We start from the raw sequence: 55642 nt of genomic DNA, 5'->3' as shown, positions 1-55642 counted from the left end.
CCCTTCATGGCCGCCGTGCCCAGTGCCCACCCGCTGGCGCAGCAGGAATCGGTGACCACCACCGAGCTGAAGAACGAGACCATGCTGCTGCTGGGCGCGGGCCACTGCTTCCGCGACCATGTGCTGGACGTGTGCCCCGAGTTCGCGCGCTACGCCAGCAATGCCGAAGGCATCCGCCGCACCTTCGAGGGCTCGTCCCTTGAAACCATCAAGCACATGGTGGCTGCGGGCATGGGCGTGACCCTGGTGCCCCGCCTGTCCGTGCCCAGCGAAGCCCTGGTCACGCAGCGCCGCCGCAGCTCGGACGATCCGCACATCCGCTACCTGCCCATCCGTGGCGACGACGGCAATACGCCGCCCAGCCGCCGTGTCGTGCTGGTGTGGCGCCGCAGCTTCACCCGCTATGAAGCGATTGCCGCGCTGCGCAATGCCGTCTACGCCTGCGATCTGCCCGGCGTCAGCCTGCTGACCTGAGCGGCGGCGGGCTATCTATCCCATTGGCCCAAGTCATGAAACCGACATGCCGTACCCTGCGGCATGCGCTAAAGTCGTAAGGCCAACCGTGCCTGCGCATGTGGCGCGCACGGCGCCCTGTTCAGTGTTTAAGGAGAAATACCATGGCGAAAGAATCGACCAAGACCAACAAGAAGCAGCCTGTGAAGGCTTCTGTGGCTTCTGTGGCTGCTGGTGTTGCTATCAATATCGGGATCAGTGACGAAGACCGTGCAGCGATGGCGCAAGGCCTGTCGCGCCTGCTGGCCGACACCTACACCCTCTACCTGACCACACACAACTTCCACTGGAACGTGACCGGTCCCATGTTCAATGCCCTGCACAACATGTTCATGGACCAGTACACCGAGCTGTGGAACGCCGTGGACCCGATCGCCGAGCGCATCCGCTCGCTGGGCCACCCCGCCCCCGGCTCCTACGCCCAGTTTGGCAAGCTGACCAGCCTGGCGGACGTGCCCGCCACGCCGCCCAAGGCCAAGGACATGATCCGCATCCTGGTCGAGGGCAATGAGGCCGTGGCACGCACCGCACGCAGCCTGTTCCCTCTGGCCGACAAGGCCAGCGACGAACCCACGGCCGACCTGCTGACCCAGCGCCTGACCGTGCACGAGCAGACCGCCTGGATGCTGCGCTCGATGCTGGAAGAGTGACACCACGCGCCGGCGCCCGTGCGCCGCGCCCCGCCACAACGCCCGCTGCCAGCGGGCGTTGTGCATTTGGCGCGACAATTTGCCCATGACCCGTCCTGCTTCTCCCAGTGTCGCTGTGGCACCCCGCTCCAAACTGTCGCTGTACCTGGACCTGATCCGCTGGAACCGCCCGGCCGGCTGGCTGGTGCTGGTCTGGCCCACGCTGGCCGCGCTGTGGGTGGCGGCCGAGGGTTTCCCGGGCTGGCACCTGCTGCTGGTGTTCGTCGCCGGCACGGTGCTGATGCGCAGCGCGGGCTGCACCATCAACGACATTGCCGACCGTGATTTCGACCGGCATGTGAAGCGCACCACCCAGCGCCCCATCACCAGCGGCCAGATCAGCGTCAAAGAGGCGGCGCTGGTGGGCCTGGTGCTGACCCTGGTGGCCTTCGCCCTGGTGCTGACCACGCGCTGGGAGGCCGTGGCTTGGTCCGTGCCCGCCGTGTTGTTCACCATCCTCTACCCCTTCACCAAGCGCTTCTTTGCCATGCCCCAGGCCTTCCTGGGCATTGCCTTCAACTTCGGCATCGTGATCGCCTTTGCGGCGGTCACGGGCGAGGTGGGCTGGACCGCCTGGACCCTGTGGCTGGCCAACATGTTCCTGGTGCTGGCCTACGACACCGAATACGCCATGGTGGACCGCGACGACGACCTGAAGATCGGCATGAAGACCTCGGCCATCACCCTGGGGCGCTGCGACGTGCCGGCCATCATGGGCTTTTTTGTGCTGTGCCTGGGCCTGACCGTCTGGGCGGTGCTGCCCCAGGGTCTGGGCTGGCCGTTCTGGCTGGGCCTGGGTGTGGCCGTGGCGCAGGTGCTGTGGCATTACACACTGATCAAGGATCGCACGCGCGAAGGCTGCTTTTTGGCCTTCAGCAAGAGCCATTACATCGGCATGAGCCTGTTTGCGGGCATTGCCCTGGGCTTCGCGCTGCGCTAGGCCGCTGCGGACGGAACTTGGCCGTGCCGGGGCACGCAGTCTGTCCAGTGCTTGCGAGGGGTCTGGCGCCACTTTTTCATGCCCGCAGCCCGCGGGCATCGCGCAGAAAGTGGGAAGATGCAACGCAGACATTGGCTGGGCGTGGCCGCAGGCGCGGCGGCACTGGCCGCCACAGGAGTCCCTATGAGCATGAGCCACACGCTGGAGGGCGCCGCGGCGCAGGCCGGCATCACCGCGCTGCGGCCCTCGGCACGCATGCCGGTGCTGTTCGTCGGCCACGGCAGCCCCATGAATGCGATCGAGGACAACGCCTACCGCCGCAGCTGGCAGCAACTGGGCCAGCAGTTGCTGGCCCGGGCCGAGCGCCCGCAGCTGGTGCTGTGCATCTCCGCCCACTGGATCACGCAGGGCCAGGGCAGCTGGCTGACGGGCATGGCCCAGCCCCGGACCATCCATGACTTTGGCGGCTTTCCCGACGCGCTGTTTGCCCAGCAATACCCTGCGCCGGGCGCACCGGTGGTGGCGCAGCAGTTGGCCAGCCAGCTGCACATGCCGCACAGCCAGCAGGCGCTGGGGGTGGATGCGGACGGCTGGGGCCTGGACCACGGCACCTGGAGCGTGCTCAAGCCCATGTTCCCGGCCGCCGACATCCCCGTGGTGCAGCTGAGCATCGACTACCGCCGCCCGTCGGCCGAGCATTTCGCCCTGGGGCAGCAGCTGCAGGCCCTGCGGGAGCGCGGCGTGCTGATCGTGGGCAGCGGCAATGTGGTGCACAACCTGCGCGCACTGCAGCGCACGCAGTCGCCCCTGCAGGCCTATGACTGGGCGATCGAGTTCGACCAGATGGTGACCGGGCTGGTGGAGCGGGGGGATCTGGCGCGGCTGGGCGACTTCCAGCAGCTGGGCACGGTGGCGCAGATGGCCCACCCGACCTACGACCACTACCTGCCGCTGCTGTATGCGGCCGGGGCCGTGCACCCGGGCGAAGTGGCCCAGTTCTTCAACGCCGACTTCCAGATGGCCGCCATTTCCATGCGCTCCATGGTGTGGGGCGCTTGATGATCTGGTGCGGTATGCGAAACGATGGCGCGACGGATGAGGCAGCCCAGGAGCATCACGACATGGTCACGCAGTACAAAGCCCAACGGTACAAATATGGTGATGGCAGCAAAAGTACGGTGCAAATCGTTCTGGATGCCTTGGTGAGTTTGGGCGGTGTCGCAACACGCCATGCAATTACGGCAGAGGTGCTGCGTGTCCTGCCAAACTTTAATCCGAAAAATGTGGCGCCGGATCTGTCCACTTTGGCTGTGAATTCGTTTGCTCGAAGCAACTTTGGCGGCAATCAGATCGCTAGGCGGTCAGATGAAGGTCACCTGCATGACCAAATCTTTTGCTTCAAACGTGATGATGGCGAGACCCTATTCACGCTGTATGACCGCAACCAGCATGGCATTTGGGCGCTGGCACCTGACGCACAAGGCAAGCTGCGCCCGCAGTTGGTCGAGCACCCATCAACGAGCGATGCGCTGTATCAGGCGCAGCATGACGTGGAGTCTGAGCATGGCTGGGCGCTGCATGAAGATGCACGCCGCAGAGAGATGGCTCTGATTGTGCGTAGGCAAGGCCAGCCCGCATTTCGAGCAAGTCTGATGGCCGCGTATAAGGGGCAGTGTGCGATCAGCCGATGTCGGGTCGCTGCATTGCTAGAGGCTGCGCATATCGTTTCTTATCGAGGTCCGCACACGAACGCGGTCAGCAACGGCTTGCTTTTGCGAGCAGATTTGCACAAGCTGTTTGATCTTGGTTTGGTGTGTGTGGACCCCAGTAGCTATGTCGTTCGGTTGCACGAAAGTTTGCTGGATTCAGAGTACGTGCAATGGAATGGCGTCAGGCTTGCCATGCCTGCTGTGGAGCAGCATAGGCCGAGTGGTGAAGCTTTGGCCTATCGAGCGCAGCAGCGTGCCGGGGCGTGAAGGCTCCTGGCCGATTGCGTAAAAAATCCCCGCAGCAGCATGCTGGCGGGGATTTTTAATGAAAGTACGGCGCCGCGTTACCGGCCGAACTCCTGCGCCAGTTCCTGGGCGCGGGCTTCGGCCTTGCGCAGGGCTGCAATGAAGGTCTGCGGCAAGCCGGCCTGCTGCATGTGGGTGATGGCGGCGTAGGTGGTGCCGCCCTTGCTGGTCACGCGCTCGCGCAGCACGCTGGCGGGCTCGTCGGAGCGGGCTGCCAGTTCCGACGCCCCCTGGAAGGTGGCCACGGCCATCTGGTAGGCCTGCTCGGCGGTCAGTCCCATGTCCACGCCGGCCTGGGTCATGGCTTCCAGCAGCAGGAACACATAGGCCGGGCCGGAGCCGGACAGGGCCGTCACGGCGTCCAGCTTGGCTTCGCCATCCACCCACGCCAGCTGGCCGGTGGTGCCGATCACGCGCTCGATCAGGGCCTGGCCGCCGGCGTCCACCTCGGGGCGGGCGAACAGGCCGGTCATACCCTTGCCGACCAGGGCCGGGGTGTTGGGCATGGCGCGCACGATGCGGCCCGTGCCCAGCCACTGCGCGATGCTGTCGGTGGTGATGCCGGCCGCCACGCTCAGGTGCAGGGCCTGGGCGGTGTGGGGGGCGGCGGCGCTGGCGGCGTCCTTGAAGGTCTGGGGCTTGACGGCCCAGACCACCAGGTCGGCCGCGTCCAGGGCCGCGCTGGCGGCGGGCAGGGCGTCGATGCCGAACTTGGCTTGCAGCGTGTCACGCGCGGCCTCGAAGGGTTCGACCACACGGATATTTGCCGCCGGCAGGCCGCTGGCGATCAGGCCGCCAATGATGGCGCTGGCCATGTTGCCGCCGCCGATGAAGGCAATCACGGGGGAACGCTCAAGCTGCGTGGAGTGGGTAGTCATGGTAGGACACGGAAATCAGAAAAAAGGAGGCGCTGCGGCGCCGTGCCGGAACTATAAACCGTGCCATGGCGCCTCCGGGATGGCGCCGCACCGCACGGAGGTGTCGCATGGCGTCGAATCTACAGAAGTGGTCGGCAGAGCTGGTGGGCACGTTCTGGCTCACCTTCGGTGGCTGTGGCAGCGCGGTGCTGGCGGCCGCCTTTCCGCAGGTGGGCATTGGCCTGCTGGGCGTGTCGCTGGCCTTCGGGCTGACCGTGGTGACCGGGGCGTACGCGCTGGGGCCCATCTCCGGCGGGCATTTCAACCCGGCGGTGTCGGTGGGGCTGGCCGTGGCCGGGCGCTTTCCGGCGGCGCAGCTGCCGGGCTACATACTGGCCCAGGTGCTGGGGGCCATCGCGGCGGCGGCCCTGCTGTACGTGGTGGCCAGCGGCCAGGCCGGGGCCTTGGTGGGCGACCTGGCCACGAATGGTTTCGGGGCGCACTCGCCGGGCCGCTACTCGATGACGGCGGCGCTGGTGGTGGAGGTGGTGCTGACCGCAGTGTTCCTGGTGGTGATCCTGGGGGGCCACGGCGCCGAAGGCGGCTGCGGGTTTCGGCGGGCTGGCGATCGGCCTGTGCCTGACGCTGATCCACCTGATCTCCATCCCGGTGACCAACACCTCGGTCAATCCGGCGCGCAGCACCGGGCCGGCGCTGTTCGGTCCCGCGATCGCGCTGGAGCAGCTGTGGCTGTTCTGGCTGGCGCCGATGGCCGGTGCGGTCCTGGGGGCGCTGCTGTACCAGGGGTTGCTGGCAGACGCGCCCGAAGCCTGAAGGGCGCACGCGTCGCACCCAAAATGCCCGGGCGCCATGTTGGAGTCTTTTAGGCCTGTAGCCATGATCCGACGAGCGCAGGTTGCTATGTTTATGCGGCAACGGTCTGGCGCACCGCGCGTTCCCAGCGCGCCATCAGCTCGTCGGCGCGGGACTTGTCCATGGTGGGCACGAAGCGGCGCTCGGCCTTCCACAGCGAGGACAGTTCTTCCGTGCTCTGGTAGACGCCGCTGGACAAGCCGGCCAGGTAGGCCGCGCCCAAGGCGGTGGTCTCCACGCAGGCCGGGCGCACCACAGGAATGCCCAGCAGGTCGGCCTGGAACTGCATCAGCAGGTTGTTCACACAAGCGCCGCCGTCCACGCGCAGCTCGCTCACGGCCGCGCCGCCGTTGGCCACCGCATCGCGGCTCATGGCCAGCAGCAGGGCGGCGCTTTGGTAGGCGATGGACTCCAGCGCGGCGCGGGCGATGTGAGCCAGGGTGGTGCCGCGCGTCAGGCCAGTGATGGAGCCCCGCGCATCGGGCTCCCAGTAGGGTGCGCCCAGGCCGGTGAAGGCCGGCACCAGCATCACGCCGCCGCTGTCGGGCACGCTTTCGGCCAGTTGCTGCACCTGGCCGCTGTGTTCAATCGCCTGCAGGCCATCGCGCAGCCACTGCACCACGGCGCCGCCGACGAACACGCTACCCTCCAGCGCAAACTGGGGCGTGGCGCTGGGTTGTGCGGCGCTGGTGGTCAGCAGGCCGTTGGCTGAGGTCTGGAATTGGCCGCCCGTGTGCATCAGCATGAAGCAGCCCGTGCCATAGGTGTTCTTGGCCATCCCCGCCTGGAAGCAGGCCTGGCCGAAGAGGGCGCTTTGCTGGTCGCCGGCCACGCCGCCGATGGGGATGGGGCCGCCCAGCACGTCTTCGGCCGTGCGGCCAAAGTCGGCGGCCGAAGGCAGGACCTCGGGCATCAGGCTGGCAGGGATGTGTAGCAAGGCCAGCAGGTCGGCATCCCACTGGTTGGTGTGCACGTTGAACAGCATGGTGCGGCTGGCGTTGCTGACGTCGGTGACGTGGCGCTGGCCGCCAGTGAGTTGCCAGATCAGCCAGCTGTCCACAGTGCCGAAGGCCAGCTCACCGCGCTCGGCGGCGTCGCGCGCGCCGGGTACGTGGTCCAGCAGCCACTGCAGCTTGGTGCCCGAGAAGTAGGCATCGATGCGCAGGCCGGTTTTCTGCAGGATGGCATCGCTGTGGCCGGCTTCGCGCAGTTGCTGGCAGGTGGGCTCGGCACGGCGGTCCTGCCAGACGATGCCGTGGTGGATGGGCTGGCCCGTCTTGCGGTTCCAGACGATGGTGGTTTCGCGCTGGTTGGTGATGCCGACCGAGCGGATGTCGCTGGCCTTCAGTCCGGCCTTGGCCAGGGCGTCGCGCGCCGTGCCCAGCTGCGTGCGCCAGATCTCGCGCGGGTCGTGCTCCACCCAGCCGGGGCGGGGGTAGATCTGGGGCAGCTCCTGCTGGGCGGAGGCGACGATGCGGCCCTGCGTGTCGAACACGATGGCGCGGGAGCTGGAGGTGCCTTGGTCCAAGGCGAGCAGGTAGGTGGTCATGGGCGGTGGTGCAAATCAGAGGTCGAGGACAAAGCGGGCGGCCTGGGCCTGCTCCTGCCAGCCCTGTCGGGCGTAAAAGCCCCGGCGGTACGAGTCGCGCTGGCGGTTGTTGACCAGCCACAGGCGGCGGCAGCCACGGCTGCGTGCCGCAGCGGTGACCTGGTCCAGCAATTGGCTGCCAACGCCCGATCCCCGGGCGCTGTCAGCGATGAAAAGTTCGCTCACATAGCCCTCCCAGCCTTGCAGGATGGCGATGGGCAGCCAGTGCACGGCGCAGTAGCCGATCAGCTGGCCCCGGGCGTCACAGGCCACCAGTTGCAGCTGGTGTGCGCTGGGGGGCAGCAGGGGCGCCAGCTGGGCCGCGTGCGCGTCGGGATGGCCGGTGGCAAAGCGGTCGAACCAGCCAATGCCCTGCAGCAGGGTGGCCAGCGCCGGGGCATCGCCCGGCTGGGCCGCGCGCAGGGTGCAGGTGGCGCTCATTGCGCCACCACGCACTGCACCTCGGCGTCGGCCAGCAGGCGGTCGAAGGGGCTGGGCGGCGGTGCGTCGGTGAACAGGCGGTCGATCTGGCGCAGGCTGGCCAGCTCCACCATGGCCTGGCGGTGGAATTTGCTGTGGTCGGCGGCCAGCCAGACTTCGCGCGACTGCTGGATGATGGTTTGCGCCACCTTCACCTCGCGCAGGTCGTAGTCGCGCAGCGTGCCGTCGGCCTCGATGGCGGAGATGCCGATCAGGGCAATGTCCACCTTGAACTGGCGCATGAAGTCCACGGCCGCCTCGCCGATGATGCCGCGGTCGCGCGTGCGCACCACGCCACCGGCGACGATGACTTCGCACTCGGCGTTGCTGCTCAGGATGGCGGCGACGTTCAGGTTGTTGGTGATCACGCGCAGGCCACGGTGATGCAGCAGGGCCTTGGCCACGGCCTCGGTGGTGGTGCCGATGTTCAGGATCAGCGAGCAGCCGTTGGGAATCGCCTCGGCCACGGCCTTGGCAATGCGCGCCTTGCCGTCGGCGTGCAGTGTTTCGCGCCGCGTGTGGGCCAGGTTCTCCACGGTGGCGCTGGGCACGCGCACACCGCCGTGAAAGCGCACCAGCAGGCCGGCGCCGGCCAGTTTCTGCACATCGCGGCGCACGGTTTGCAAGGTCACGCCCAGGGTCTCGGCCAGCTGTTCCACGGTGGCCGATTGCTGGTTGCGCACTTCTTCCAGCAATTGCAGCTGGCGGGGGTTGTTGTTGCTGATCACGTTGCTGTGGGGTTCATGCTTGGGGCTGGAGTATCCTAAAACCGAAAGCAAAATAATGAAAATCGAAAGAAACCAATCACAAACGAGCAAAAAGCATGACAATATGTGCTATGCGCTGGACCCGCCGGGGCGGCGCGCAGGATCGGCATGCACTGACGCCCCCGTTCCTGCTGATTGATTACCCTCAGACACCTGCTCAGTCCTGAAGCGCCATGACGATTGCCACCACGCCCCTGACCACCGATCGTGCCGAATTATTGGCCCGCTTGGCCCAACCGGAAACCTACGATCTGCTGATTATCGGCGGTGGAGCCACGGGCCTGGGCACGGCCGTGGATGCGGCGGCCCGCGGCTTCAAGGTGGCGCTGGTGGAGTCGCACGACTTCGCCAAAGGCACCTCCTCGCGCGCCACCAAGCTGGTGCACGGCGGCGTGCGCTACCTGGCCCAGGGCAATGTGTCCCTGGTGCGCGAAGCCCTGCACGAGCGCAGCACCCTGCTGAACAACGCACCGCACCTGGCCCAGCCGCTGCCGTTCGTGATGCCGTCCTACCGCCTGCTGGATACGCCGTTCTACGGCGCCGGCCTGAAGATGTACGACGCGCTGGCCGGCAAGGATGGCCTGGGCCGCACCGAATTCCTCAGCAAGGACAAGACCCTGCGCCTGCTGCCCACGGTGCGCACCGACCACCTCAAGGGTGGGGTGAAGTACTGGGATGGCCAGTTCGACGATGCGCGCCTGGCGCTGGCGCTGGCCCGCACGGCCGCAGCCAAGGGTGCGCTGCTGGTGAACTACTGCCCCGCCAAGGAACTGCTGCACGAGGGCGGCAAGGTGGTGGGTGCGGTCTGCGAGGACGCCGAGACCGGCAGTCGCTACACCGTGCGCGCCAAGTGCGTGGTCAATGCCACCGGCCCTTGGGTGGATGCGCTGCGCCAGCAGGATGCCGAGCTGCTGGGCAAGCCCGTCAAGCCCATGGTCGCGCCCAGCCAGGGCGTGCACGTGGTCGTGGACCGCGAATTCCTGCCCTCCGACCATGCCCTGCTGGTGCCCAAGACCGCCGACGGCCGCGTGCTGTTTGCCGTGCCCTGGCTGGGCAAGGTCATCCTGGGCACCACCGACACGCCGCGCCACGACCTGGCGCGCGAGCCCCAGGCCTTCGAAGAAGAGATTGAATTCATCCTCAAGGAGGCCGGCAACTACCTGTGCCGCCGTCCTTCGCGCGCCGATGTGCGCAGCATCTGGGTGGGCATGCGTCCCCTGGTCAAGCCCCAGGACGACGATGGCGAGAACACCAAGAAGATCAGCCGCGAACACACGGTGATGACCAGCAAGTCCGGTCTGGTGACCGTGACCGGCGGCAAATGGACCACCTACCGCGCCATGGCCGAGGACGTGCTGCAGGAATGCTTCGAGCAAAAGCTCCTGCCGGGCCGCGCTGGCGGTGTGACCGTCAAGCTGCCGCTGGTCGGCGCCCCCAAGCCCGAGCAGGTCAAGCACCGCATGAACGCCGCCCAGGGGGAGCACATCTACGGCACCGAAGCCGCCGCCGTGCACAGCCTGCCCGGCGCCGACCAGCGCCTGGCCGAAGGCCTGAGCGAGGCCATGGTGCGCTTCGCGGCGCGCTACGAGTACGCGCGCACCGTTGAGGACGTGCTGGCCCGCCGCAGCCGTCTGCTGTTCCTGGACGCCCGCCTGGCTGCCCAGGTGGCGCGACGCGTGGCCGAGATCCTGCAGCAGGAGCTGCCCGGCGTTGACGTCAAGCTGGCCGACTTCCTGGCCTTGTGCCAGCAGTACCGCCTGGCGGCCTGACCTCCCACCCTCCCGATTGCCGAGCTGTGGCGCCTACTGCTTCCGAATCAGGAGCGGTCGGCGCTTTTTTATGGCTGGTTCTGTCTTTAAAGTACTTTGAAACTGCCGCTGGATAAGCGCAGGCAGCTATGTTTTTTATAACTGCTGCGTGGCAAGCCGTCTGCCCCGCAGGCCAGCTGGTTTTTGCGTGCTAAGCAGTTGACACGCAAGGATTTTTCTGCGATACTCCTTTGCTTCACGTGTAAAAGCGTGAAAGTTCTGCCCAGCGGGAAGCCTTTTGGAATGGTCCAGAAGGTGGACGACGGGCCCAAGACTGACCGGCTGCTCGTTCGGCCCTTGAGAAGTTCTCTGGGGCTGTCCGGGTCTGCTGGAGCAAGTTGGGAATATTGAAATGATCCAAACAGAATCTCGGTTAGAGGTTGCCGATAACACGGGCGCGAAGTCTGTTCAGTGCATTAAGGTGCTGGGCGGTTCTCATCGTCGTTACGCAAGTGTTGGCGACATCATCAAAGTGAGCATCAAAGAAGCCGCTCCCCGTGGCCGCGTCAAAAAAGGCGAGGTCTACAGTGCTGTGGTCGTCCGTACTGCCAAGGGCATCCGCCGTGGCGACGGTTCTTTGGTGAAGTTCGATGGCAACGCTGCCGTTCTGCTGAACGCCAAGCTGGAGCCTATCGGCACTCGTATTTTTGGCCCCGTGACCCGTGAACTGCGTACCGAAAAGTTCATGAAGATCGTGTCCCTGGCACCTGAAGTTCTCTAAGGAAGCACCATGAACAAGATTCGCAAGGGCGACAAAGTCATCGTGCTGACCGGCCGTGACAAGGGTAAGCAAGGCGTGGTGACTCAGCGCGTTGACGATTCGCATCTGTTGATCGAAGGCGTGAACCTGGTCAAGAAGCACGTCAAGCCAAACCCCATGAAGGGCACCACCGGCGGTATCGTGGAAAAGGCCATGCCTATCCACCAATCCAACGTGGCTATCTTCAATGCAGCGACTGGCAAGGCCGATCGCGTGGGCATCAAGGTGAACGCCGATGGCGCACGTGTTCGCGTGTTCAAGTCCAATGGCGCTGAAATCGCCGCCTAAGGAGTAACACATGGCACGTTTGCAAAAACTCTATCGCGAAAAAATCGCGGCCGAACTGAAGGAAAAGTTCGGTTACACCTCTTCCATGGAAGTGCCCCGTCTGACCAAGATCACCCTGAACATGGGTGTGAGCGAAGCCGTGGCCGACAAGAAGGTGATGGACAACGCCGTGGCTGACCTGACCAAGATTGCTGGTCAAAAGCCCGTGGTGACCAAGGCCAAGAAGGCTATCGCTGGTTTCAAGATCCGTGAAGGCCAAGCTATTGGCTGCATGGTGACCCTGCGTGGCGTTCAAATGTACGAATTCCTGGACCGTTTCGTGACCGTGGCTCTGCCCCGCGTGCGCGACTTCCGCGGTATCTCGGGTCGTTCGTTCGACGGTCGCGGCAACTACAACGTTGGCGTCAAAGAACAGATTATCTTCCCTGAAATCGAATACGACAAAGTGGATGCTCTGCGTGGTCTGAATATCAGCATCACGACGACCGCGAAGACTGACGACGAGTGCAAGGCACTGCTCGCAGCGTTCAAATTCCCCTTCAAGAACTGAGGTGGCGCATGGCTAAGAAAGCTTTGATCGAGCGCGAACTGAAGCGCGAAAAGCTGGCAGCTAAGTACGCTGCCAAGTACGCAGAACTGAAGGCAATCGCCGGCGACGCCAAGCGTTCCGACGAAGAGCGTGATGCAGCCCGTCTGGGTCTGCAGAAGCTGCCCCGCAACGCCAACCCTACTCGCCAACGTAACCGTTGCGAAATCACCGGTCGTCCACGTGGCACATTCCGTCAATTCGGTCTGGGTCGCGCCAAGATCCGTGAACTGGCCTTCGCTGGCGACATCCCCGGTGTCACCAAGGCCAGCTGGTAAGCAAGCAGGAGAGATACAAGATGAGCATGAGTGATCCTATCGCCGACTTGCTGACCCGTATTCGCAACGCCCAAATGGTGTCCAAGGCCACCGTGTCGGTTCCTTCCTCCAAGGTGAAGGTTGCCATCGCACAAGTGCTGAAGGACGAGGGCTATGTTGACGGTTTTGAAGTCAAGACCGAAGACGGCAAGTCTGAACTCGTTATTACCCTGAAGTACTACGCCGGTCGCCCTGTGATCGAGCGTATCGAACGTGTGAGCCGTCCTGGCCTGCGCGTGTACAAGGGCCGTGACGCAATTCCCCAAGTCATGAACGGCTTGGGTGTGGCCATCGTCACCACCCCCAAGGGCGTGATGACCGATCGCAAGGCGCGTGCTACCGGTGTCGGTGGCGAAGTGCTGTGCTATGTGGCCTAACGGACATTAAGGAGAAATACTGAAATGTCTCGCGTAGCAAAAGCAAACGTGACCATCCCCGCAGGCGTGGATGTGTCGATGACTGCTGAGACCATCAAGGTCAAGGGCAAGGGCGGCGAGCTGTCCCTGGCACTGAACCCCCAAGTGGTGATCAGCAACAACGAAGGCAAGCTGTCTTTCGTTCCCGCCAACGACTCCCGTGATGCTGACGCACTGGCCGGTACTTTCCGCCAGCTGGTCAACAACATGGTCAAGGGCGTGACCGAAGGCTTCGAAAAGAAGCTGACTCTGATCGGTGTGGGCTACAAGGCCGCCGTGCAGGGCACCAAGCTGAACCTGGCTGTGGGTTACTCGCACCCAGTGAACTTCGAAATGCCTGCCGGCATCACTATCACTACCCCTACCCCCACGGAAGTGGTGGTCAAGGGTGCTGACCGCCAGGCGGTGGGTCAGCTGGCTGCTGAGATCCGCGCCGTTCGTCCTCCCGAGCCTTACAAGGGCAAGGGCATCCGTTATGCGGATGAGAAGGTCGTGATCAAAGAGACCAAGAAGAAGTAAGGAGCTGCAATATGTTGACCAAGAAAGAGCAGCGTCTGCGTCGTGCACGCCAAACACGTATCCGCATTGCACAGCAAGGCGTGGCGCGTCTGAGCGTGAACCGCACGAACCTCCACATCTACGCCAGCGTCTTCTCCGAAGACGGCACCAAGGTGTTGGCCACAGCTTCGACTGCCGAAGCCTCCGTGCGCGCACAACTGGGCGCCGCTGGCAAGGGTGGCAACGTGGCTGCCGCCACACAAATCGGCAAGCTGATTGCCGAGCGTGCTAAGGCTGCCGGCGTTGAGAAAGTGGCTTTCGATCGCGCTGGTTTCGCATACCACGGCCGCGTGAAGGCTTTGGCAGAAGCCGCCCGTGAAGCGGGCCTGCAGTTCTAAGCGGAGCGGACAAAAATGGCAAAGTTTTCCCCCAAGGTGCAAGACGAAGGTCGTGACGACGGTCTGCGCGAAAAAATGATCGCGGTGAACCGCGTCACCAAGGTTGTGAAGGGCGGTCGTATCCTCGGCTTCGCTGCACTGACCGTGGTTGGCGACGGTGATGGCCGCGTTGGCATGGGTAAGGGCAAGTCCAAGGAAGTGCCTGCAGCTGTGCAAAAGGGCATGGAAGAGTCCCGTCGCAACATGATGAAGGTGTCGCTCAAGAGCGGCACCATCCACCACTCCGTGGTGGGTCACCATGGCGCGGCTCGTGTGGAACTGCACCCTGCCCCCAAGGGTACCGGCATCATCGCTGGCGGCCCTATGCGCGCTGTGTTCGAAGTGGTCGGTATCACCGACATCGTGGCCAAGAGCCATGGTTCTTCGAACCCCTACAACATGGTTCGCGCCACTTTTGACGCGCTGAAGAACTCCACAACCCCTTCGGAAGTGGCAGCTAAGCGTGGCAAGTCGGTCGAAGACCTGTTCGTCTGATCGGAGTCAGCACATGTCTACACAACAAACCATCAAGGTTCAGCTGGTCCGTAGCCCCATCGGTACCAAGGAAGACCACCGCGCTACCGTGCGTGGCCTGGGTCTGCGCAAGCTGAACAGCGTCAGCGAACTGCAGGACACCCCTGCCGTGCGCGGCATGATTAACAAGATCGCCTACTTGGTGAAGGTTCTCTGAAAGGATTGATGATGGAACTCAATAGCATCAAGCCTGCAGAAGGCGCCAAGCACGCCAAGCGTCGCGTGGGCCGCGGTATCGGTTCCGGTCTGGGTAAGACCGCCGGTCGTGGTCACAAGGGTCAGAAGTCGCGTTCGGGTGGCTACCACAAGGTGGGCTTCGAAGGCGGTCAGATGCCTTTGCAGCGCCGTTTGCCCAAGCGTGGCTTCAAGTCGATGACACTGAAGTTCAACGCCGAAGTGACACTGACTGCTCTGGAGCAACTGGGTCTGGCGGAAGTCGACGTCGCGGTTCTGAAGCAAGCTGGTCTGGTGGCCGCCAACGCCCAAGTGGTGAAGGTCATCAAGAGCGGTGAGCTGTCCAAGGCTGTCAAGCTGAACGGCGTTGCCGCTACAGCTGGCGCCAAGGCCGCCATCGAAGCTGCTGGTGGCAGCATCGCCTGATTAAGTTCTGAAAGAGACATCCGTGGCTACTAGCGCAGCTCAAATTGCAAAAACCGGCAAGTTTGGCGACTTGCGTCGTCGACTGGTTTTTCTGCTGCTTGCGCTGGTCGTGTACCGCATCGGGGCACATATCCCCGTGCCGGGCATCGATCCAGCGCAGCTGCAGCAGCTGTTCAATGGCCAGCAGGGCATTCTCAACCTGTTCAACATGTTCTCGGGTGGAGCGCTCTCGCGCTTCACAGTGTTCGCACTGGGGATCATGCCGTACATCTCGGCATCGATCATCATGCAGCTGATGACCTATGTCGTCCCCACATTTGAGCAGCTGAAAAAAGAAGGTGAAGCGGGTCGTCGCAAGATTACCCAGTACACCCGCTATGGCACTTTGGCTCTGGCAATTTTTCAGTCGTTGGGTATTGCTGTGGCTCTGGAAAGCTCTCCAGGTCTGGTGCTGGATCCAGGCTTTGGCTTCCGCCTCACGGCGGTGGTCAGCCTGACTGCCGGCACCCTGTTCCTGATGTGGCTCGGTGAACAGATCACGGAACGTGGTCTGGGCAACGGCATCTCGATCCTGATTTTTGCTGGTATTGCCGCAGGCTTGCCCAGCTCGATCGGTGGTCTGTTGGAGCTGGTGCGCACTGGTGCCATGAGCATCCTGGCCGCGATCTTCATTGTCCTCGTAGTGGCAGCCGTGACGTACTTCGTCGTGTTTGTCGAGCGCGGTCAGCGCAAGATCCTGGTGAATTACGCACGCCGCCAAGTCGGCAACAAGGTGTACGGTGGTCAGTCTTCGCACTTGCCACTGAAGTTGAACATGGCCGGGGTCATTCCTCCCATCTTCGCTTCCTCGATCATCTTGCTGCCAGCAACCGTGGTGAATTGGTTCAGTGCAGGGGAATCCATGCGCTGGTTGAAGGACATTGCATCGACGTTGACCCCTGGTCAGCCGATTTATGTGATGCTCTACGCAGCCGCCATCATTTTCTTCTGCTTCTTCTATACGGCACTTGTGTTTAATAGCCGCGAGACCGCTGATAATCTGAAGAAGAGTGGTGCTTTCATCCCTGGCATTCGTCCCGGCGACCAGACAGCACGCTACATTGACAAAATTCTGGTGCGTCTGACATTGGCTGGCGCCGTCTACATCACGTTTGTGTGTCTGTTGCCCGAGTTCTTGATCCTGAAGTACAACGTTCCGTTCTACTTCGGTGGTACATCGCTGCTGATTATTGTGGTGGTGACCATGGACTTCATGGCGCAAGTGCAAAACTACATGATGTCGCAGCAGTATGAGTCCCTTCTGAAGAAGGCCAACTTCAAGGCATCAGGTCACTGAGATATGAAGGCCATCCCCCCGGCCCCCGCCGGGAGGAATCCAACAACAGGCAAGTATGAGTGCTCTGCGCTCTTTCACGGTCACAGGCAGTGTCCAGGTGGAAAGAGTGGAACGGATGCAAAGTTTTAGGAGAATGAAATGAGAGTTTCGGCTTCGGTCAAGAAAATCTGCCGCAACTGCAAGATCATCCGCCGCAAGGGTGTGGTGCGCGTGATCTGCACAGACCAGCGTCATAAGCAGCGCCAGGGCTGATTGAAAGTATTAGAGGACTAATATGGCACGTATTGCTGGTATTAACATCCCGCCCCACAAGCATGCTGAAATCGGCCTGACCGCCATTTACGGCATCGGTCGTACGACTGCTCGCAAGATCTGCGAAGCTTGCGGCATCGAGTACTCCAAGAAGATCAAGGAGTTGACGGACGCTGATCTGGAAAAGATCCGTGACCAGTTGGCTGGCATGACTCTGGAAGGTGACCTGCGTCGCGAAACCACGATGAACATCAAGCGTTTGATGGACATCGGTTGCTACCGCGGCTTCCGTCACCGTCGTGGTCTGCCTATGCGCGGTCAACGTACGCGTACCAATGCCCGCACTCGCAAGGGTCCGCGCAAGGGTGCAGCTGCACTGAAGAAATAAGGGATTGAGAGATCACTATGGCTAAGGCACAAAACAACGCTGCAGCACGCGTTCGCAAGAAAGTTCGCAAGAACATTTCCGACGGTATCGCGCATGTGCACGCTTCGTTCAACAACACGATCATCACCATCACCGACCGTCAGGGCAACGCTCTGTCGTGGGCTTCGTCGGGTGGCCAGGGCTTCAAGGGTTCGCGCAAGTCGACACCTTTCGCCGCTCAGGTTGCTTCCGAAGTGGCTGGTCGTGCTGCTATCGAACAGGGCATCAAGAACCTGGACGTCGAAATCAAGGGTCCCGGTCCTGGCCGTGAATCCTCGGTGCGCGCCCTGGGTGCCCTGGGTATCCGTATCACTTCCATCTCGGACGTGACACCGGTGCCTCACAACGGCTGCCGCCCTCAAAAGCGTCGTCGTATCTAATTTTTGTAAGCCCACCGCCACCCGGGGTGTGTCATAACATCCCGGGTGGCTCCCGTGTGTAAGCACGGTAGATGACATAAAGGAAGCTCAAGTGGCACGTTATCTCGGCCCCAAGGCCAAACTCTCCCGCCGTGAAGGCACCGACCTGTTCCTGAAGTCTGCTCGTCGCTCGATCGCTGACAAGGCGAAGTTTGACAGCAAGCCTGGCCAGCATGGCCGCACTTCGGGTCAGCGCACTTCTGACTATGGTCTGCAACTGCGCGAGAAGCAGAAGGTCAAGCGCATGTACGGCGTGCTGGAAAAGCAATTCCGCCGCTACTTCGAAGCTGCTGACCAGAAGAAGGGCAACACCGGTGCCAACCTGCTGGGTCTGCTGGAAACTCGTCTGGACAACGTCGTGTACCGTATGGGCTTCGGCTCGACACGCGCTGAAGCACGCCAGCTGGTGTCCCACAAGGCCATCACTGTAAACGGCCAATCCGTGAACATCCCTTCCTACCTGGTGAAGGCTGGTGACGTGGTGGCAGTTCGCGAAAAGTCCAAGAAGCAAGCCCGTATTGTTGAAGCCCTGCAACTGGCTCAGCAAGTGGGCTTCCCCGCTTGGGTGGAAGTGAGCCTGGACAAGGCAGAAGGTACCTTCAAGCAAGTGCCTGACCGCGACCAATTCGGTGCAGACATCAACGAATCCCTGATCGTTGAGTTGTACTCGCGTTAATCGTAGTTTCGGTTGAGCAATCAACCATCCCGTTCCTAAACCGCGAGGCATCGCGGTTTAGGTGCTTCACCAGCCTTACCGGTGTAACGAGCCGGGGGTATTGAGAGGAAGTTCTGCATGCAAACAAATCTGCTGAAACCCAAGACGATCAATGTTGAGCAGCTGGGTCACAACCGTGCCAAGGTGACTCTGGAGCCGTTCGAGCGTGGCTATGGCCATACGCTGGGCAACGCCCTGCGCCGCGTGCTGCTGTCGTCCATGGTGGGTTATGCAGCGACGGAAGTCACGATTGCTGGCGTGCTGCACGAGTACTCGTCCATCGATGGCGTGCAAGAAGATGTGACCAACATCCTCCTGAACCTGAAGGGCGTGGTGTTCAAACTGCACAACCGTGACGAAGTGACCCTGAGTCTGCGCAAGGATGGTGAAGGCGTGGTGACCGCGCGCGACATCCAGACTCCCCATGACGTTGAGATCATCAATCCTGACCACGTGATCGCCCACCTGTCGCAAGGCGGCAAGCTGGACATGCAGATCAAGGTGGAACAGGGCCGTGGCTATGTGCCCGGCAACGTGCGCCGCTACGGTGACGAGTCGACGAAGTCGATCGGCCGTATCGTGCTGGATGCCTCGTTCTCGCCCGTGCGCCGCGTGAGCTACACCGTGGAATCCGCGCGTGTGGAACAGCGTACCGACCTGGACAAGCTGGTGGTGGAAATCGAAACCAACGGCGCCATCAACGCGGAAGACGCCGTGCGCGCTTCCGCCAAGATCCTGGTGGAACAGCTGGCGGTGTTCGCACAGCTGGACGGCGAGTTCGGCGAAGGCGGCATCCTGCAAGCTGGCGGCAGCCGCTCCAGCGCACAGACGTTCGATCCTATCCTGCTGCGTCCTGTGGACGAGCTGGAACTGACCGTGCGTTCCGCCAACTGCCTGAAGGCAGAGAACATCTACTACATCGGCGACCTGATCCAGCGCACCGAGAACGAGCTGCTGAAGACGCCTAACCTGGGTCGCAAGTCGCTCAACGAAATCAAGGAAGTTCTGGCTTCCCGCGGCCTGACACTCGGCATGAAGCTCGAGAACTGGCCACCAGCAGGCCTGGAAAAGCGTTAATTCGCGAGTCCGGCTATAATCGCTGGCTCTTTGCCTGAGAGGGTGAAGAGCCAGTTATTTTTATCACGTGCACCGGGCGGTACCTGATACGGCCATCCGACCAAACTATCTGAAAAGGAAAGCACCATGCGTCACGGCAACGGCCTCCGTAAACTGAACCGTACTTCTGCTCACCGCAAGGCGATGCTGCAGAACATGATGAACTCCTTGATCGAACACGAAGCGATCAAGACCACCGTCCCCAAGGCCAAGGAACTGCGCCGCGTGATCGAGCCCATGATCACTCTGGCCAAGGTCGACACCGTCGCCAACCGTCGTCTGGCGTTTGACCGCCTGCGCGACCGCGACAGCGTGACCAAGCTGTTCAACGTGCTGGGTCCCCGCAACGCACAGCGTCCCGGTGGCTACACACGCATCCTGAAGATGGGCTTCCGCGTGGGCGACAACGCCCCCATGGCTTACGTGGAATTGGTGGAGCAAGCCGCTGAAACCCAAGCTGCAGAATAATTCTGTGCTATAATTTGGACATATCGCGAGGTGGAGCAGTCTGGTAGCTCGTTGGGCTCATAACCCAAAGGTCGTTGGTTCAAATCCGGCCCTCGCAACCAAATCAAAAACCCTGCTGAAGCAATTCAGCAGGGTTTTTTGTTGTCTGGATGGGGAGGGCACCGCTGCAGTGCCAAGTAATGGCAGGATTGCCGGTGCAGCCCAGAATGCGCCGCCGCCATGGCGAAAGCAAAGTACCGGGCGTGGCTAGTGCTGGGGGCTCTCTGCTTTGTGCTTTGCGATAAGCCTCGGCGTAGTCAAACGCTGGGCAGCGTGTGCTCCACCAGACGCTGGGGCAAAGACCGCCTCCATGCCTGGGGTGGTTCCTGATGGGCCTGCAGATCTGGGCGCAGGCTGCCACAATGGCGCCCCTTTGTTGACCGCAGAATGCACAAAACCATAGCTTCTTGCGCTCGCACAACAAGGTGTTCAGGTGTTTTTCTCTCTGAAAGCCTTGTTGGGCAAGCGCTGGCAGCTCTGGTTTTATGCACTCCGCCTGTTTGAATTTGCTTCGCATGCGCTTGCTTCCCCAGACCACGCTCGGTATCGATTTCGGCACTTCCAATTCCGCCATGGCGTGGCGCAGCGCCGGACAGACGGCACAGCTGGTGCCGCTGGAAGGGCGTGCCGCCGCGATGCCGACGGCGCTGTTTTTCCACTACGAGGACCACAGCACGCACTACGGGCGCGATGCCATGCAGCAGTATCTGGCGGGCGAGGAGGGGCGGCTGATGCGCTCGCTCAAAAGCCTGCTGGGCAGCAGCCTGCTGCAGGACAAGACGGCGGTGCATGGCCAGTTGGCGAGCTACCAGGACATCATCGCCATCTTCCTGCGGCACCTCGCCGCCCAGGCGCAGGCCCACCTGGGCGGCATGCCGGAGCGCGTGGTGCTGGGGCGGCCCGTGCACTTTGTGGACGGCAATCCCGAGCGCGATGCGATGGCCCAGTCTTCGCTGGAGGCCGCGGCGCGTGCGGCGGGATTCCAGGAGGTGGCGTTCCAGCTGGAGCCGATTGCCGCAGCGCTGGACTACGAGCAGCGCCTGAGCTCGGAGGCCTGCATCCTGGTGGTCGACATTGGCGGGGGCACGTCGGACTTCACGGTGGTGCGCCTGGGGCCGCAGCATGCCCACAAGAGTGACCGCAGCCAGGACATCCTGGCCACCACGGGGGTGCACATCGGCGGCACCGATTTCGACCACAAGCTCAACGTGGCCGAGGTGCAGCCGCTGCTGGGCCTGGGGCACCACGGCCCCACGGGGCGCGAGGTGCCCAGCCGGGTGTTCTACGACCTGTCGACCTGGCACCTGATCCAGTGGCTGTACACCGCCAAGGCCTTGCGCGAGGCGGAAGCGCTGCGCACCGACTACAGCGATCGCAGGCTGCATGCCCGCCTGATGCGGGTGCTGCAGGAGCAGGCGGGCCACCGTCTGGCCGATGCCGTGGAGCAGGGCAAGATCACGGCCTCCAGCACCGCGGCCACGGCGCCTCTGGACCTGGGCTGGGTCGAAGAAGGCTTGACCGCCGCCATCAGCTCTGCCAGCCTGGCCACGCATCTGCAGCTGCAGCTGGCCGATGTGGTGCGCTGCGCCGAGGCCTGCGTGGCCCAGGCGGGGCTGCGGACCGACCAGATCACGGCCTTGTACCTGACCGGTGGCTCCTCGGCCTTGCAGACGCTGCGGGATGCGCTGGCGGTGGCGTTTCCGGCCACACCGCAGGTCGCTGGCGACCTGTTTGGGGGTGTGGCTTCGGGCTTGGCCTACGCCTGAGCCCAGATACAAGCGCTGCCGCGCAGGCTGACGGGTGGGCGGTGCCCAGGACCGGCCCATCCCCGTGCTGTGTGCGCCCAGCCTCGCCGGGCGCAGTCCAAGGAGGCGATCAGGCGTTGTCGGCTTCGCGCTTGATCTCCAGCGCGCGGTCATACAGCGTATTGCGGTGGCCGCCCGTGATCTCCGCCGTGAGCTTGACCGCAGTCTTGGTGGGCAGCTCTGCCAGCAGCAATCGCAGCACGCGCTCGGCGTCCCCGCCGTCCTGTTGCACCGCCACAGGGTGCAGCACCACCACAAACTCGCCCTTGCTGCGGGTGGCGTCGGCGTCCAGCCACGCGGCCACGTCGTGGGCCGCATGGGTGCTGATCTGCTCGAACTGCTTGGTGATCTCGCGCGCCAGCGTCACCGGGCGTGGGCCCAGCACGGCCAGGGCCTTGGCCAGGTCCTGGATGCGGTGGGGCGCCTCCAGCAGCACGGTGCAGCGCGGCTCGGCCGCCAGCTTGTGCACGGCCGCCTGGCGCTCGGCGTTCTTGGTGGGCAGAAAGCCGGCAAACACAAAGCCGCCTTTGGTCTGACCAGGCGGCACGCAACCGGCCACGCTGAGGGCACTGGTGATGCTGCTGGCCCCGGGCAGGGGCATGGCACGCAGGCCGGCGGCGGCCACGGCCGCGCACAGGCGGACGCCCGGGTCGCTCACGCCGGGGGTGCCGGCATCGCTGACATACGCAATCCGCTGGCCTTGCTGCAGGCGGGCGATGATGCCGGCGGCCGCCTCGGCCTCGTTGTGCTGGTGCACGGCCAGCAACTGGTGGCCGGGGCGCTCCAGGCCGTAGGAGCGCAGCAGGCCCTGGGTGTGGCGCGTGTCTTCGCAGGCGATCGCGTCCACCCGTTGCAGCACATGCAGGGCGCGCAGCGAGATGTCGGCCAGATTGCCGATGGGCGTGGCCACCACGTACAGGCAAGCCTGGGGATAATTTTGGGAGGCAGCCGCATCATGCGCTGCTGTCAATGCCGAAGCGAAAGAGGCACTCAATGTTCTTCCTTGGGAAAAAGCCACAGACCGCTGCACCGGCCACGGCCGCACAGTTGCGTGGCCGGGCGGGCGAGGACCGGGCCCTGGCGCATTTGCAGGCACGGGGCCTGCGCTTGCTGGTGCGCAATTATCAAGCGCCTGGGCGCGCAGGGGGCGAGATCGATCTGATCCTGCAGGATCCGCAGGGGACGGTGGTCTTCGTCGAAGTGCGCAGCCGCAGCCGTGCGGACTTTGGCGGGGCCGGTGGCAGCATCGGTGCGGCCAAGCGCCAGCGCGTGGTGGCGACCGCCCAGCATTGGCTGCAGCGGCATGGTGCCGCGTGCCCGTGCCGCTTCGATGTGGTGCTGATCGAGGGCGAGCAGCTGCAATGGCTGCAGGCCGCCTTTGATGCGGGCTAGTGGCCCGGCGGGCCGACCGGCGGCGGGAACTTCAGAAAACGGTTGGCAATCCGACTCCGTGTTAACCGAACGCTACAAAATTCGACAAAGCACGCAGGTATCATCCCTATCCCATGCTTGAGCAACGAATCCAACAGCATTTCATTGACAGCGCCGACCTGAAATACCAGTCTGCGCAGTCCTTGAGTGCGCCCATTTCGGCGGCCGTCCAGGCCTTGCTGGCCTGCATCACCGGCGGTGGAAAAATCCTGGCCTGTGGCGCCGGCGTGTCGGCCAGCCAGGCCCAGATGTTTGCCAGCCTGTGCGTCAGCGGCTTTGAGCGCGACCGTCCCGAGCTGGCGGCCGTGGCCTTGTCGGCCGACAGCGGCTTCCTGGCCTCGGTGTCCGGCGCAGCCGGCTTGTCCGCCCACTACCTGGCGCGCCAGGTGCGGGCCCTGGGGCAGGCCAGCGATGTGCTGCTGGCCATTTCCATCACCGGCAACGACCACAGCCTGCTGGAAGCCGTGGAGGCCGCGCACGAGCGCGACATGATGGTGGTGGTGCTGACGGGCCACACTGGGGGGGCACTGGCCGCGCGCATGCGCGAAACCGATGTGCTGATCTGTGTGCCCCATGAACGCCCCGCACGTGTGCGGGAAACGCACGATCTGGTGCTGAACTGCCTGTGCGATGGGGTGGATACCCAATTGCTGGGCGAACAGGAGATGTGATGAAACGAGGATGGTGCCGTACAGGCTTGACCTTGGTGGCTGCCGGCGTGCTGGCTGGCAGCTTGACCGCCTGCGTCCCGCTGCTGCTGGGCGGCGGCGCGGTGACGACGGCCCTGGTGGCGTCGGACCGCCGCACCTCGGGCATGTACCTGGAGGACGAGCGGATCGAGCAAAGCGCGGCGGCCAAGCTGCGTGAAACGCTGAAGGAAGGGACACGCGCCAGCGTGACCAGCTTCAACCGCCTGGCGCTGGTGACGGGCGAGGTGCGCTCCGAGGCGGAAAAGGCCGAGGTCGGCCGCACCGTGGCCAGCGTGGAAAACGTGCGCAACGTGGTCAACGAGGTCGAGGTGGTGCCCTTCATTTCCTCTATCGGCCAGCGTAGCCGCGACACGCTCCTGACCAGCCAGGTGAAGGCCAGCCTCATCGACGCCAAGGACTTGCAGGCCAACACCATCAAGGTGGTGACGGAAATGAACGTGGTCTACCTGATGGGCATCGTCACCCCCCGCGAGGCCCAGCGTGCCGCCGAGATCGCACGTGGCGTGAACAATGTGCGCAAGGTGGTGCGCGTGTTCGAGAACATTTCGGAGCAAGAGCTGGCCAGCTACAACACGCGCCAGCAGCCGGCACCGGTGGAGCAGGACCCCGCCGCGAAGTGAGCGGGTGGCCTGACCCCATAAAAAAGCCCGGCACTGCCGGGCTTTTTTATGGGTCGCCAGGGATCACAGGATGCGGAAGTGCTCGGTACCCGCCGCCAGGTCGGTGTTGTGGGCACGTTTGCTGTGCAGCTTGATCTGCAGGCGCAGGTCGTTGACCGAGTCGGCATTGCGCAACGCGTCCTCGTACATGACGGCGCCGCTTTCGTAGAGGTCGAGCAGCGACTGGTCGAAGGTCTGCATGCCCAGCTCGCGACTTTTCTTCATGATTTCCTTGATTTCCACCACGTCGCCCTTGGCGATCAGGTCCGAGATCAGTGGGGTGTTGAGCATCACCTCCAGCGCGGCCACACGGCCCTGGCCGCCTTCTTTGGGCAGCAGGCGCTGCGAGATCATGGCGCGCAGGTTCAGCGACAGGTCCATCAGCAGTTGCTCGCGGCGCTCTTCCGGGAAGAAGTTGACGATACGGTCCAGCGCCTGGTTGGCGTTGTTGGCGTGCAGCGTGGCCAGGCACAGGTGGCCGGTTTCGGAGAACACGATGGCGTGCTCCATGGTTTCGCGGTCGCGGATTTCGCCCATCAGGATTACGTCGGGCGCCTGGCGCAGCGAGTTCTTGAGCGCCGCCTCCCAGCTGTCGGTGTCCAGCCCCACCTCGCGCTGGGTGATGATGCAGTTCTTGTGTGGGTGCACGAACTCGATGGGGTCTTCCACCGTGACGATATGCCCCTCGGAGTGTTCGTTGCGCCAGTCCACCATGGCCGCCAGCGAGGTCGACTTGCCCGACCCGGTGGCCCCCACGAAGATGCACAGGCCACGCTTGGTCATGGCCACCTCCTTCAGCACCTGGGGCAGGCCCATGCCGTCGATGGTGGGGATGTCGGCCGGAATGGTCCGCAGCACCATGCCCACGCGGCCCTGCTGGATGAAGGCGTTGACGCGAAAACGCCCGATGCCGGCGGGCGAGATGGCGAAGTTGCACTCCTTGGTGCGCTCGAACTCCGCCACCTGCTTGTCGCTCATGATGGAGCGTGCCAGCATCAGGGTGTGCGTGGGCACCAGCGGCTGGTCCATCAGCCGTGTGACCTTGCCGTCGACCTTGATGGCGGGCGGAAATTCGGCGGTGATGAACAGGTCGCTGCCCTTGCGCGCCACCATCAGCTTGAGAAGGTCGTTGATGAATTTGCTGGCCTGATCGCGTTCCATGTCGCTCTTTCTGATGTACAGCGTTTAGCCGGGGAAGTTGTCTGGCGATTTGGCCTTGCCGCGCGCTTCGGCGGCGCTGATGACGTTGCGGCGCACCAGCTCGGTCAGGTTCTGGTCCAGGGTCTGCATGCCGACATTGCTGCCAGTCTGGATGGCGGAGTACATCTGGGCCACCTTGGCTTCCCGGATCAGGTTGCGGATGGCGCTGGTGCCCAGCATGATTTCGTGCGCAGCCACCCGGCCGTTGCCGTCCTTGGTCTTGCACAGCGTCTGCGAGATCACCGCCTGCAGCGACTCGGACAGCATCGCGCGCACCAATTCCTTTTCCTCGGCCGGAAATACGTCGATGATACGGTCGATGGTCTTGGCGGCGCTGGAGGTGTGCAGGGTGCCGAACACCAGGTGGCCAGTTTCTGCGGCCGTCATCGCCAGGCGGATGGTTTCCAGGTCGCGCATTTCACCGACCAGGATGCAGTCTGGGTCTTCGCGCAGCGCCGAACGCAGGGCCGCGGCAAAGGAGTGCGTCATCGGACCGACTTCGCGCTGGTTGACCAGGCATTTCTTGGAGTTGTGCACGAATTCGATCGGGTCTTCCACCGTCAGGATGTGGCCGTGCTCGCTGTTGTTGAGGTGGTCGACCATGGCCGCCAGCGTGGTCGACTTGCCCGAGCCGGTGGGGCCGGTGACCAGCACCAGCCCGCGCGGCTTGAGCGCCAGGTCGGCCAAAATCTTGGGGGCGTTCAGTTCTTCCAGCGTCAGCACCTTGCTGGGAATCGTGCGGAACACGGCGGCCGCACCGCGGTACTGGTTGAAGGCGTTGACACGGAAACGCGCCAGCCCGGCGATCTCGAACGAGAAGTCCACCTCCAGGTTTTCTTCGTAGGCCTTGCGCTGGCCATCGTTCATGATGTCATAGACCATGGCGTGCACCTGCTTGTGGTCCAGCGGCTCGACATTGATGCGGCGCACGTCGCCGTGCACGCGGATCATGGGTGGCAACCCGGCGGACAGGTGCAGGTCCGACGCCTTGTTCTTCACGCTGAAAGCCAGCAGGGTGGTGATGTCCACGGTAGTTCTCCCTCTCGCAAGCCGCATCCGGGGGCGGATGTCCCGGATCCGGGTTCCGGCTTGTATGGTTTGGTACGCTCGCAAAGATTATGACCACGATTGCCAGCAAGCTTCAAAGCGTATACGCACAGATTGGCGACGCCTGCCAAAAGTGCGGCAGACAGCCCACAGAGGTGGCGTTGCTCGCCGTCTCCAAAACGTTTCCGGCCGAGGCCGTGCGCGAAGCCGCACTGGCGGGCCAGCGGGCGTTTGGCGAAAACTACATCCAGGAGGCCGTGGACAAGATGGCGGCCGTGCGCGCCATGGCCGACGTGCCCGCGCTGCAATGGCACTGCATTGGCCCCATCCAGAGCAACAAGACCCGGCTGGTGGCCGAGCACTTCGACTGGGCCCACACCGTGGACCGCGACAAGATCGCCCAGCGGCTGAACGACCAGCGCCCCGACGGGCTGGCGCCGCTGCAGGTGTGCATCCAGGTGAATGTCGATGGCGGCGCCAGCAAGTCCGGCTGTAGCCCCGACGAAGCGGTGGCCCTGGCCCAGGTGATTGCCGGGATGCCGCGCTTGTGCCTGCGCGGGGTGATGAGCATTCCCGACCCACAGGCCGACGACGCCGCCATGCTGGCCGTGCACCGGCAGGTGGTGGCCGTGTTTGCGCGCATCCGGGACAGCGTGCCGGGCCTGGCGCAGTGGGACACCATCAGCCTGGGCATGACGGCGGACATGCACACCGCGATTGCGGCGGGCAGCACCCTGGTGCGCGTGGGCAGCGGCATCTTCGGTGCGCGCGACTACCGTCCGCAGGCCTGACGCGGCCTGGCCGGCGCGCGGTCGTATAAAGTGTATACAGTTTGTGTGAACCCGCTCGCCGCCCGGCAACCTGCGTGCTAAGCTGGATCGGCTGTGCGCGTGCACGGGGTGCCGCGCGAATCGGTGGCGGTCTGGCCGGCATGTGCGCCTAACCACAATTCGGAGAAAACATGCCCGGACTTTTGCCTGAAATCGATCCAGACGGCCTGCTGGAATTCTCGGTGGTTTACACCGACCGCGCCTTGAACCACATGTCCCAGCGCTTTGCCGGCGTGATGCAGGACATCCTGGGCACGCTCAAGCAGGTCTACCACGCCCACACCGCCGTGCTGGTGCCGGGCAGCGGCACCTTCGGCATGGAGGCCGTGGCGCGCCAGTTTGCCAACGGGCAGAAGGTGCTGATCGTGCGCAACGGCTGGTTCAGCTACCGCTGGACGCAGATTTTCGAGGTCGGCAACTTCGGCCTGGGCGGTGGCGCCGTGGTCTGCAAGGCGCGCAAGCAGGGGGCCGGCAGCCAGGACCCGTGGGCGCCATGCGCCGCGCAAGACGTGGCCGCGACCATCCGCGCCGAAAAGCCCAAGGTGGTGTTTGCCCCGCACGTGGAAACCGCCAGCGGCATCCTGCTGCCCGACGACTACATCCGCACCATCAGCGATGCGGCGCACGAGGTGGGCGCCCTGATGGTGCTGGACTGCGTGGCCTCCGGCGCGATGTGGGTGGACATGGTCAAGACCGGCGTGGACGTGCTGATCAGCGCGCCGCAAAAGGGCTGGAGCAGCTCGCCCTGCTGCGCCATGGTGATGCTGTCCGAGCGCGCCCGCCAGGCCATCGACGGCACGCAAAGCTCCAGCTTCTCCTGCGACCTGAAGAAGTGGATGCAGATTGCCGAGGGCTACGAGAAGGGCCAGCACGCCTACCACACCACCATGCCGACCGACGCGCTGGTGCGCCTGCGCGACGTGATGCTGGAGACCCGTGCCTATGGGTTCGACAAGGTGCGTCAGGAGCAGATCGAGCTGGGCGCCCAGGTGCGCGCCCTGCTGGAGTCGCGCGGCTTTCCCAGCGTGGCCGCCGAAGGCTTCAAGGCCCCGGGCGTGGTCGTCAGCTACACCACCGATCCCGGCATCCAGAGCGGCAAGAAATTCCTGGCCGTGGGGCTGCAGACCGCGTCTGGCGTGCCCCTGCAGTGCGATGAAGGCGCGGATTTCCAGACCTTCCGCATTGGCCTGTTCGGCCTGGAGAAGTGGCACCACGTGGACCGCACCGTGGCCCACCTGAGCGCGGCGCTGGATGCCATCGGCGTGCCTGCGGCGCAGGCATGATGGCGTTTTGACGCAAAGGAATGCCATGAAAAATTGGATCTGTGTGGCCGCAACCAGCCTGCTGGCGCTGGGCAGCGCGCATGCCGCGGCGGAAACCACGGCCAGCGGCCTGGTCTATGAAGCCATCACCGTGGGCACGGGCGCCCAGCCCGCGCCCACCGACACCGTGCGCGTGCACTACCGTGGCTGGTTCCCGGAAACGGGCAAGGAGTTCGACAGCTCCATCGCCCGCGGGCAGCCGGCGGAATTTCCGCTGAACCGCGTCATCCCCTGCTGGACCGAGGGCGTGCAGAAGATGAAGGTGGGTGGCAAGGCCAAGCTGGTGTGCCCGCCGTCCATCGCCTACGGCAGCCGCGGCGCCGGTGGTGCGATCCCGCCGAATGCCACGCTGCACTTCGAGGTGGAACTGCTGGGCGTGAAGGGCAAATAAGCGCCCTGCAAAATCAATAGCTGCTAGCGCTCGTCAAAAAATAATTTCAGCATCAAAACCATCTGAAGTGTTTGATTGGCTTGCGCAAGCAGCTATTTTTTTATGCATGGGTGCACGCCAAAAAGGGAGGCCAAGCCTCCCTTTTTTTGTTGCGGTGTGCGGCGGATCAGAACTGCACGTTGGCGCGAATCCAGAGGGTGCGGCCATCTGGAATGCTGCCCTTGGTGGACTGGGCGGATTTCACGTAGGGGTTGGCCCATGCATCACGTTCCCCAGTGACAGCGCCAGCGTTGTTGTATGTGAGTTCACGCCATTTTTTGAAGTTCAAGAAATCCTTATCAAACAGGTTGTAGATGGTGGCAGAGAAGGTCACATTTTTGTTCATACGGTATTGAGCACCGAGGTTGAAAAGGCTGTAGCCACGGATGTCTCCTACTGCTGCAAATTCACGCTTTTCGTTTTCGGAGAAGTTGCTGTAGTCATTGTTAAAACGGCGGCTTTTGCCACGGTATTCCGCTTGCAGCCATGCAGACCACTGGTTGTTGATATTCCAGTTCAATGTGGCGCTGGCCACATGCTTGGCCACATCGCTAAGCTTGCCTACCACCTGACCTTGCTCGATGAGTTCGCTGTCTGTCCATGTGTAAGTCGCGGCCATACTCCAAGCAGGAGAGAAGACGTATTTGCTGCTCAGCTCCAAACCCCATGTTTTGCCTTCGTCTTGGTTGTGACTGAAGGTCGTGTTCGCCGGAAGGCCTGCGCATCCTCCAATTCGGTAGCTGGTATCGCAGCGGTCGCTCACGATTTTGTTTTTGATCTTGTTGTGAAACGCGGTAGCTCCTGCGGTCCAACCTCGCTGGTTGTCAAACAGCAGGCCCAGTTCGGTGCTGGTGCTTTCTTCCGGTTGGAGGTCCGGGTTGCCGATTGTCATGGTGGCTCCTTGCCCAGAATAGCCGGCCAGGCCATTGACCAGCTGATTGACCTTAGGAGCGCGGAAACCTTGGCTCACCCCGCCTTTGAGGGTCAACATTTGTGTGGCATTCCATACCAGGTAAGCGCGTGGACTCCAGTGGCCGCCAAACTTGTCGTGGTGGTCGTAGCGCAGCCCGCCGGTGGCCGTCAGGCTTTCGGTCAGGCTCCATTCATCTTCGGCAAACAGCGCCCAAGTGTTTTGTTTGAAAGCCGAGGCGCCGCTGATCAATGCCAAACCTTCTGTCGCCTTGGTATGGCTGTACTGCGTGCCCACCGACAGCAGATGGCGTTCACCAATCGGGCTGACCAGTTTGGCGTCCCAGGTGGTGCTGGTTGACTCCAGTGTGCGTGGTTTGCCGATCAGATCTGGGCGTCCTGCATCGTTGGCGGCCGCATTCGGAATCGTGCGTCCTTTGGTCTCGTTTTGGCTATAGCTCAAGCTGCTTTCCAGCATGCCAATCGCCAATTTCCCTTTGTAGCCAATCGCGTACTGGTCGCGGTTGAACTGCAGTTCATCGGTGTACCCAGATGCGGTGGTCGTGGTGGCACCGGTGGTGCAATTGGTGAAGTCCAATGTGCCCAGCTCGCATCGGCGGTTGTCGTAGGCGGAGCGTGCACTGTCGGCATCCAGCCAGACTTCGTGGCCGGCGGAAGGTGTAAATGTCAGGCGAGCACCGATGGAATGCTGATCGCTCTTTGCAGGCGAAGGCCCCCGGGAGCTGATCGTGCCAGCACCGGACGAAGGCTGCAGACTCGATCCATCGCGGTTGAAGTAGCTACCGCGGATGGCCAAGCCCAGTTTGTCATGCTGGATGGGGCCATTCAGGTAGAAGCTGGTCTTCTGCACGGCGCCTTGGTCGTTGTTTTCAGGCAAAGAGCCTTCGACCTGTACGCTGCCCCCCCATTCTTTCGCGACCTTGCGGGTGATGATGTTGATCACGCCACCCATGGCGTCAGAGCCGTACAACGTGGACATCGGGCCACGGATGACTTCAATGCGCTCAATTGCCGACATTGGAGGGATGAGCGAAGTCAGTGCTGCACCAAAGCCGTTGGGGGTGGTATCACCCGCGGGGTTGGGGCGTCGGCCGTCAATCAACACCAGCGTGTATTCGCTGGGCATGCCGCGCATGCTGATGTCAAATCCCCCGGTTTTTCCGGTACTGCCGCGAACGTCAATGCCTTCTACCCCCTGTAGCGCATCTGCCAAATCGCGGTAGCTTTTTTTCTCCAGCTCTTCGCGGGTCACCACGGAAATGGAGGCCGGGGCTTGCTTGAGTTCCTGCTCGAAGCCCGAGGCCGACACCACGACTTCGGACAGGGACTGGGGCGATTCCTGTGCCACAGCCGAGGCGCAGGCCGCCGCCGCCAGGGCCAGCAGGGTGGGTTGGAGAAACAGTGCAGACGATTTTTAGACATGGCGAGGCCTGCCGGCAGTGCCGGCATGGAAACGGTTGAAGGGTGTGCAGTGCGGCGCGGCACCGGTGGAATCGGTGCGGCCATGTCCTGTTATGAATTGTTATGGGGACGGTGTAGGGTGCCGATTATGACTTGTTGAATGCTAATGGTTCTCAGTGGTAAATGCTTTTTTGTTTTTCTGTCGCGTGAAACCGACGCTGTGCCGCTGCACGCCCGGGGGGCATCAGCTCTGCGCCTACCTGTAATTGCTGGACTGGCGCCAGGGCTGGCGCGGTGGTCTGCCGTAGGCTGGCTGCAGCAAGGAGGGGGATGGCATGCCTGGGGACTGGAATCTCACCAACGATCTGCGCCGCGCCAAGTGGCAGGCGACGGGCTTGCTGCTGCTGGTCACCGCCGTGTTTGTGGCGAGCCACTGGTTGCCGGCCACGCTGACCGCGCGCGGGGTCAAGGCCGTGGCCGAGGCCGCCATGGTGGGGGCCCTGGCCGACTGGTTTGCGGTGACGGCCTTGTTCCGGCGCATTCCCTTGCCCTGGCTGGGACGCCATACCGCCATCATTGCGCGCAACAAGGACCGGATTGGCGAGAATCTGGCGGTCTTTGTGCGCGACAAGTTCCTGGACACACCCTCGCTGCTGGCCCTGGTGCGCCAGCATGACCCCGCGCAGCAGCTGGCGCATTGGCTGGCCGCGCCGGCGCACCGCCAGTTGTTGGGGCAGCAACTGGGCCGGGTGCTGGCCGGGGTGCTGGAGATGGTGCAGGACCGGCAGGTTGAGCGCTGGCTGACCCGCGCGCTGCGCAGCGTGCTGGCGCAGGTGGACATGGGCCAGTCGCTGGCCACACTGCTGGCGGCCCTGACGCACGAAGGCCGCCACCAGGTGGTGCTGGACGATGTGCTGCAGCGCCTGTCGTCCCTGCTGCGCCGGGAGCCGACGCGCCTGTTCATGGCGCAGACGATTGTGCAGTGGCTCAAGCGCGAGCACCCGCTGAAGGAGAAGGTGCTGCCCAGCGACTGGCTGGGTGACAAGGGGGCCGATGTGCTGGCCGATGCTCTGGACAGCGTGCTGGCCGAGGTGGCCCAGGACCCCCAGCACCAGATGCGGCAGGCGTTCGACCGCAGCCTGGCGCACTTCATCCAGCGGCTGCGCAGCGATGCGGCCTACCAGGCGCGGGCCACGGAGCTGCGGGACTATCTGCTGCACGATGAGAACCTGGCCGGCTACCTGCACGCCTTGTGGAGCCGCACCCGCGCCAAGCTGCAGGCCGACTTGGCGAGCGAGCAGTCCTGGACGGTGCGCAAGCTGGCCGGCATGGGCCAGTGGCTGGGCCAGTCCCTGGCCCAGGACGCGGCGCTGCGCGCGTCCATGAATGCGCGGCTGGAGCGCTGGGCGCAGGCCCTGGCGCCGGATGTTTCGCAGTTCATCGCGCGCCACATCCAGGACACGGTGCAGCGCTGGGATGCGCAGGAGCTGTCCGCGCTGGTGGAGCAGCACATCGGCAAGGACCTGCAGTTCATTCGCATCAACGGCACCCTGGTGGGCGGTGCGGTGGGCTTGCTGCTGTTCCTCAGCGGTCTCGGGCTGGCGCCCTGAGCCGGCGCCGCCGCGCGTCAGGCGGGCACGGCGCTGCCGATGGCCTCCAGGGCCTGCAGGGCGGTGGGCGGCTGGCCCACGGTCACCATGCGCAGGTAGGTGTTCAGCGGTGCCAGGGCCGTGGCCACCGGCCCCGTGCCCGCCGGCAGCAGCACATGCAGCCAGCCGGCCCAGGCCAGGACCTGCAGCAGCTGGCTGATCAGTCCGGGCTGGTGCGCATACGCGGGCAAGCGCGCCAGTTCGGCATAGCTCGCGGCGCCGTGGCGCAGCGCTGTGATCAGCGGGGCCACCTGGGCCACTGGCAGGTGCACGGGGCCGATGCGGGTGTCCAGCACCAGTTCGCCCTGTGTCGGCGGCAACTTCTGCGGGGCGGCCGGCAGCAGGCCGATGCGCTGGCGCAGCAGTGCCTGGCGGTGCTCCTCGCTGGGCAGGGCCAGGCCGGCCGGGTGCTGGCGCAGGTAGAGGTCGCGGCGCTGGTTCTGGTTGCGTGCCACGTCCTTGAAGGTTTCCAGCAGCGCGGGGCTGGCCCCTTGGCGCTGCAGGGCCTGGAAGGCGGGCAGTGACTGTCCGGGCAGGGAGACGGCATCCAGGTTCTCGAGCGGCGTGGCGCTGGCGGCGTAGCGGCAGTCCACGGCGTCCAGGTCGGCCATCACATCGGCCACGTGCAGCGAGTCCCAGTGCGGATTGAGCAGTTCATGCGCCAGATAGTCCGCATCCAGCGCGGCCAGCCGATCGATCTCCTGGACCAGGCGGGGTTGCTCGACAAAATGCCCCAGCCCTTGCTGGGTCAGGTGCTGCAGCCAGGCGACCCCGGCACGGGCCTGGTCGGCCGAGCTGCCGGGCAGGGGTTGTGTGGCCAGGTGCAGCAACTTCTGGGTGGCCGCCATGGCGCTGGAGCCTGGTTGGCTCATGTAGGCCAGGTAGAACACCCCGCCGGGTTTGAGCCGTTGCTGCACCAACTGCCGCAGGGCCTGGCGCTGCGGGGGCGCAATCCAGGAATAGACGCCGTGGCAGACCATGAAGTCGCAGGCCGGCAGGGCGGCTGGGGATTGTGTGGCCGCCGCAAAGTCCAGGCATTCGTAGCGCAGGTTGTGCATACCCAGCGCCTGGGCCCGGGCACGCGCCTGGGCAATCGCGCCGGGGTGGATGTCGATGCCGAGGAACTGGCCCAGGGGGTTGGTGGCGGCCGCAATCAGGGTGTTGAGGCCACTGCCGCAACCCAGGTCCAGGTAGGTGTAGGGGCGGGTCAGGTCGGGGCTTTTCAGGCCCATCGCAGTCAGCGTGGCGCACAGCCAGGCTGGCATGGTTTCGCGGTGGAAGTGGGCCGGATAGGGAACGTCGTGAACGTAGGCCGCATCGGTGCGGTCAGCGGGGTGGTGCATGGCGGCAGGCCGTGGCGCCGCACCACCCGGCGGTGGGCAGCGCCACGGGGAGGGCGGTTTAGAAGGACGCGGTGGCCGTCAGGTAGTAGGCACGACCGGGCTGGTTGTAGGTGTAGGCACCGGCAGAGCTGCCTTGCTTGCCCTTGCGCAGGAATTGCTTGTCGAGCAGGTTGTTGATGCCGGCGCCGATGCGCAGGCGCTTGCTGACGTCGTAATTCACGCCCAGGCCGAACAGGGTGTGGGTGCCGATTTCCTCCACGCTGTCCACCGGCGTGCCGTTGGCCATCTGCGTGCGGGGCTTCTGGCGGCCATAGACCGTGGCCTTGAACTGCGCCGACCAGGCCTGGTTGACATGCCAGTCCAGGGTGCTGTTGATGGTGAACTTGGGAATCACGGACAGCGGTTGGTCGGTGTCCTTGCTGTGGTTCTTGTTCATCCAGGTGAAGTTGTTGATCAGCTTCAGCGTGCTGCCCGAGCTGCCCAGCAGCGGGATGTTCAGATTGCCTTCCAGGCCTTCGACCACGGCCTTGCCGGCGTTGTTCCACTGGAAGTAGCGGTAGGTGCCCTGGTCGACCACGGCGCCGGCGTTCATGTCCGCCACGATCTTGTTGCGGTAGTCGTTGCGGAAATAGGTCAGGCTGGACTCCCAGCCCTGGTGGTTGTTCCAGGCCACCCCCAGTTCCTTGTTGACGCTGATTTCCGCATCCAGGCTGGGGTTGCCCTGGATGTAGCAGGGGCCGGTCACACCCGTGGGGCAGCCGTTGCCCATGGTGGTGTACCAGTAGTTGGCGTTGGACTGGTACAGGTTGGGGGTCTTGAACACGCGCGCGATGCCGCCCTTGACCGTCCAGTCGGACGACAGCTCATAGCTGGCGTTCAGGCTGGGGCTCCAGTTGTTGCCGAAGTCCTGGTGGTGGTCGAAGCGCAGGCCCGGTGTCAGGATGAAGGCCGGGCTGATCTCGATGTTGTCTTCGAGGTACAGGGCCAGCGACTTGGCCTGGCTCTTGGACGAGGCGGTGATGGGTCCGGTGGGCGCGTTCTGCTGCGTGGCATTGGGGTCGTCCAGGCTCTGGTGGCGCACTTCCAGGCCGCTGGTCAGCATCTGGTTGAGGCCGCCCAGTTTCAGCGGGGTGTTCAGCTCCCCGCTGAGGAAGTAGTTCTGCTGTTCGGATTCCACGAACTCCAGCGGTCCGGTGCAGCTGCCTTCGGGGCCGCCAGCGGCATTCTTCTTGCAGTTGCTGTTGCGCGTGTTCTCGTACTGGAAGATGACGCGCGACTTGCCCAGCTCCCCCAGGTTGGCGCGGTGCGTGACCGAGGCCGTCTGGCGGTAGGTGCGGCGCAGTTCAGCCCCGTTCTCCGCCAGCTCCTTGATGAGGGCGGTGTTCGCCGCGTTGGTGCTCTGCGGGACTTCGCCCACGTAGATGTTGCCCTGGCGGCTGAAGCCGGCCTCAAACTCCAGCACCTGGTCGGGCGTCAGGTCCCAGCGCAGCAGGGCGTTGAGATCGCGGTTGCGGTTGCCTTCGCGGCCGGCGGCCAGCGGCAGGCCGTTGGCGTCCAGACCGTTGATGCCGATGTCATCGCCCTCGGTCTTGGCGACGTTGCCGTACAGGCGGAAAGACAGGGCCTCGCCGATGGGGCCGCTCAGGTTGAAGCCCAGGCGGTTGGAGCCGCCTTCCTGGCTGTCCTCGGGCTGCTGGTAGTAGACCGTGACGGAGCCCGACAGCTGCTTTTGCGGCTTCTTGGTGATGATGTTGACGACCCCCCCGGCTGCGCCCGAGCCATAGCGTGCAGCGGCCGGGCCGCGGATCACTTCGATGCGCTCGATCTGCTCGGCTGGCACCCAGTTGGTATCGCCGCGCGTGTCGCGCTCGCCGGTGCGGCGCATCTGTGCGGCCTCGCGCGACATCACGGGTTTGCCGTCGATCAGGATCATGGTGTTCTCGGGGCCCATGCCGCGCAGGTCGATCTGGCGCTGGTTGCCATAGGCGCCGCTGGAGCCGGCGCCGGTCAGGTTGACGCCGGGCATGGTGCGGATGATTTCCGACAGGTCGTTGCTGACCGGGCTGCGGGCGATGTCCTCGGCCGTGATGATGGACGTGCCCAGGGCCTGGCGCGCCTCGTCTTCGGCGGTGCCGAGCACCCGGACTTCGGACAGCGTGGCGGCGGTGTCCGGGGCGGTGGTGCCTTGGGCAAAGACCAGGCTGTGCGCGGCCAGGGCCACGGCCGACAGCGCGAAACGGCGCATTTTTTGGGAGGAAGATGGCATGGTTTGTAAAATATGTATTGAGATCAATTCTCATTACTATTCTATTTAACGATCAGGGTATCTCCCGAGTCCCCCTGCGGCCGTTGCCGATTTGTTGTGTATTTGTCACAGGCTGTGACGGTGCCAGGGCGGGTCGGCGGGCCTGTGAACAAGGAGTTGAAATGCGGGTTCTACAACGTCGCACCTGGGTGGCGGCCATGGTGGCAGGGCTGGCGGTACCAGTGGGCTGGGCGGCACCGTCCACGGTGCTGGTGCAGCATGCGCAGGGCGCCACGGCGGTGCCGCAGCGGACCCTGCGCGTGGTGGTCTACGACCTGGCCACGCATGGACACCATGCAGGCACTGGGGATGGCGGTGCGCGGCGTGCCCCAGGCCCAACTGCCGCCCTATCTGGCGGGTTATGCGCGATGCGCGCTACACCGTGGCGGGCTCGCTGTTCGAGCCCGATTACGCCGCGCTGAGCCAGATCCGCCCCGATCTGATCATCGTCGGCGGCCGTTCCGCGGCCAAGTACGAGGGGCTGGACAAAATCGCGCCGACGCTGGATTTCAGCGTGCGCGGCGACCACCTGCTGCAGGACATGGCGCGCAACATCACGCAGCTGGCCCAGCTGTCGGGCCAGCCGGCCAAGGGCCAGGCCTTGCTGGCGCGCCTGGAGCGCGAGGTGGGCGTGGTGCGCCACCTGGCGGCCCAGGCCGAGCCGGGCCTGCTGCTGATGGCGGTGAACGAGCGCATCCTGCCGAACGCCCCGGGCTCGCGCTTCGGTTTCCTGTTCGATGTGCTGGGGGCCCGCTCGGCACTCCGCGCCCAGGACCTGCCGGCGCGCGGCGCGGTGTACGACTTGGACGCGGTGGCCCGGCTCGACCCGGCGTGGATCTATGTGATCGACCGCAACGCGGCCACTGGCTCGGCGCCCGGCGGCGGCGCCCTCATCCCGTCGCAGCAGGTGTTCGACAACGCCCAGGTGCGCGGCACGCAGGCCGGCCGCAAGGGCCAGGTGGTGTTTCTGGACCCCAAGGGCTGGTACCTGCTGGGCAGCGCCGGCCCGACCGCCTTGCTGGGCAATCTGGCGCAGCTGCAACAGGTCTACCGCGCTGCGGGCCTGCGTTGACCGGAAGGCCTAGAAAATGAGAGCGCCTGGCGCTCATCTTTCGAGCCTTTGAGGGCATTGCATGCCTGAAAGCAAAGAGCACCCTGCGCGGGGTGCTCTTTTTTTATGCAGCGCAGGATGTCAGACGCCGTCTGCGTCGGGCGCCTGGGTTTGCAGCAGGTGCTCGCCGATCTGCTTCCAGGCCTTGGCGGCGTCGTGCTCGCCGGCAAAGTGGTGGCAGCTGGCGGCCGTCATGGCGACGCGGCCGTTGTCCGGGTCCAGGTCGAAGGCCTGCTCGCACTGTGCGGCGGCGTTGGACCACATCACCAGGGCGTTGGCCGAGCCTTCCTTTTGCAGCGCCAGGGCCTCGGCCATCCAGGCCTGGGCCAGGCGGAAGGCCGCTTCGGCGTGGTCGGGGTCGGCCTTGTGGGCGTGGAAGAAGTGCTGGCCGGCCTGCTGCCACAGGGCGCGGGCCTGCTGGAAGTCGACGGTCGCGGCCTGCTGGGCCCGGGCGACCATGGCGTTGCCGGATTGCAGGTGTTCTTCAAAGCTTGCTTCAGTCATGGGTGCGGCACGGCGGTCTGCGTCAAAGCCCGCATTGTGGCGCGATGCGGGTAGGCGCGTGCGGCACCCGGCTTCTGCCGCCGGGCGCCGCCGCGCTCAGGCCATCTGGCTGATGGTCTTGCGAAAGCGCGCCAGCGACAGCGCAAACAGCACGCTGCCGATGGCGGCCAGCGCCAGGAAGGGCTTCCACACCACCCCCAGCCCGGCGCCGCGGTAGAGGATGGCCTGGCCCAGCTCGACGAAGTGCGTGGTCGGTGCCAGCAGCATGATGTCCTGCACCAGCTGGGGCATGGATTCGCGCGGCGTCATGCCGCCCGACAGCAACTGCAGCGGCAGCAGCGTCAGCACCATCAGCAGGCCGAACTGCGGCATGGAGCGCGCCACCGTGGCCATGAAGATGCCCATGGCCGTGGTGGCGAACAGGCACAGCGCCGCGCCGGCCATGAACAGCGGGATGCTGCCCTCGATCGGCACCTGCAGAAAGCCGCGCACCACCAGGTTCAGCGACACCCCGGCCGCCACCAGCACCACGGCGCCCATGGACCAGACCTTGGCCAGCATGATCTCGGTGGGCGTGACCGGCATCACCAGCAGGTGCTCGATGGTGCCGTGCTCGCGCTCGCGGATCAGCGCCGCGCCGGTCAGGATGATGGACAGCAGGGTCACGTTGTTGATGATCTGCATCAGCCCGCCGAACCAGATCTTGTTCAGCGACGGGTTGAAGCGCGCGCGCAGCTCCAGCTCCACCGGCAGCGTGCTGGCGCTGCGGTGGCGCTGGGTGAATTCGTTGATCTCGGCCAGCACGATCTGCTGGATGTAGCCGCTGCCCGAGAACGCCTGGCTCATGCGCGTGGCGTCCACGTTCAGCTGCAGCTCGGCCTTCCTGCCGGCCAGCACGTCGCGCTGGAAGCCGGGCGGAATGGTCAGCGCGAAGGTGAAGGTGCCGGCGTCCATACCCGGGTCCACCTGCTGCCAGTCCAGCATCTGCGGCGGCATGAACTGCGGCGGGTAGAAGGCCGAGGCAATGCGCGCCGACAGCGGCGACTGGTCCTGGTCGACGATGGCGATGGGCGCGTGGTGCAGCGTCTCGGGCATGGCCGAGGCGGCGGTGTAGACCGAGGCGGTGAAGGTGTAGACGATGAGCACCAGCATCACCGGGTCGCGCCACAGGCTCCACAATTCCTTGACGCCCAGGCGCCAGATGTTTTTCAAACTATGCAGCATGGCAGTTTTTCCAATACTTCACAGGGGCCGAAGCGCCGTTTTGTGGTGGCCTTGGTAAGTGATTCGTGCGGGGGCGCCCAGACAGCGCCGCAGGCTTGGTTGCAGGCCCTGGCCATCCCCAAGTACTGTCTGCGGGCCCACGCCGCGCCTGCAGCGCTGTCTGGGCGTTGTGGCGCGCGACCGGCGCCCCGCTGCGCTGCGCGGGCTCGCTCTGGCAGACAGCCAAAGAAGATGCAGAGGCGAAGGCGCTGCTGGTATGGCATGTCGCATACCGAGTCCCCATTCGCCAGTGACAGCGAGCCAGGGCCGCCCCGCAGCGAGGCTGTCGTCCCCCTGCCCGCAGCGCGAAGCGGTGCGAGAGCGGGGGGAAGGCGCGCAGCGCCAAAGGGGGGTGTCGCATCACTTCTCTTGCTTGGGCAAGGCCCAGATGGCGATGCCCATGATCACGGGAATGGCTAGCAGCAGCGGCAGGTAGGCGCTGGTCAGCTCGTGCAGGCCCAGGGCCTTGCTGAACACGCCGCGGCTGATGGCGAACATGTGGGTGGCGGGGTAGATCTCGCCGATCCAGCGGCCCGTGCCTTCCAGCGAGCTGACCGGGTCGGTCAGACCCGAGAACTGCGTGGCCGGGATCAGCGTGCCCAGCATGGCGAAGAACAGCGCCGCGATCTGGCTGCGCGTGACGGCCGAGGCCAGCAGGCCCATGCCGGTGGCGATGACGGCAAACAGCAGGGCCGCCAGCGTCAGCGCCATGAAGCTGCCGGTCATGGGCACGCCGAAGGCGAACACCGCCATGGCGCACATCAGCAGGTAGTTGAGCAGCGCCAGGGCCACATAGGGCAGTTGTTTGCCCAGCAGGAACTCCAGCCGCGTGACCGGGGTGACATAGAGGTTGACGATGGAGCCCAGCTCCTTCTCGCGCACCACGGCCAGGGCCGTCAGCATGGCCGGGAACATCAGCAGCAGCATGGGGATGACGGCGGGCACCATGGCGGGCAGGCTCTTCACATCGGGGTTGTAGCGAAAGCGTGTCTCGATCGCCACCTGGGTGCCCATGCGCAGGCCGGTGCGCTCGCGCACCTGCTGCACCAGCCAGTATTGGTGGATGCCTTGCACATAGCCCTTCACGGTCTCGCCGCGCTGCGGCATGGCGCCGTCAAACCAGGCGCCCACGGCCACCGGGCGGCCGCGCAGCACGTCGCGGCCAAAGCCGGGCGGGATCTCGATGGCCAGCGACAGTTCGCCGCTTTTCATGCGCCGGTCCAGCTCTTCGTAGCTGTGCAGCGGTGGCTGCTCGACGAAGTAGCGTGAGCCCGACAGGCTTTGCGTGTAGCTCTGGCTCAGCGTGCTCTGGTCGCGGTCCAGCACGGCAAAGCGCAGGTCTTCCACGTCCATGCTGATGCCGAAGCCGATCACCACCATCAGCACCAGCGAGCCGGCCAGCGCCATGGTGGCGCGCACCGGGTCGCGCTGCAGCTCCAGGGTTTCGCGCCACAGATAGCTCCACAGCCGCTGCAGGCTGAAGCGGGCGGGGCGTGCAGCTTCAGAAGCAGGAGCGGTCGCCGCTGATTCGGCAAGGCTTTCAGATGGTTTTGTGCCTGAAGCTGGCGCAGAGCTTGCGCTGGTTGCTTCGGGTTTTGCGTCCAGGTCTGGTGCGGCCTCGCCCGAGGCTTCGACCAGGTAGCCGATGAAGGCCTCCTCCAGCGTGGCCGCGCCGCGCTTGGCGACCAGGGCGGCGGGCGTGTCGCTGTCCAGCACCTTGCCGGCGTGCATCATCGACATGCGGTCGCAGCGCGCGGCCTCGTTCATGAAGTGGGTGGAGATGAAGATGGTCACCTGGTCGCGGCGCGACAGCTCCACCAGCAGGCGCCAAAACTGGTCGCGCGCCACCGGGTCCACGCCCGAGGTGGGCTCGTCCAGGATCAGCAGCTCGGGCCGGTGCACCATGGCCACGGCCAGCGACAGGCGCTGGCGCAGGCCCAGCGGCAGGCGCTCGGGCAGCTCGCGGCGCTCGGCGGTCAGGCCGAAGCGCTCCAGCATCTCCTGCACGCGCGCCGGCACCTCGGCCTCGGGCACGTGGAACAGCTGGGCGTGCAGCACCAGGTTCTGCTCCACCGTCAGCTCGCCATACAGCGAGAACGCCTGCGACATGTAGCCCACGCGCCGGCGCGTGGCGATGTCATTGGGATTCACCGCGTTGCCGAACAGCCAGGCCTGGCCTGCGTTGGCCGGCATCAACCCGGTCAGCATCTTCATGGTGGTGGACTTGCCGCAGCCGTTGGAGCCGAGGAAGCCGAAGATCTCGCCGCGGCGGATGCGGAAGTTCACATGGTCCACGGCGACAAAGTCGCCAAAGCGCATGGTCAGGTCCTGGGCCTCGATGGCGATGTCCTGGTCGTCGGCCTGCAGCGGCGGGATTTCCACCGCGGCATGGCCGCGCTTCTTGGCCTCGGGCAGCAGGGCGATGAAGGCCGCCTCCAGCGACTGCGTGGCGGTGCGCGCCAGCAGCTCGGCCGGGGTGCCGGTGTCCAGCACCTGGCCGTCGTCCATGGCCACCAGCCAGTCGAAGCGCTGGGCTTCGTCCATGTAGGCCGTGGCCACCAGCACGCTCATGTGCGGGCGGGTGCTGCGGATGCGGCGGATCAGGTCCCAGAACTGGGCGCGCGCCAGCGGGTCCACGCCGGTGGTGGGTTCGTCCAGGATCAGCAGGTCGGGGTCGTGGATCAGCGCGCAGCACAGGCCCAGCTTCTGCTTCATGCCGCCCGACAGCTTGCCGGCCGGGCGCGCCAGGAATTTCTTCAGCCCGGTGCTCTGCGTCAGGTCGTCGATGCGGGCACGGCGCTCGGCCGCGTCATGGCCGAACAGGCGGGCGAAGAACTGCAGGTTCTCCTCGACCGACAGCGTGGGATAGAGGTTCTTGCCCAGCCCCTGCGGCATGTAGGCGATGCGCGGGCACACGGCCTCGCGGTGCGCCTGGCTGCGCATGTCGCCGCCCAGGGCCCAGACCTGGCCGTCCTGCACCGCGCGGGCACCGGCCAGCAGCGACAGCAGGCTGGACTTGCCCACGCCGTCCGGCCCGATCAGGCCAACCATGCCGCCGGCGGGAATCTCCAGCGTGATGCCGCGCAGCGCCTCGGTGCTGCCATAGCGCAGGCGCACGTCCTGCAGTCGGGCCACCGCGAGGCGGGAAGGGGGGGGCGCCACCGTCATGCGCGCTTACTCCGGCAGCTTCACGTGCAGGTGGGCGGGCCACTGGGCACCGGGCTCGGCCAGCACCCAGGCCTGGCCGGGCAGGCCGGTCTTCACCTGGCGCAGGTGCTTTTGCAGCAGCTGCGGGTCGATCTGCGCCTTGACGCGGAACATCAGCTTCTGGCGCTCGCTGGCGGTCTCCACGGTCTTGGGCGTGAACTGGGCGGTGCTGGCCACGAAGCTGACCTTGGCGGGGATCACCCACTGTGGCGCGGCGTCCAGCACGATGCGCACCTCGGCGCCCAGGGCCACGCGGCCGGCCACGGTCTCGGGCAGGAAGAAGCCCATGTACACGTCCGACAGGTCCACCAGGTTCAGCAGCTTGCCGCCGGCCCCCAGCACCTCGCCGGGCTGGGCCAGGCGGAACTGCACGCGCCCGTCGCGCGGGGCGGTCAGCGTGCTGTCGTCGAGCTCGGCATCAATCCGTTGCACGGTGGCCGCAGCGGCGGTCACGGCCGAGACCGAGCCGGTGACCTGGGCCTTGGCCGCCTCAATGGCCGCCTTGGCGGCCGCCGCCTGGGCCTGGGTGGCCTTCAGTGCGGCCTGGGCGCTGCGCATGCGGGCGCGGTCATCGTCCAGCTCCTGCACGGCGCTGGCGCCTTCCTTGGCCAGGGTTTCGGAGCGCGCCAGGCGGCGCTGTGCGGCGTCCAGCTCGGCCTCGCGCTGGGTCACCAGGGCCAGGGCGGCGGCGTGGTCGCTTTCGCGCAGCGCCACCTGGGCGCGGGCGGCGGCCACGTTGTGCTCGGCCCGGTCCTTGCCGGCCACGGCCTCGGCATGCTGGGCCTGCAGGGTGTGGATCTGCATGCGCGCCAGCGGCTCGCCGGCTTTCACAAAGGCGCCTTCGGTGACCAGGATCTCTTCGACCCGGCCGCCGAGCTTGGTGGCGACGTCGATCTCCGTGGCTTCGATGCGGCCGTTGCCGCTGGCCAGGCCGGCATCGACCTGGCTGGCCTGCCATTGCTGCCAGGCGTAGCCAGCGGCCAGCAGCAGGGCCGCGGCAATCGCGACGGTGGTGAGGGTTTTGCGGGTGGTGGGTGCGATGGGCATGGTGGGCAATGCGGTCGGTTAGGGGGTGACGGCGGAGGGGCGCTGGCGGTCGGTGCCGGCGGGGCGCCCCCAGGGCGGTGTACAGGCTGACCTGGGCGGCCTGCAGGGCGTAGGCCACCTGCACCGCCTGCTGCGCGGCGCCCAGCAGCTCGCGCTGGGCATCCAGCACGTCCAGGTAGGGCGAGGCGCCGTTGTCATAGCGCAGCTGGGCCAGGCGGTTGCGCTCCTGCAGCACCTGCAGGTTGTCCTGCTGCACGCGCAGCTGCTGCGCCAGGAAGTGGCGCGCCGACAGGGCATCGGCCACCTCGCGGAAGGCGGTCTGCACACTGCGCTCGTAGCTGGCCACGGCGCTGTGCTGGCGCACCGTGGCCAGGTCCAGGTTGGCGCGGCGGCGTCCCCCGTCGAGGATGGGCAGGGAGATGCTGGGGGCAAAGGTCCAGGCCTTGCTGCCACTCTCAAACAGGCCGTCCAGCTGGGCACTGGCCGTGCCGAAGCTGCCGGTCAGCGCAATCCGCGGGAAGAAGGCCGCGCGGGCGGCCGCCACCTGGGCGTGGGCGGCCTGCAGCTGGTGCTCGGCGGCAACGATGTCGGGCCGCGCCTGCAGCAGGTGGGAGGGCAGGCCGGCCGGGACCTCGCCCAGGATGGCGGCACCCGGTGGCAGGGCGGGCAGCGGGTCGATCGCCTGGCCCGTGAGCTGGCCCAGGGCATGGACCTGCTGCGCGCGCGCCTGCTGCAGCTGCACCACCAGGGCATGGGCCTGGTTGTACAGGCTTTGCACCTGGGTCAGCGCGTATTTGGAGGTGCTGCCGACCTCGTGGCGGCGCGTGAAGATGCGCTGGGTCTCGGCCCGGGTGTCCAGCGTGCTGCGCGCCAGGTGCAGGCGCTCGTCGGTCTCGCGCAGCGCCAGGTAGCTGCGCGCCACCTGGCCCAGCAGCGTCAACTGGGCGGCCCGGGCCCCGGCGGCGCTCGCCAGGTACTGCTGCAGGGCGGCCTCGTCCAGGCTGCGCACGCGGCCCCACAGGTCCAGCTCCCAGCTGTTGAGGCCGACGAAGACTTCATGGTCGCTGCCGGTGACCGGGCGGCCGCTGACGTTCAGATCGCCGGGTACGCGGGCCCGGGCATGGCTGCTGCCGACGGCCACCGTCGGAAACCGGTCGGCACGCTGCAGGCCGTGCACGGCGCGCGCCTCTTCGACCCGCAGCAGCGCCAGGCGCAGGTCGCGGTTGTGGGCCAGGGCCTGGGTCTGCAACTGGGCCAGCGTGGGGTCCTGCACCCACTGCTGCCAGTCGGGCAAGGCGGCGGTCACCGGGGTGGCATGGCTGTCGGAGGGCCACTGGCCGGGCAGCACGCCGGGGTCGGGTTGCGCCAGGGACGGCGCGCCAGGGGCGCAGCCCCCCAGCAGCAGGGTGCACGCCAGCGACACCGCCAGGCGGACGGGAACGGCAGGGGGCAGGCAAACGGAGGTGTTCATGGCAAGCACGGAAGTGAAACGGGCCGCTGGCCGCGGGGGCACAACAAGGTCCCGCCAGCCTGCGGCGCCACCGCAGGGCGGTGGCGGGCTGTACAAGGTCTGCAGTCGGTGGCGCAGGAAGCGGTGGCAGCGCCGGGCTGCAAGGCCGCCCGGTGCGGGTTGGCGGGGTTCACCGGTCTAGTGTTGCAGCTTTGCAGCGTGGTGTGGGCAAAGGCCTGCGGTGCCACTAGGGTTAGCCCCCGGGGGATGTTTCCAAAGTTGCACGCTGCGGCCATACTGTCGGGTTGGCCGCAGCGTGGGGCATGCGTTCACAGGGGCAGCCAGCGTTGCCACCAGACGGGTGCCGGGGCCGGGCGGGCGACGGCCCCGTAGGCCTGCAGCAGCGGCAGCAGCTCGGCATGGCCGCGGGACTGCGCGGCCTGCAGCGGGCTCAGGCTGCCCAGTTCCGCGGGCAGGTTGGGGTCGGCGCCGTGCTCCAGCAGCAGACGTGCGACCTCGGTATGGCCCTGCAGCAGGCTGGCGATCAGGGCCGTCTGCATCACCTCGGGGTGCTGGTAGTCGACGTCCACCCCGGCACTCAGGTGGTAGCGCACGCAGGCCGCATCGCCGCGCTCGGCCGCGTTGTACATGTCTTTCCAATCACCGCCTCCACTGGCCATGGCGCCTCCTCGTTGGTCCGTCCTCCCGCCCTTGTAGAGCAAGGGCCGGGGTTCGCACAGCGGGATTTCGCGCAGTTGGCGCGGGAAGAGGGTCAGGGAGCGCGTGGTTGCGTGGGGCTGCGGTGGTGAAAAGCGCTTTGCAGGCCCCAGGTGCCACGGGCCCTGGGCGCATCCGCCCTGTGCCCGGCGCCGCCGTGGTCAGGGCGGCGTATCGGGTCCCCGTGGCGCGGGGATGGCCCCGTGGTGGTGGTCTCGGGCAGCGCCCGCCGCCGAGCGCATCTGCACGCAGAGGCCGCCCGGGGCTGCAAACGATGTGGCAGGCGGGCGCTGGGCCGCTCAGAACCTGGGCAGGTCCGGGTGGCTGATCTGGCCGCCGCGCACCAGCATCTTGCCGTACTCCGCGCAGCGGTTGTGCGTGGGGATGACCTTGCCGGGGTTCAGCAGGCCGGCCGGGTCGAAGGCGGCCTTCAGGGCGAACATCTGCTGGTTCTCCTCGGTGGTGAACTGGGTGCACATGCTGTTGAGCTTTTCCACGCCCACACCGTGCTCGCCGGTCACCGTGCCGCCCATGGCCACGCTGGTCTCCAGGATGTCGGCGCCGAACAGTTCGCAGCGGTGCAGCTCGTCGGCGTCGTTGGCATCGAACAGGATCAGCGGGTGCAGGTTGCCGTCGCCGGCGTGGAACACGTTGGCGCAGCGCAACTGGTACTTCTTTTCCATCTCCTGGATGGCCAGCAGGATGTCGGCCAGGCGCTTGCGCGGGATGGTTGAGTCCATGCACATGTAGTCGGGGCTGATGCGGCCACTGGCGGGGAAGGCGTTCTTGCGCCCGCTCCAAAAGCGCAGGCGTTCCTCCTCGCTCTGGCTCACACTGAGGGCCGTGGCGCCGGCGGCGCGCAGCACCTCGCTCATGCGGGCGATCTCTTCCTCCACCTCTTCGGGCGTGCCATCGGATTCGCACAGCAGGATGGCCTCGGCCGTCAGGTCGTAGCCGGCCTTGACGAAGTCTTCCACCGCGGCCGTCATGGGCTTGTCCATCATCTCCAGCCCGGCCGGGATGATGCCGGCCGCGATCACGGCGGCCACGGCGTCGCCGGCTTTGCGCACGTCATCGAAGCTGGCCATGATGCAGCGCGCCAGCTGCGGCTTGGGGATCAGCTTGACGGTCACCTCGGTCACCACGGCCAGCATGCCCTCGCTGCCGATCATGGCGGCCAGCAGGTCGTAGCCGGGCGCGTCCAGCGCGTCGGAGCCGAACTCGACCGGTTCGCCCTCGATGGTGAAGCCTTTGACCTTCAGCACGTTGTGCACCGTCAGCCCGTATTTCAGGCAGTGCACGCCGCCGGAGTTCTCGGCCACGTTGCCGCCGATGGTGCAGGCGATCTGGCTGCTGGGGTCGGGGGCGTAGTACAGGCCGTAGGGCGCAGCGGCCTCGCTGATGGCCAGGTTGCGCACGCCGCACTGCACCACGGCCGTGCGGCTGTAGGCATCGACCTTGAGGATCTGGTTGAACTTGGCCAGCGACAGCGTCACGCCCAGGGCGTGGGGCATGGCGCCGCCGGACAGGCCGGTGCCCGCGCCGCGTGCCACCACGGGTACGTTGACGGCGTGGCAGGCCTTGAGCACCGCCTGGACCTGGTCATAGGTCTCGGGCAGGCAGACCACCAGCGGGCGCTGGCGGTAGGCGGTCAGGCCGTCGCACTCGTACGGTGTGGTGTCTTCGGCATTCCACAGCAGGGCGTGCTCGGGCACATGCTGGCGCAGGGCGGCCACGACTTCGGCCTGGCGGGTGGCGCGTTCAGAAAGGCTGGGGCTGGTCATGGCGCCGACTGTAGGGCAAGCCGTGGCGCGGTGCTGTGATTTTTTTGGCAAGCGGCTGTGAAAGCGCCACCGGCACGACGCCGGGGGCATCCAGGTACTTCAAAAGCAGGAGCTGCTGACGCTCGTCCTGCTTGTGTTAAGTGCCAATTTAGCTCAAAAAATCATCAGCCCACGGTCTTGGCCAGCCACTCGGCGAAGGCCTGGCATTCCCAGCGGTCCATGGTGCCGGTGCGCCAACACAGGTAGTGGGCATGGGGGCTGGCCACGTCCAGGTCGAACAGGCGCACCAAGGTGCCGTTGTCCAGCCAGGGGCCCCGAGTTTGAGGCGCACCGGCGCCACGCCCATGCCGGCGGCGGCGGCGTCGCACAGCAGGCCCACATCGTTGAACTGCGAGCCCTCGCTGGGCTCGGCCCAGTCCAGGCCGGCAGCCTGGAACCAGGGGCGCCAGGATTCCAGCGGGCTGCGCAGCAGCGGCAGCTCCTGCAGGTCCTCGGGCTTGGTGATGGGGCCGTGCTGGCGCAGAAAACTGGGCGAGGCCACGGGCGTGTAGACGTCGCGGGCGATCTCCAGGTGCTCCACGTCCGCGTAATGGCCAACGCCGTAGCGCACCATCAGGTCGGCATCCTCGGCCACCACGTCCAGCAGCGGGATGGCGACCTGCAGCGTCAGGTCGATCTCGGGGTAGGCCTCGGTGAACTGCGCCAGGCGCGGGATCAGCATGCAGCGCGCAAAGGTCGGCGTGACGGCGATCTTCAGCCGCGCGCGGCCGCTGGCCACCGGGTGGTTGGGGAAGCATTGCAGCGCCCCCAGGCCTTCGCGCACCTGCTGCAGGTAGTTCTGGCCGTCGGTGGTCAGCGAAAAGTCCGTGCGCCCGAACAGCTGTGTGCCCAGCACCTGCTCCAGCTGGCGCACGCGGTGGCTGACCGCGCTGGGCGTGACGCTGAGCTCCTCGGCCGTCAGCGTCACGCTGCGCAGGCGCGCCAGGGCTTCAAAGGTCAGCAGGCACTGGATTGGCGGGATGCGCCGGGCCGAGCGGCTGTCAAAGAAGCGGCTGGGGCGCTGGCCGTTGCTGCGGGGTGTGGACATGGCGCGGGGCGGTTGCTGCGGTTTTAAAAGCAAGAAGCGCTTGCGGTTGCTGATTTCAAGGGTGAAAACCTACGGAAACCCAGCAACGACAAGCGCTAGCTGCTGCGATGTGCTTCGCTCAGCGGAAGACCACGGTCTTGTGGCCGTTGACCAGCACACGGTGTTCGCTGTGCCACTTCACGGCACGCGCCAGCACCTGGCTTTCGGTGTCCTGGCCGCGGGCGGTCAGGTCTTCCACGGTGTCGGTGTGGTCGGCACGGGCCACGTCCTGCTCGATGATCGGGCCTTCGTCCAGATCCGCGGTCACGTAGTGGGCGGTAGCGCCGATCAGTTTCACGCCACGGTCATGCGCCTGGTAGTAGGGCTTGGCACCCTTGAAGCTGGGCAGGAAACTGTGGTGGATGTTGATCGCACGTCCGGACAGTTTTTGACACAAGTCATTAGACAGGACCTGCATATAACGGGCCAGAACGACCAGCTCGGCCCCTTCCGCCTCGATAATCTCGAACTGCTTGGCTTCGGCCTGGGCTTTGGTGGCGGCAGTCACCGGGATGTGGTGGAACGGGATGTTGTAGCTGGCGGCCAGTTGGTAGAAGTCGCGGTGGTTGCTGATGATGGCCTTGATGTCGATGGGCAGCAGGCCGGATTTCCAGCGGAACAGCAGGTCGTTGAGGCAGTGGCCCTGGCGGCTGACCATCAGCACGGTCTTCATGCGCTCCGACTCGGCGTGCAGGCTCCACTTCATCTCGTAGGTGTCGGCCATGACGGCGGTGGCCGCCTTCAGGCCGGCCAGGTCGGTGTGCTCGCAGGCAAACTGCACGCGCATGAAGAACAGACCGGTGGCGCTGTCGTTGAATTGGGAAGCTTCTTCGATGTTGGCGCCTTGCTCCAGCAGGAAGCCGGAGACGGCATGCACCAGACCACGGCGGTCGGGGCAGGACAGAGTAAGGATGTAGGCTTGGGTCATAGCGGGGGCAATTGTCGCAGCATGGCCGGGGTCAAGAGGGGATTGAGGGAATACATGCAACATGAGGACGCAGTCCCGCATCTGGCACCCTGGCGGGCGCTGGTGCTGTATCTGGTGGTCGGCCTGCTGTGGTTTGGCGCAGGGGACGCGATCATGCCGCAGCTGGTGCAGGACCGTGCGCTGTACCTGCTGCTGCAGCAAGGGCAGGACTATGTGTTCGTGCTGCTGTCGGGCTGCTACGCGGCCTGGCTGGTGCTGCGGACCATGCGCGCCGAGGCGCGGCGCAGCGCCGACCGCCAGGCCCTGGAGGCCAGCGAGGAAAAGCTGCGCCTGGCGCTGGATGGCAGCGGCAGCGGCATGTGGGACTGGGACATGGCCCAGCGGCGCCACACCTTCTCGCAGGGCGTGGCCAAGCTGATGCGCTACGAGGGCTGCAACTTTTCGGAGGAGTTTCGCTTCAAGCCGCGCATCCACCCGGACGACCGCGCCATGGTGGGCCAGGCGGCCCAGGCCACGCTGGAGCAGGGCGTGCCGTTTGTGGTGACGGCCCGCGTGCTGTGCTTTGACGGGGCCTACCGCTGGTTCGAGGCCCGCGGCACCCGCCACCTGGACGACCGCGGCCAGCCCGTGCGCTTCTCCGGCATCATCACCGACAAGACCCAGCAGCGCGCCGAGGAAGACCGCCTGCGGCTGGCGGCCAGCGTGGTGGAAAACACCGCCGAAGGCATCGTGGTGACCGATGCCAACAGCCACATCCTGTCGGTCAACCCGGCCTTCTCGCGTCTGCTGGGCTACGAGGCGGCGGAGCTGATCGGCAAGCGCCCCTCGACCTTCAAGTCCGGCCTGCACGACAAGGCCTTCTATGACGAGATGTGGAGCAGCCTGCACCGCAGTGGCCACTGGCGCGGGGAAATCTGGAACAAGCGCAAGAACGGCGAAATCTTCCCGGAGCGCATGTCGCTGAACGCGGTGCGCGACCCGCAAGGCCATGTCTCGCACTACGTGTGCATGTTCACCGATATTTCCGAGGAGAAGCAGCGCGAGCGGCAGCTGGAGCATCTGGCCCACCGCGACGCCCTGACCGGCCTGGCCAACCGCAACTGGTTCGTGCAGGAGCTGACGCGCTGTGTGCACCACGCGGTCGAAACGCGCGAGCGCATGGCGGTCATCCTGCTGAACCTGGACCGTTTCAAGGACGTGAACGACAGCTACGGCCACGCCGTGGGCGACGAGGTGCTGCGCCACATTGCGCGCCAGGTGCAATCTGCTCTGCGGCCAGGGGACCTGATCGCGCGCATGGCGGGCGACGAGATCGTGGTGCTGACGCGCCACCTCAAGCACCGCAAGGAGGCCTCGGACATTGCCGAGCGCCTGATCCATGCGGCAGCCCAGCCCTGGAAATCCCCCGATGGCTTTGCCGTGGTGGTCAGCGGCAGTGCCGGCATCTGCTGCTACCCCGAGCACGCCCAGGATGCGGCCCTGCTGGTGCAGGGCGCGCACGCCGCGGTGTATGGCGCCAAGGATGGCAAGGGCGGCAGCAACCAGTGGTGCTTCTTCAATGAGGACATGACCCAGGCCGCGCGCGAGCGCATTGCGCTGGAGTCGCGGCTGCGCAATGCCGTGGCCCAGGGGCACCTGCAACTGTTCTACCAGCCGCAGATCGACATCGCCACCGGGGGGCTGATCGGCTGCGAGGCCCTGGTGCGCTGGTTTGACCCGGTGGACGGCATGATCTCCCCGGCGCGCTTCATCCCGGTCGCGGAAAGCACCGGGCTGATCGGCCCGCTGGGCGAATGGGTGCTGGGTGAGGCCTGCCGCCAGGCCCAGGCCTGGAGCAGCCAGGGCCTGCCCGACATCTCGATCGCGGTGAACCTGTCGCTGCACCAGTTCCTGCTGACCGACATCGTCGGCTGCACGCGCCAGGCGCTGGCGCGCTCGGGGTTGCCCGCCGGGCGCCTGGAGCTGGAAATCACCGAAAGTGCGCTGGCCGCGCGCCCCGACGAGGCGCTCACGGTGCTGCGCGGGCTCAAGGACCTGGGCCTGCGCCTGGCGATCGACGACTTCGGCACCGGCTATTCGTCGCTGGCCCACCTCAAGCGCTTCCCCATCGACCTGCTCAAGATCGACCAGAGCTTCATCCGCGACATCCCGCAAAGCGCTGACGACATGGCCATCAGCCATGCGGTGATCGCCATGGGCAAGAGCATGGGCATGGAAGTGCTGGCCGAGGGCGTGGAAACCGCGGCGCAGCTGGAGTTCCTGCGCCAGCACGGCTGCCATTTCTACCAGGGCTATTTCTGCAGCCGCCCCCTGCCGGTGGGCGAATTCACCGTGCTGCTGGAAGGCGAGGCCCAGCGCCGTCGCCAGGAAAGCCTCAACAGCCTGGGTCTGGGCATCTAGGCCCGGGCGCCGAGCCGCCCCCTCCGGGCGGTCGGTGCGCCCGCGGCGCAGCCCTCAGTGCATCACGACGGGGTTCTGCGCCAGCTGGGCGTAGCGCTCCAGCGTGTCCTCGACCTCTTCCTCGCTGGGCGATTCGCGCTGCCACTGCTGGATCTGCTGCTGGAACAGCTCGGCCCAGGAACCGTCCAGGTAGACCTCCTTGCCCGAGCGCTTGTCCACGATCTCAAAACCGTGGCGGGGCAGGCCGGGGGCGCTGGTCTGGCCATCGGTCAGCAGGATTTCTGCGGGCAGCCCGAGATCGGGTTGCAAGTGGAGCACCACAAAAGTGTCGGAGTCGTAAAGCATTTGCATGGTGGTCCTCCTCTCTTGCCGTTTCGCGGGCCATGCCGGGTGGGCGGTGGCCCTGCCAGCCAGTTGCGGGCGAGACGGTCAGTTTCAAGGTGCCCGGCGGCGACCGGGTAACTCCAGTATTCCACGAATGGCCGGGTCGCAACGGCGGGCCCGGTCGGCGCAGGTCAGGGCTTGCTGTGGGACTGCAGCTTCAGGTCCAGCTCGTCGCGGCCGCCGTCCTCGAGCATGCGGATGCGCACCGGCAGGTATTGCAGGCCGGGCGCCAGCCACAGTGCCGACTGCAGGCCGTCGGCCGCGCCGCTGTCCGAGCTGTGCTCCAGCTTGATGGCGCTCATGCGGCCGGCGGGCAGCTTCAGTTCTTCGGTGCCGCGCACCGTGAAGGTCCAGGGAGCCACCCGGCTGCTGCTGGCGGCCTGCACCGTGATCTGCGTGCCCACGGGGTAGCGTTGCGGCGCGGCGGCCAGCATGCCGGCCACCTGGAAGAACACGCTCATGCGGTCCTGGGTGCCACGCTGCCAGGGCGCCGGATCGCTGCCCCGGCTGAAACGGATCTGTCCCGCGGCGGCGTCGAAGGTGGTGCTGTACTCCTTGCGGCTGCGGTCCAGGAAGATTTCGGGTTGCAGGCCCTGGGGGCCGATGCTGCCGACGCTGGACTGGCGCCGGCTGCCCAGCACGGGGATTTGCACCTCCTGCGCGGCTTCGTAGCGCTGGCCCTGGGGCAGCCAGTCCAGCTGGGCCCGGGTCTGGTAGGGCAGGCCCTTGAACTTGCCCTGCACCGTGAACTGCAGGCGCGCCGCCGCCGGCGCACGCCAGGCCAGGCTGGCCTCGGGGCGCAGCGTGCCCTGGGCGTTGCGCACCTCGATCGGCGCGGAGGCCGGCTGGGCATGGCTGGCCGTGCCGCCCAGGGCAGCGGCGGTGGACAGCAGGGTCAGCAGACCCAGGCGCCAGACAGGCGCGGCACGGAAGCAAGGGTGCAGTGGCATGGGCGAACCTTAGAATTTGCAGCTTACGCAGTGTGAGCCTGCAGCCGCCGCTGGCGGGCCGCATCCGGGCGGCTGGCGCCACGGGCATTGGCTCACTCGCACCCTTCCATTCTTACAGCAGCCCACGCCGTGTGCTGCTGTATGGCCTTCCGGTCTACACCGCATTGCACATGAAACTTGCCACTTACAAAGACGGCTCCCGCGACGGGCAACTGGTCGTCGTCTCGCGCGACCTGCGGCTGGCCCATTACGCCACCGGCATTGCCTCGCGCCTGCAGCAGGTGCTGGACGACTGGGGCTTCATGGCGCCCCAGCTGCAGGACCTGTACCACCAGCTGAACACCGGCCGCGCGCCGCATGCCTTCGCCTTTGACCCCATGCAGTGCATGGCACCGCTGCCGCGCGCCTACCAGTGGCTGGAGGGCGGGGCCTATCCCTCGCACCTGGCGCTGACCCAGCCGGACTGGGCGCTGCCCGGCACCGAGCCCGTACTGCGCCAGGGCGCGGGCGACAGCCTGTCCGGCGCCTGCGAGGAGGTGGTGGTGCCCAGCGCGGCCCTGGGCGTGGATTTTGGCGCCGGCCTGGCTGCGATCACCGGCGATGTGCCGATGGGCAGCACGCCCGAGCAGGCGCTGTTCGGCATCCGCCTGCTGATGCTGTGCAACAGCTGGAACCTGCGCCAGCTGATGCCCACGCCGCCGGAGGCAGGCTGGGGGCCGGTGCACGCTTGGCCGTCCCTGGGCTGCAGCCCGGTGGCGGTGACGCTGGACGAGCTGGGTGAGGCCTGGCGCGGTGGCCGCGTGCACCTGCCGCTGAACAGCAGCTGGAACGGGCGCAAGGTGGGCATGTGCGAGGCCGGCGAGGACATGGCCTTCCACTTCGGCCAGCTGCTGGCCCAGGCCTGCAAGACGCGCAGCCTGCGCGCTGGCACGGTGGTGGGCAGTGGCGTGGTCAGCAACCAGGGCGTGACCAGCGGCCGGGGCGCGGCACGGCGCACGGAATGGTCCAAGGGCTTTCACAGCATCGCGGAAAAGCGCGCCATGGAGCTGCAGCAGCAGGAGCAGGCCACGACCGGCTTTCTGCAGTTTGGCGACACGGTGCGCATCGAGATGAAGGGCAAGGATGGCCAGAGCCTGTTTGGCGCGATCGACCAGACCCTGGTCTCGCCGCAGGGGGACGGCAGCGACAGCTGAGGGCCGCCCGGATGGCCACGGCGCGTGGCACGGATGCATGACCAAATTGGCATCTGACGCAGACTGAATCAGCGTCAGATGCTATTTTGCGTGTTCCTCAGGGCAGCTCGCGCAGTGTCAGCGTCAGGTGGTCGCCATTGGACTCCTGCATCTGGATGCGCACCGGCGCGTAGCCCAGCGCGGGCGCCAGCCACAGCAGGGCCTGCTCGCGGTCGCCGGACTGGGGCGCGCGCTGCAGGCGCAGCGTGGCCAGCGGGCCGCTGGGCAGCGCCAGGGTGTCGGTGTCCTGCACGCGGAACTGCCACATCTGCAGGCTGCGCGATCCCAGGGTGGGGATCTCCACCAGGGTGCCGGGCGCGCGCAGCGCGGGCAGGTGCTCCAGCAGGGCGGACAGTTGCAGGAACACGCTCAGGCGGTCCTGGGTGCCGGGGCCGATGGCGGCCGGCGGGCGCTCGGGCTCGAAGCGGGCCAGCTGGGCCTCCCAGTCCAGCGTGGCGCTGCGCAGCCGGGTCAGCCGGCGGTCGTCAAAGCGCTCGGGCTGGAAGCCCTCCGCGCCGATGCGGCCGCGGCTGGTCTGCTCCAGCGAACCCAGCAGGAAGGCGCTGATGGACTGGCGCGCCAGGTAGCGGCCGTCCTCGGTGTGCCAGCTCAGCTCGGCCTGGGCGTGGTATTCCAGCCCCTTGATCCAGCCGTGCACGCGGTAGCGCAGGGCCTGGTGCTGGGGCGTGTCCGTCGCGGCGGCGGGCAGTGCCGCCGCCAGCGGTTGGCCGTCGGCGCC

The 55642-nt window shown here is 65.6% G+C and carries 54 protein-coding genes, 1 tRNA gene and 3 pseudogenes (1 of these 58 cut by a window edge); 36 read left to right on the top strand and 22 right to left on the bottom strand.

Going from position 1 to position 55642, the window contains the following annotated elements; genetic code table 11:
* From SJH88_RS04295 to SJH88_RS04275, 5 genes are all read left to right on the top strand, one after another.
* Positions 1–474 carry the final stretch of a LysR substrate-binding domain-containing protein gene (locus tag SJH88_RS04295; protein WP_274753685.1) on the top strand. Its footprint begins 489 nt before the window's first position, so the window shows 474 of its 963 coding nt (coding positions 490–963); its start codon lies beyond the left edge, outside the window; the stop codon is at positions 472–474.
* A 143-nt stretch (positions 475–617) separates the two neighbouring features.
* The gene (locus SJH88_RS04290) at positions 618–1163 is read left to right on the top strand and encodes a Dps family protein (RefSeq protein ID WP_274753684.1); all 546 of its coding nucleotides are present in this window, start codon (positions 618–620) and stop codon (positions 1161–1163) included.
* 85 nt (positions 1164–1248) lie between these two features.
* Entirely contained in the window at positions 1249–2142 is an 894-nt protein-coding gene (gene ubiA, locus SJH88_RS04285) for a 4-hydroxybenzoate octaprenyltransferase (RefSeq protein WP_274753683.1), read from the top strand.
* Between the two features lie 189 nt (positions 2143–2331).
* Positions 2332–3201, top strand: a complete 870-nt coding sequence (gene ygiD, locus SJH88_RS04280; protein ID WP_244983096.1) for a 4,5-DOPA-extradiol-dioxygenase — start codon at positions 2332–2334, stop codon at positions 3199–3201.
* Between the two features lie 62 nt (positions 3202–3263).
* Positions 3264–4118 carry an HNH endonuclease gene (locus SJH88_RS04275; RefSeq protein WP_210929706.1) on the top strand — a complete coding sequence of 285 codons (855 nt, stop codon included), beginning with the start codon at positions 3264–3266 and terminating at the stop codon, positions 4116–4118.
* Positions 4119–4195: 77 nt separating this feature from the next.
* Here the strand turns inward: SJH88_RS04275 and proC are convergent, their stop codons facing one another.
* On the bottom strand, positions 4196–5035 hold the full coding sequence (proC, locus tag SJH88_RS04270; protein WP_274753682.1) for a pyrroline-5-carboxylate reductase: 840 nt from the start codon (positions 5033–5035) through the stop codon (positions 4196–4198).
* Positions 5036–5142: 107 nt separating this feature from the next.
* On the opposite strand from proC, the pseudogene aqpZ reads away from it, so the two are divergent.
* Positions 5143–5848, top strand: a pseudogene (aqpZ, locus tag SJH88_RS04265) (aquaporin Z).
* A 91-nt stretch (positions 5849–5939) separates the two neighbouring features.
* Here the strand turns inward: aqpZ and glpK are convergent.
* From glpK to SJH88_RS04250, 3 genes are read right to left on the bottom strand one after another with little or no spacing between them, the layout of a single operon-like run.
* Complete coding sequence (glpK, locus tag SJH88_RS04260; protein WP_274753681.1) at positions 5940–7436, bottom strand: glycerol kinase GlpK; 1497 nt, start codon at positions 7434–7436, stop codon at positions 5940–5942.
* 15 nt (positions 7437–7451) lie between these two features.
* Positions 7452–7916 carry a GNAT family N-acetyltransferase gene (locus SJH88_RS04255; RefSeq protein WP_274753680.1) on the bottom strand — a complete coding sequence of 155 codons (465 nt, stop codon included), beginning with the start codon at positions 7914–7916 and terminating at the stop codon, positions 7452–7454.
* Positions 7913–8683, bottom strand: a complete 771-nt coding sequence (locus tag SJH88_RS04250; protein WP_169741474.1) for a DeoR/GlpR family DNA-binding transcription regulator — start codon at positions 8681–8683, stop codon at positions 7913–7915. The genes SJH88_RS04255 and SJH88_RS04250 overlap by 4 nt, the downstream gene beginning before the upstream one ends.
* Positions 8684–8895: 212 nt before the next feature.
* On the opposite strand from SJH88_RS04250, the gene SJH88_RS04245 reads away from it, so the two are divergent.
* From SJH88_RS04245 to SJH88_RS04150, 20 genes are all read left to right on the top strand, one after another.
* Complete coding sequence (locus SJH88_RS04245; RefSeq protein ID WP_274753679.1) at positions 8896–10491, top strand: glycerol-3-phosphate dehydrogenase/oxidase; 1596 nt, start codon at positions 8896–8898, stop codon at positions 10489–10491.
* Between the two features lie 391 nt (positions 10492–10882).
* Positions 10883–11251 (top strand): 50S ribosomal protein L14, encoded by a 369-nt coding sequence (gene rplN, locus SJH88_RS04240; protein ID WP_042417471.1) that lies wholly within the window; start codon positions 10883–10885, stop codon positions 11249–11251.
* 9 nt (positions 11252–11260) lie between these two features.
* The gene (rplX, locus tag SJH88_RS04235) at positions 11261–11578 is read left to right on the top strand and encodes a 50S ribosomal protein L24 (RefSeq protein ID WP_042417467.1); all 318 of its coding nucleotides are present in this window, start codon (positions 11261–11263) and stop codon (positions 11576–11578) included.
* 10 nt (positions 11579–11588) lie between these two features.
* Positions 11589–12128, top strand: a complete 540-nt coding sequence (rplE, locus tag SJH88_RS04230; RefSeq protein WP_042417462.1) for a 50S ribosomal protein L5 — start codon at positions 11589–11591, stop codon at positions 12126–12128.
* 8 nt (positions 12129–12136) lie between these two features.
* On the top strand, positions 12137–12442 hold the full coding sequence (gene rpsN, locus SJH88_RS04225) for a 30S ribosomal protein S14 (RefSeq protein WP_042417459.1): 306 nt from the start codon (positions 12137–12139) through the stop codon (positions 12440–12442).
* 20 nt (positions 12443–12462) lie between these two features.
* Positions 12463–12858, top strand: coding sequence for a 30S ribosomal protein S8 (rpsH, locus tag SJH88_RS04220; protein WP_042417456.1), 396 nt, complete (start codon positions 12463–12465; stop codon positions 12856–12858).
* A 24-nt stretch (positions 12859–12882) separates the two neighbouring features.
* Entirely contained in the window at positions 12883–13416 is a 534-nt protein-coding gene (gene rplF / locus SJH88_RS04215; RefSeq protein WP_042417452.1) for a 50S ribosomal protein L6, read from the top strand.
* An 11-nt stretch (positions 13417–13427) separates the two neighbouring features.
* A complete protein-coding gene (gene rplR, locus SJH88_RS04210; protein ID WP_042417449.1) occupies positions 13428–13793 on the top strand; it encodes a 50S ribosomal protein L18 in 366 nt (121 codons plus the stop codon).
* A 15-nt stretch (positions 13794–13808) separates the two neighbouring features.
* On the top strand, positions 13809–14327 hold the full coding sequence (gene rpsE / locus SJH88_RS04205) for a 30S ribosomal protein S5 (RefSeq protein WP_042417446.1): 519 nt from the start codon (positions 13809–13811) through the stop codon (positions 14325–14327).
* Between the two features lie 13 nt (positions 14328–14340).
* The gene (gene rpmD / locus SJH88_RS04200; protein WP_042417443.1) at positions 14341–14523 is read left to right on the top strand and encodes a 50S ribosomal protein L30; all 183 of its coding nucleotides are present in this window, start codon (positions 14341–14343) and stop codon (positions 14521–14523) included.
* 11 nt (positions 14524–14534) lie between these two features.
* Positions 14535–14966: a 50S ribosomal protein L15 gene (rplO, locus tag SJH88_RS04195; protein ID WP_042417579.1), complete on the top strand. Its 432-nt coding sequence runs from the start codon at positions 14535–14537 to the stop codon at positions 14964–14966.
* 22 nt (positions 14967–14988) lie between these two features.
* The gene (gene secY / locus SJH88_RS04190; RefSeq protein WP_042417440.1) at positions 14989–16302 is read left to right on the top strand and encodes a preprotein translocase subunit SecY; all 1314 of its coding nucleotides are present in this window, start codon (positions 14989–14991) and stop codon (positions 16300–16302) included.
* Positions 16303–16440: 138 nt separating this feature from the next.
* The gene (rpmJ, locus tag SJH88_RS04185; RefSeq protein ID WP_003050535.1) at positions 16441–16554 is read left to right on the top strand and encodes a 50S ribosomal protein L36; all 114 of its coding nucleotides are present in this window, start codon (positions 16441–16443) and stop codon (positions 16552–16554) included.
* Between the two features lie 22 nt (positions 16555–16576).
* Positions 16577–16942: a 30S ribosomal protein S13 gene (gene rpsM, locus SJH88_RS04180; RefSeq protein ID WP_042417430.1), complete on the top strand. Its 366-nt coding sequence runs from the start codon at positions 16577–16579 to the stop codon at positions 16940–16942.
* Between the two features lie 17 nt (positions 16943–16959).
* The gene (gene rpsK / locus SJH88_RS04175; RefSeq protein ID WP_042417426.1) at positions 16960–17361 is read left to right on the top strand and encodes a 30S ribosomal protein S11; all 402 of its coding nucleotides are present in this window, start codon (positions 16960–16962) and stop codon (positions 17359–17361) included.
* A gap of 91 nt (positions 17362–17452) precedes the next feature.
* On the top strand, positions 17453–18076 hold the full coding sequence (rpsD, locus tag SJH88_RS04170; protein WP_042417422.1) for a 30S ribosomal protein S4: 624 nt from the start codon (positions 17453–17455) through the stop codon (positions 18074–18076).
* A gap of 117 nt (positions 18077–18193) precedes the next feature.
* Positions 18194–19192, top strand: coding sequence for a DNA-directed RNA polymerase subunit alpha (locus SJH88_RS04165; RefSeq protein ID WP_043383860.1), 999 nt, complete (start codon positions 18194–18196; stop codon positions 19190–19192).
* A 126-nt stretch (positions 19193–19318) separates the two neighbouring features.
* A complete protein-coding gene (gene rplQ / locus SJH88_RS04160) occupies positions 19319–19699 on the top strand; it encodes a 50S ribosomal protein L17 (RefSeq protein WP_043383862.1) in 381 nt (126 codons plus the stop codon).
* 24 nt (positions 19700–19723) lie between these two features.
* Positions 19724–19800: transfer RNA gene (locus SJH88_RS04155), tRNA-Met, on the top strand.
* A gap of 453 nt (positions 19801–20253) precedes the next feature.
* A complete protein-coding gene (locus tag SJH88_RS04150; RefSeq protein ID WP_274753678.1) occupies positions 20254–21504 on the top strand; it encodes an Hsp70 family protein in 1251 nt (416 codons plus the stop codon).
* A 109-nt stretch (positions 21505–21613) separates the two neighbouring features.
* Here the strand turns inward: SJH88_RS04150 and rsmI are convergent, their stop codons facing one another.
* Positions 21614–22537, bottom strand: coding sequence for a 16S rRNA (cytidine(1402)-2'-O)-methyltransferase (gene rsmI / locus SJH88_RS04145; RefSeq protein WP_274753677.1), 924 nt, complete (start codon positions 22535–22537; stop codon positions 21614–21616).
* Between rsmI and SJH88_RS04140 the strand changes: the two genes are divergently transcribed.
* The 3 genes from SJH88_RS04140 (at position 22537) to SJH88_RS04130 (ending at position 24304) form a co-directional block, all read left to right on the top strand.
* A complete protein-coding gene (locus tag SJH88_RS04140; RefSeq protein ID WP_042417409.1) occupies positions 22537–22935 on the top strand; it encodes a YraN family protein in 399 nt (132 codons plus the stop codon). The genes rsmI and SJH88_RS04140 overlap by 1 nt on opposite strands.
* A 113-nt stretch (positions 22936–23048) precedes the next feature.
* A complete protein-coding gene (locus tag SJH88_RS04135) occupies positions 23049–23645 on the top strand; it encodes an SIS domain-containing protein (protein ID WP_042417407.1) in 597 nt (198 codons plus the stop codon).
* Positions 23645–24304, top strand: coding sequence for a BON domain-containing protein (locus SJH88_RS04130; protein WP_045265947.1), 660 nt, complete (start codon positions 23645–23647; stop codon positions 24302–24304). Before SJH88_RS04135 ends, SJH88_RS04130 begins: the two co-directional genes overlap by 1 nt.
* Positions 24305–24367: 63 nt before the next feature.
* Here the strand turns inward: SJH88_RS04130 and SJH88_RS04125 are convergent, their stop codons facing one another.
* Positions 24368–25504, bottom strand: coding sequence for a PilT/PilU family type 4a pilus ATPase (locus SJH88_RS04125; protein WP_045265948.1), 1137 nt, complete (start codon positions 25502–25504; stop codon positions 24368–24370).
* 24 nt (positions 25505–25528) lie between these two features.
* Positions 25529–26572 carry a type IV pilus twitching motility protein PilT gene (locus SJH88_RS04120; RefSeq protein WP_274753676.1) on the bottom strand — a complete coding sequence of 348 codons (1044 nt, stop codon included), beginning with the start codon at positions 26570–26572 and terminating at the stop codon, positions 25529–25531.
* 89 nt (positions 26573–26661) lie between these two features.
* On the opposite strand from SJH88_RS04120, the gene SJH88_RS04115 reads away from it, so the two are divergent.
* The 3 genes from SJH88_RS04115 (at position 26662) to SJH88_RS04105 (ending at position 29133) form a co-directional block, all read left to right on the top strand.
* Positions 26662–27381, top strand: a complete 720-nt coding sequence (locus SJH88_RS04115) for a YggS family pyridoxal phosphate-dependent enzyme (protein ID WP_274753675.1) — start codon at positions 26662–26664, stop codon at positions 27379–27381.
* A gap of 170 nt (positions 27382–27551) precedes the next feature.
* The gene (locus tag SJH88_RS04110; protein WP_274753674.1) at positions 27552–28703 is read left to right on the top strand and encodes an aminotransferase class V-fold PLP-dependent enzyme; all 1152 of its coding nucleotides are present in this window, start codon (positions 27552–27554) and stop codon (positions 28701–28703) included.
* A gap of 25 nt (positions 28704–28728) precedes the next feature.
* Complete coding sequence (locus SJH88_RS04105) at positions 28729–29133, top strand: FKBP-type peptidyl-prolyl cis-trans isomerase (RefSeq protein ID WP_274753673.1); 405 nt, start codon at positions 28729–28731, stop codon at positions 29131–29133.
* A 166-nt stretch (positions 29134–29299) separates the two neighbouring features.
* Here the strand turns inward: SJH88_RS04105 and SJH88_RS04100 are convergent, their stop codons facing one another.
* Complete coding sequence (locus tag SJH88_RS04100; RefSeq protein WP_274753672.1) at positions 29300–31414, bottom strand: TonB-dependent receptor domain-containing protein; 2115 nt, start codon at positions 31412–31414, stop codon at positions 29300–29302.
* A gap of 424 nt (positions 31415–31838) precedes the next feature.
* On the opposite strand from SJH88_RS04100, the gene SJH88_RS04095 reads away from it, so the two are divergent.
* A complete protein-coding gene (locus tag SJH88_RS04095; protein ID WP_274753671.1) occupies positions 31839–33113 on the top strand; it encodes a DUF445 domain-containing protein in 1275 nt (424 codons plus the stop codon).
* 17 nt (positions 33114–33130) lie between these two features.
* Here SJH88_RS04095 and SJH88_RS04090 read toward each other — a convergent pair whose 3' ends face one another.
* A complete protein-coding gene (locus SJH88_RS04090; protein ID WP_274753670.1) occupies positions 33131–34495 on the bottom strand; it encodes a class I SAM-dependent methyltransferase in 1365 nt (454 codons plus the stop codon).
* Positions 34496–34553: 58 nt separating this feature from the next.
* Positions 34554–36761 carry a FepA family TonB-dependent siderophore receptor gene (locus SJH88_RS04085; protein WP_274753669.1) on the bottom strand — a complete coding sequence of 736 codons (2208 nt, stop codon included), beginning with the start codon at positions 36759–36761 and terminating at the stop codon, positions 34554–34556.
* A 400-nt stretch (positions 36762–37161) separates the two neighbouring features.
* Between SJH88_RS04085 and SJH88_RS04080 the strand changes: the two genes are divergently transcribed.
* On the top strand, positions 37162–37872 hold the full coding sequence (locus SJH88_RS04080; RefSeq protein WP_274753668.1) for an ABC transporter substrate-binding protein: 711 nt from the start codon (positions 37162–37164) through the stop codon (positions 37870–37872).
* A 120-nt stretch (positions 37873–37992) separates the two neighbouring features.
* On the opposite strand, the gene SJH88_RS04075 is transcribed toward SJH88_RS04080, so the two are convergent.
* The 9 genes and pseudogenes from SJH88_RS04075 to purU form a co-directional block, all read right to left on the bottom strand.
* Positions 37993–38415, bottom strand: a complete 423-nt coding sequence (locus SJH88_RS04075; protein ID WP_274753667.1) for a hypothetical protein — start codon at positions 38413–38415, stop codon at positions 37993–37995.
* 96 nt (positions 38416–38511) lie between these two features.
* Positions 38512–39639: an ABC transporter permease gene (locus SJH88_RS04070; protein WP_274753666.1), complete on the bottom strand. Its 1128-nt coding sequence runs from the start codon at positions 39637–39639 to the stop codon at positions 38512–38514.
* Between the two features lie 399 nt (positions 39640–40038).
* Positions 40039–42846 carry a ribosome-associated ATPase/putative transporter RbbA gene (gene rbbA / locus SJH88_RS04065; RefSeq protein WP_274753665.1) on the bottom strand — a complete coding sequence of 936 codons (2808 nt, stop codon included), beginning with the start codon at positions 42844–42846 and terminating at the stop codon, positions 40039–40041.
* A gap of 6 nt (positions 42847–42852) precedes the next feature.
* On the bottom strand, positions 42853–43932 hold the full coding sequence (locus tag SJH88_RS04060) for an HlyD family secretion protein (protein WP_274753664.1): 1080 nt from the start codon (positions 43930–43932) through the stop codon (positions 42853–42855).
* Between the two features lie 124 nt (positions 43933–44056).
* Positions 44057–45403: pseudogene (locus tag SJH88_RS04055) on the bottom strand (efflux transporter outer membrane subunit); the annotation flags it as partial.
* Between the two features lie 308 nt (positions 45404–45711).
* The gene (locus SJH88_RS04050) at positions 45712–46062 is read right to left on the bottom strand and encodes an ankyrin repeat domain-containing protein (protein WP_274753663.1); all 351 of its coding nucleotides are present in this window, start codon (positions 46060–46062) and stop codon (positions 45712–45714) included.
* 336 nt (positions 46063–46398) lie between these two features.
* Positions 46399–47883: an FAD-linked oxidase C-terminal domain-containing protein gene (locus SJH88_RS04045; RefSeq protein WP_274753662.1), complete on the bottom strand. Its 1485-nt coding sequence runs from the start codon at positions 47881–47883 to the stop codon at positions 46399–46401.
* A gap of 164 nt (positions 47884–48047) precedes the next feature.
* Positions 48048–48970 (bottom strand): annotated as a pseudogene (locus SJH88_RS04040) (LysR substrate-binding domain-containing protein).
* Positions 48971–49088: 118 nt separating this feature from the next.
* Positions 49089–49937, bottom strand: coding sequence for a formyltetrahydrofolate deformylase (gene purU, locus SJH88_RS04035; protein ID WP_042418682.1), 849 nt, complete (start codon positions 49935–49937; stop codon positions 49089–49091).
* A 54-nt stretch (positions 49938–49991) separates the two neighbouring features.
* On the opposite strand from purU, the gene SJH88_RS04030 reads away from it, so the two are divergent.
* On the top strand, positions 49992–52337 hold the full coding sequence (locus SJH88_RS04030; protein WP_270149717.1) for a putative bifunctional diguanylate cyclase/phosphodiesterase: 2346 nt from the start codon (positions 49992–49994) through the stop codon (positions 52335–52337).
* Between the two features lie 54 nt (positions 52338–52391).
* Here SJH88_RS04030 and SJH88_RS04025 read toward each other — a convergent pair whose 3' ends face one another.
* Together SJH88_RS04025 and SJH88_RS04020 are read right to left on the bottom strand one after the other, a co-directional pair.
* Positions 52392–52688 (bottom strand): BTH_I0359 family protein, encoded by a 297-nt coding sequence (locus tag SJH88_RS04025; RefSeq protein WP_154164160.1) that lies wholly within the window; start codon positions 52686–52688, stop codon positions 52392–52394.
* Between the two features lie 164 nt (positions 52689–52852).
* Positions 52853–53671, bottom strand: coding sequence for a DUF3108 domain-containing protein (locus SJH88_RS04020; RefSeq protein ID WP_274753661.1), 819 nt, complete (start codon positions 53669–53671; stop codon positions 52853–52855).
* A gap of 170 nt (positions 53672–53841) precedes the next feature.
* Between SJH88_RS04020 and SJH88_RS04015 the strand changes: the two genes are divergently transcribed.
* A complete protein-coding gene (locus SJH88_RS04015; RefSeq protein ID WP_274753660.1) occupies positions 53842–54864 on the top strand; it encodes a fumarylacetoacetate hydrolase family protein in 1023 nt (340 codons plus the stop codon).
* A gap of 97 nt (positions 54865–54961) precedes the next feature.
* On the opposite strand, the gene SJH88_RS04010 is transcribed toward SJH88_RS04015, so the two are convergent.
* Positions 54962–55642, bottom strand: a 681-nt coding sequence (locus SJH88_RS04010; protein WP_274753659.1) for a DUF3108 domain-containing protein, incomplete at its 5' end; no start/stop codon positions are given.

Origin of the sequence: Comamonas sp. GCA5 (genome assembly GCF_036541385.1) — a bacterium.
GTDB classification, from domain to species: domain Bacteria; phylum Pseudomonadota; class Gammaproteobacteria; order Burkholderiales; family Burkholderiaceae_C; genus Comamonas; species Comamonas aquatica.
This window is presented reverse-complemented; position numbering and strand designations above follow the sequence as displayed.

Bases quoted from the DNA above. Each gene is read 5' to 3' on its own strand.
- SJH88_RS04045 (WP_274753662.1), bottom strand. From the start codon at position 47,883: ATGACCAGCCCCAGCCTTTCTGAACGCGCCACCCGCCAGGCCGAAGTC.
- SJH88_RS04020 (WP_274753661.1), bottom strand. From the start codon at position 53,671: ATGCCACTGCACCCTTGCTTCCGTGCCGCGCCTGTCTGGCGCCTGGGT.
- rplX (WP_042417467.1), top strand. From the start codon at position 11,261: ATGAACAAGATTCGCAAGGGCGACAAAGTCATCGTGCTGACCGGCCGT.
- SJH88_RS04070 (WP_274753666.1), bottom strand. From the start codon at position 39,639: ATGCTGCATAGTTTGAAAAACATCTGGCGCCTGGGCGTCAAGGAATTG.
- rpsM (WP_042417430.1), top strand. From the start codon at position 16,577: ATGGCACGTATTGCTGGTATTAACATCCCGCCCCACAAGCATGCTGAA.
- SJH88_RS04085 (WP_274753669.1), bottom strand. From the start codon at position 36,761: ATGCCATCTTCCTCCCAAAAAATGCGCCGTTTCGCGCTGTCGGCCGTG.
- SJH88_RS04245 (WP_274753679.1), top strand. From the start codon at position 8,896: ATGACGATTGCCACCACGCCCCTGACCACCGATCGTGCCGAATTATTG.
- ubiA (WP_274753683.1), top strand. From the start codon at position 1,249: ATGACCCGTCCTGCTTCTCCCAGTGTCGCTGTGGCACCCCGCTCCAAA.
- rplR (WP_042417449.1), top strand. From the start codon at position 13,428: ATGTTGACCAAGAAAGAGCAGCGTCTGCGTCGTGCACGCCAAACACGT.
- SJH88_RS04080 (WP_274753668.1), top strand. From the start codon at position 37,162: ATGCGCGATGCGCGCTACACCGTGGCGGGCTCGCTGTTCGAGCCCGAT.
- SJH88_RS04110 (WP_274753674.1), top strand. From the start codon at position 27,552: ATGCCCGGACTTTTGCCTGAAATCGATCCAGACGGCCTGCTGGAATTC.
- rplO (WP_042417579.1), top strand. From the start codon at position 14,535: ATGGAACTCAATAGCATCAAGCCTGCAGAAGGCGCCAAGCACGCCAAG.
- rpsN (WP_042417459.1), top strand. From the start codon at position 12,137: ATGGCTAAGAAAGCTTTGATCGAGCGCGAACTGAAGCGCGAAAAGCTG.
- SJH88_RS04050 (WP_274753663.1), bottom strand. From the start codon at position 46,062: ATGGCCAGTGGAGGCGGTGATTGGAAAGACATGTACAACGCGGCCGAG.
- rbbA (WP_274753665.1), bottom strand. From the start codon at position 42,846: ATGACGGTGGCGCCCCCCCCTTCCCGCCTCGCGGTGGCCCGACTGCAG.
- rpsH (WP_042417456.1), top strand. From the start codon at position 12,463: ATGAGCATGAGTGATCCTATCGCCGACTTGCTGACCCGTATTCGCAAC.
- SJH88_RS04290 (WP_274753684.1), top strand. From the start codon at position 618: ATGGCGAAAGAATCGACCAAGACCAACAAGAAGCAGCCTGTGAAGGCT.
- ygiD (WP_244983096.1), top strand. From the start codon at position 2,332: ATGAGCCACACGCTGGAGGGCGCCGCGGCGCAGGCCGGCATCACCGCG.
- SJH88_RS04105 (WP_274753673.1), top strand. From the start codon at position 28,729: ATGAAAAATTGGATCTGTGTGGCCGCAACCAGCCTGCTGGCGCTGGGC.
- SJH88_RS04255 (WP_274753680.1), bottom strand. From the start codon at position 7,916: ATGAGCGCCACCTGCACCCTGCGCGCGGCCCAGCCGGGCGATGCCCCG.
- rpmJ (WP_003050535.1), top strand. From the start codon at position 16,441: ATGAGAGTTTCGGCTTCGGTCAAGAAAATCTGCCGCAACTGCAAGATC.
- rplF (WP_042417452.1), top strand. From the start codon at position 12,883: ATGTCTCGCGTAGCAAAAGCAAACGTGACCATCCCCGCAGGCGTGGAT.
- SJH88_RS04075 (WP_274753667.1), bottom strand. From the start codon at position 38,415: ATGACTGAAGCAAGCTTTGAAGAACACCTGCAATCCGGCAACGCCATG.
- proC (WP_274753682.1), bottom strand. From the start codon at position 5,035: ATGACTACCCACTCCACGCAGCTTGAGCGTTCCCCCGTGATTGCCTTC.
- SJH88_RS04025 (WP_154164160.1), bottom strand. From the start codon at position 52,688: ATGCAAATGCTTTACGACTCCGACACTTTTGTGGTGCTCCACTTGCAA.
- SJH88_RS04090 (WP_274753670.1), bottom strand. From the start codon at position 34,495: ATGCACCACCCCGCTGACCGCACCGATGCGGCCTACGTTCACGACGTT.
- glpK (WP_274753681.1), bottom strand. From the start codon at position 7,436: ATGACCACCTACCTGCTCGCCTTGGACCAAGGCACCTCCAGCTCCCGC.
- SJH88_RS04015 (WP_274753660.1), top strand. From the start codon at position 53,842: ATGAAACTTGCCACTTACAAAGACGGCTCCCGCGACGGGCAACTGGTC.
- SJH88_RS04135 (WP_042417407.1), top strand. From the start codon at position 23,049: ATGCTTGAGCAACGAATCCAACAGCATTTCATTGACAGCGCCGACCTG.
- rplN (WP_042417471.1), top strand. From the start codon at position 10,883: ATGATCCAAACAGAATCTCGGTTAGAGGTTGCCGATAACACGGGCGCG.
- SJH88_RS04165 (WP_043383860.1), top strand. From the start codon at position 18,194: ATGCAAACAAATCTGCTGAAACCCAAGACGATCAATGTTGAGCAGCTG.
- SJH88_RS04275 (WP_210929706.1), top strand. From the start codon at position 3,264: ATGGTCACGCAGTACAAAGCCCAACGGTACAAATATGGTGATGGCAGC.
- SJH88_RS04130 (WP_045265947.1), top strand. From the start codon at position 23,645: ATGAAACGAGGATGGTGCCGTACAGGCTTGACCTTGGTGGCTGCCGGC.
- purU (WP_042418682.1), bottom strand. From the start codon at position 49,937: ATGACCCAAGCCTACATCCTTACTCTGTCCTGCCCCGACCGCCGTGGT.
- SJH88_RS04115 (WP_274753675.1), top strand. From the start codon at position 26,662: ATGACCACGATTGCCAGCAAGCTTCAAAGCGTATACGCACAGATTGGC.
- rpsE (WP_042417446.1), top strand. From the start codon at position 13,809: ATGGCAAAGTTTTCCCCCAAGGTGCAAGACGAAGGTCGTGACGACGGT.
- rplQ (WP_043383862.1), top strand. From the start codon at position 19,319: ATGCGTCACGGCAACGGCCTCCGTAAACTGAACCGTACTTCTGCTCAC.
- SJH88_RS04060 (WP_274753664.1), bottom strand. From the start codon at position 43,932: ATGCCCATCGCACCCACCACCCGCAAAACCCTCACCACCGTCGCGATT.
- rpsK (WP_042417426.1), top strand. From the start codon at position 16,960: ATGGCTAAGGCACAAAACAACGCTGCAGCACGCGTTCGCAAGAAAGTT.
- rplE (WP_042417462.1), top strand. From the start codon at position 11,589: ATGGCACGTTTGCAAAAACTCTATCGCGAAAAAATCGCGGCCGAACTG.
- rpmD (WP_042417443.1), top strand. From the start codon at position 14,341: ATGTCTACACAACAAACCATCAAGGTTCAGCTGGTCCGTAGCCCCATC.
- SJH88_RS04095 (WP_274753671.1), top strand. From the start codon at position 31,839: ATGCCTGGGGACTGGAATCTCACCAACGATCTGCGCCGCGCCAAGTGG.
- SJH88_RS04030 (WP_270149717.1), top strand. From the start codon at position 49,992: ATGCAACATGAGGACGCAGTCCCGCATCTGGCACCCTGGCGGGCGCTG.
- SJH88_RS04140 (WP_042417409.1), top strand. From the start codon at position 22,537: ATGTTCTTCCTTGGGAAAAAGCCACAGACCGCTGCACCGGCCACGGCC.
- SJH88_RS04150 (WP_274753678.1), top strand. From the start codon at position 20,254: ATGCGCTTGCTTCCCCAGACCACGCTCGGTATCGATTTCGGCACTTCC.
- SJH88_RS04125 (WP_045265948.1), bottom strand. From the start codon at position 25,504: ATGGAACGCGATCAGGCCAGCAAATTCATCAACGACCTTCTCAAGCTG.